The sequence below is a fragment of the uncultured Bacteroides sp. genome, from assembly GCF_910586915.1.
Taxonomy (GTDB): Bacteria; Bacteroidota; Bacteroidia; order Bacteroidales; family Bacteroidaceae; genus Bacteroides.
Genome location: NZ_CAJULN010000007.1, coordinates 57,672 through 115,342, shown reverse-complemented (window position 1 = coordinate 115,342; position 57,671 = coordinate 57,672). Strand labels below are relative to the sequence as shown.

Below are 57,671 nucleotides of genomic sequence, written 5' to 3'. Positions count from 1 at the left end.
CTTCAGGGAATGAATTTCGGGCAGCTCCCGTTTTCCCATTCGGAATGTCATAATCCCAATCCTTTCTTCTTCGGTTTTACGATGGTTCGTGATGGTGGACTAATGACTAATTCCTGTCGCTTGCCGCAGAGGTAATCGTTCAGGTCTTTGTGCCCTTTGTAGTTGTCGGAGAAATCCCTGATGCGTCCGGCAAACTCCCTCTCCAGTTCCCAATACGCTCTTCTTCCCGCCTCGTCATTATCGAGCAGACAGTGGATGCGCTCGTACCCGTGTAGCACGTCTATGGCTTTGGAAACATTGGCAACCGAATTGAGAATGACGTAATCCTGCCCATCAAGGTTAGCTATGGCCGGGCAGTTCTTCATCCGCAACGTAAGAAATGAAAGGTAGTCCGTCATTCCCTCGAACACGAGGCATTTCTCCCTCGGCTCTCCATGCTGCCGGATATGGCTGATGTCCTTCGGTGCAATACAGCCCTTGAAGAAACGGTTGCGCACCTCATATCCTCCCGCCACATTCGGAAAACCGATGGCAAAATAAGGCTTGCCATTATGAACGAAGTGCAGTTCCCTACATTCCAGTTTTGCCAAAGCGATGTCTATACCCCGTTCCTGTAAATAGCGAAGTAATGCCGGATGGGTGAGTTCTTCCACTTCCAGATGTTGGAAACTCGGTTCGGATGCCTGCTGGCGAAAATAGAAAGACACGGGACGGATGTGTGGAGCCTGTTCCGCTATCTTGTTGAGCAGATAAGGCACATGGTCGGATGCGTATAGCTCCTGCGCCAGTGCGATGATGTTGCCGCCCCTGCACAGTCCATAATCGAACCACAGGTTACGGTCAGAGTTCACCTTGAACGAGGCTTCCGTTTCCTGCCGGAACGGGGATTTGTACCACAGGCTGTTTCCCTGTTGCTTTACGGGCGTGTAGCCCAGACTTTGCAGATAGTCTGCGATTCTGATTTGTTTGGCTTCTTGGATGTTCATGATTTTACAGAGGATTTGATAGTGGATGTAAAAACGTTGATTTGATGAATGATAGGTACAACATATTTATATACAGCATTATAAGTACTCAACATCTTCTCAACAAACCACTTGACAAAAGAGAAAACAATAAACGGATGCTGTTCCTCTCTCAACAGTTTTTTCGATTGTTGAGAAATTGTTGAGAATATATATTGTTAATTATCAGCATAATTATATCCTTATTCATCAATTCAACAAAAGAAGAATGGTATTACAGGGATTCAAGCTGTTCCCTTGTGACGGTGTAGAAACGACCGACTCTTTTTATCGGCTCATATCGACACTCCCGATTATAGTTGAACTGGTAGGTGGTATAGGTCAGCCCGTTGGATGCAGGTGTGAGCTTCCAGCACTCCTGCAAGACTTTCCGGACTTGGTGCTTTTCTACCTTTACCTGCGAGTGTATTAACAAAAGAAGAATATCGTTATAGCAGAATGAGAACGTGTCCGTGCCTGTACTGTCCATGATGTCGAGTATAAGCTCGCACATCTCGATTTCCAGACGGTTACGGTTGCTGCGGATAATCTTTTGCAAGGCTTCGGTATGCAGTAATGACGGGGCAAACCACATCCGGCTTTCTTTTTTCGTTGCCATCGTCCTGTGCTGCAAATGATACAGGAAAGCCGGGATTTCCGCTTTCAGCTTTTGCAGGAAATTGGTATCGTCAGATTGCAAGCGGCTTATCTTTCGCACCCAATAGCGTGTCTCGCCAGCGTCAATGATGACAGGCAGATACTCGTTGTTGGAACACAGCACGAACTTGGCGAAGAAGGCTATCTCGTCACGGTCTTTGCCTTTGGCTTCCACCTTGTAGGAGAGTGTGGTGCTGAGGTTCTTCAACCTCTCGCTGTCCTCCCTGCGGTTGAGCAACACCTCGTCCACCACGATAAGGAGTTTCCCTGCCCAGTCGGAATTGAACTGGCTGCGGAAGTCCTCGTTGGTGTTGAACGTGACATTGTTCTGAAACAAGGCTTTCAGGAAATTAAGGAACGTACTCTTGCCTGTATTGCGTTCTTCCGATACCAGTAAAAGGATGGGGAGTTTCTGTACAGGTTGCAGGTAGAGCAATTGCAAGTAATCCATGCCCAACTCGTATTGCTCGCCAAAGATGTGGCGCACCAATGACCGGATACTGGGAAACTCGCCTTGTTGTGGGAGGTGCTCTATCGGCTCATAGAGGTTCAGGAACTTGTCCACCACGGGACGGTAGCCCACATGGTCGGGAACTGTGCAAAAGCCGTCATACTTCGGCACAGTGGCGAGATAGTCCTTGCCGTAGTCCTGCCGCAGCGTCTCGTTGTTCCACACGATACGTTTCCTCACATAGCCACCGTTCAGACGGGGCTGGTTCACTAACTTGTAGAGGGTCGTACCTACACGGATAAACTCCTCTTTTCCGTTTCCGGTATTTTCTTTCTTCATCGGCATCTTGATTTTATGATTGTCGGATGTTTGTTTGGCGCAAAATTCGGCAATACAAACAAGACGGATTGACAACCCACACGTGACTCACGTATAAATTTCTTGGATTTGGCTTAAAAGCATACGACAAAAGCCCGAAAAAGGTACTTCTTCGGACTTTTGTTGGTAATACGTATTGCTGGTAAAACGGCAATACGTCTGTTCAACTGACCACCAATACGTTTTATCAGCAGTACGTTTTATTGATAATGCGTTTTATCGGCAATAAATTGACACATAAAGATTTGTCGGTTTCACTATTTCATGTCGCCATATCATTGGACTTTATGCCTGATAATTAGACATATTCAGATTGTGAATACCCAGCGAAAAGAAGAACGTTGTTTTCTCTTTTCGCAAGTACAGCCTTTCAATAATAGCATTGCGCACCTGCTCCGCACCGAAGCTGTTGATGCGGAAAGCAAGCGCGACTACCATCGGGAAACTGAACACATCGGCATGATAGCCGTTCTCCAGCCGGACATACTTCTGTGCCTCTTGCCCTTTCAATACGCTGCTTTTATATACGGCTTTGATGGCGGCACGGAGTGTCGGGACGATTACCCCGAACAGTTCCACCAATTCCGGCTCACTCATCCAAATGCTGGCGACATTATTCGGCATGATGATATTGCCGGATTCACTCATTGTTATGATGTTTCTTCCCATACTCATCCCATTGAAATTTTGTTAAACGACTGATTGAGTTTGTTGCCGAACATGGTCAGGTCGTTGTCTAGTTTCTGAGTAGTTATTTTTGCGTATATCTGAGTCGTGACAATGTTCGTATGTCCCAATACACGGCTTACACTCTCGATGGGCATCCCCTTACTCAAAGCCAACGTTGCGAAGCCGTGACGACTGCAATGGAATGATATTGACTTGTTTATGCCGCATTCCTTTATCATCCGTTTCAGCGGCTTACAGATGGACCAGTAGTTCAGTCCGGGAAACACAAAGTTGTCCCTCTGCATCGGTCGGTAGCGTTCGATTATCTGCAAGGGTATATCCAGCAGCTTCACTTGGAATGGGACTTTTGTCTTGTGGCGTTTGGACAATATCCACTTCTCGCCGTTCACCTCCACGATGTTGTCATTCGTCAGTTCCTGAATGTCCACGAATGACAAGGCGGTGAAACTGGCAAAGATGAAAATGTCACGGATGTATGCGAGCTTGCTGTCTGCAAACTCATGTGTCATGACCGCTTTCAGTTCATCTTCTGTCAGATACTCGCGTTCCTTTACATTGGGGCTGATATGGAACTGGATGAAAGGATTGCGCGGTATCAGTCCGTTATAATGCGCTTTCATGACCACGCCTTTCAGCCACATACAGTTTGCCCATATCGAACCGTTCCGCAATCCTGCTTCCGTTGAGAGGTATGCGGCGAACTCCTTGATGAAGTCGGGTGTAAGTTCCAACATGGACATATCGCTGCGCCTGTAAAACGACTTGATAAAGGCGGCTACATGGTTTCTTGCCCGTACACGTGCCCGATAGGTAGCCATCACCCTGTCCTTACCGACACGCTTCTTGAACACCTCGTTCTCACGGTCGAATGCTTTTAGTAGCGTCTCATACTCGCTACCGATGCCCTGATAGGCATTGCGTACCATTTCAGCCGTAACGAATGCTTCACGGTCGGATATGCGCTGGTAATGTTTGATGATTTGCGCTTTGATGTTGTCCAATGCAAGATTGATGTCCCGTGCCTCGCGGCTCTTGCCTTTAGCCCGGTTGCCCTTGATGTCCCAAAGCGTTTTCGGGACACTCTGTTTGCAACTGAACTGCGCCACAGTCCCGTTGATTGTAACCCGTCCCATGATGGGGACAATACCGTTTTTCTCCTTGCTGCCGTTCACGTAGAACAGCACTTTGAATGTGCTTCTTGCCATACTCGTTTTTTTGATTGCAAAATTAAGTATCAACGAGTTAGACCTTGTAAGCCAAACACAGCCATACGGAGAAAATGTCAGTGCCACGTGTTAAAAATAGCATTTCGCCGGGTAATGATTTGAAAACCTAACGGCTTCATAAATCCGCTTTCCTTTGCGTTACCCCGTTTTTTGTCTGTCCTCTTTTGTCCTCGCAAACGCCTTATAAACAGACGTTACGAAGACTTTTCGCCCTTTTTATTAGCCTTTTCCAGAGATTTGTAGTAACTTTGTATCGATATTCTTAAACTACTATGATACAGGTAATACAATTAAAAGGAAAAGACAAACATCTGTACCGGCTTCTGGCTCCGTTGGTGATGGACCCTGAAGTGCTGCGCGCCAATAACAATTACCCTTTCAAGACTGCCGAAAACTACGTGTGGTTTGTCGCGATGAAGGAGAGGAAGGTAGTGGGCTTCGTGCCCGTAGAGCAGAAGAGCGGCAAGAAAGCCGTCATCAACAATTACTACGTCAACGCCGAGAAAACCGAACGCGAAGATATATTGTCGGCACTGTTGGTAGCCGCCATCACCGAATTCAGCCAGGACAAATGGATGCTCCATTCGGTGACACTGGTGCAGGACAAGGAGATATTCGAGCAGTTCGAATTCGCATCCCTCGACAAGAACTGGACACGGTACGTTAAAATGCTTAGATGAACTTATGGCTAAAAAGAAAACAAAAGGTACGAAGAATGTCTACGAGCTGGCACAGGAGCGTCTGAAAGTCATCTTCGACGAGTTCGACAACGTCTATGTCTCCTTCTCGGGAGGGAAAGACAGCGGGGTGCTGCTCAACCTGTGCATCGACTACATCCGCAAGAACAACCTCAAACGGCGCATAGGCGTCTTCCACATGGACTACGAGATACAATATCAGATGACCATCGACTACGTAGACCGGATATTGGCGGCCAACAAGGACATACTCGACGTCTATCGCGTGTGCGTGCCTTTCCGCGTGGCTACGTGCACGTCGATGTACCAGTCGTTCTGGCGCCCGTGGGAGGACAGCAAGCAGAATATATGGGTGCGGCCCATGCCCAAGAAGGCAATGACGAAGGAGGACTTCCCCTTCTACAACACCAAGATGTGGGACTACGAATTCCAGATGCGCTTCGCCCAATGGCTGCACACGAAGAAAGACGCCGTGCGCACCTGCTGTCTCATCGGTATCCGCACGCAGGAGAGTTTCAACAGGTGGCGGTGCATCAACATGAGCCGCAAGTATCAGATGTATCACAACTACAGGTGGACATCGAAAGTGGGAAACGACATCTACAACGCATATCCCATCTTCGACTGGAAAACAACGGACATATGGACGGCAAACGGCAAATTCCAGTGGGACTACAATACGCTGTACGACCTCTATTACCGGGCGGGGGTCAACCTCGAACGGCAGCGCGTGGCAAGTCCCTTCATCAACGAAGCGCAGGAGAGCCTCCAGCTCTACCGCGTGCTCGACCCCAACACGTGGGGAAAGATGATAGGACGGGTGAATGGAGTGAACTTCACCGGTATGTACGGCGGGACCCACGCAATGGGGTGGCAGACGGTGAAACTGCCCGAAGGATACACATGGCGCGAGTTCATGTATTTCCTGCTCAATACCTTGCCCGAACGGGCACGCAAGAATTACCTGCGCAAGCTGTCGGTAAGCGTCAATTTCTGGCGCACCAAAGGCGGGTGTCTCAGCGACTCGACGATACAGAAACTTATCGACGCCAAAATACCGATTGTCGTCATGGATACCAGCAATTACAAAACGCTCAAGAAGCCTGTGCGCATGGAGTATCAGGACGATATCGACATTCCCGAATTCAGGGAGATACCTACCTACAAGCGGATGTGTGTCTGTATCATCAAGAACGATCATGCTTGCAAGTACATGGGTTTCTCGCCCACAAAGGAGGAGATGAGCAGGAGAAGTCAAGTTATGGAACAATATAAAATCATAGTGTCATGAGTGTATTTAAAAGTCCTGTTTACGCGGTGAAGGCGGTGCCCGTAGAGAAGGTGTTTGCCAACGATTACAATCCGAATGTCGTTGCACCGCCCGAAATGAAGCTGCTCGAACTCTCCATCTGGGAGGACGGCTTCACCATGCCGTGCGTATGTTACTACGACAAGGACGCCGACCATTATATTTTGGTAGACGGCTACCACCGCTACACAGTGCTCAAAACTTCACAGCGCATCTATAAGCGCGAAAACGGACTGCTGCCGGTAGTGGTCATCGACAAGGATTTGTCGAACCGGATGAGCTCCACCATACGCCACAACCGCGCACGCGGGATGCACAACATCGAACTGATGTGCAACATCGTCGCCGAACTCGACAAAGCGGGAATGTCCGACCAGTGGATTATGAAGAATATCGGGATGGACCGCGACGAACTGCTGCGCCTGAAACAGATTTCAGGACTGGCAGACCTCTTCGCCAACCGGGAGTTCAGCATCCCCGAAGAGGTGCTCCCTACGGCGGAGACGGAACGGAAAATGCTGTAAAGGGGAAAGAGTCGCCACGGAATTCCTGGAATTACAGGAATCACAGGAATTCCGTGGTGAATCACCGCTTGCACATCGCCCTGAAATCGCAATACAGGCATCGCTTCACATCCTCCGTCTGCGTGAACGCCTCCTTCTCGTCAAAAATCTCCTCCAACAGCTCTTGCAGCCGTTCGCGGAATTCATCCTCGAAGAAAGCAAAGTTATTCACCGGCATCTTAGGTTTGCGCGGTTCGCCCATCTCTATCACAGGCGAGTAACTCTCCGATGCAGCCCGGTGGATATAGAGCAGGGCAGGAGCTACCATCAACGGTTGCTTCCGACAAAGGATGGAAGCATAGAGAAACGTCTGGAAGATATAATTCGGGCGTGTCTCCGAAGGTGTAAACAGTTGCCCGATGTTGGCAGGTGTCTTCGGGCTTCCCCCGGTTTTATAATCCACAATCCGCAGCGTTCCCCCTTTGGCGTCCATGCGGTCTACCGTTCCCCCTAAGCGGAGCGTGAACGGCCCCTGCGACGTACGGATATCCACCTCCTCCGAAACAGGTTCTTCCATAGCAACCATCTCGAAAGGAGCATACTGCAAGTCGTTGCGCAACAACTGTTTCAGATAAGAGACTATCACTTTGGAGTTGATAAGCTGCACGCCATTGTATTCCGGCTTCTCGTCGGCACCCACCTTGAACAGCTCTTTCTTGAAGGCACGGTCGACATATCCTTGTAGCCGCACTTCGTCGCGCAGCAAACGTTCTAAATCCTCTTTCTGAATCAGCTTCCCGTTTGCCGTCAGGTCCGTATAGGTCAACTGGGCGGAGAGGTGGAATATCGTACCGAATAGTGCTGAGTCTATCTCTGCGCTCACTTCGTCCGGCGTTTTCAGCCCTGCCACGTAGCGGTAGTAGAACCTCAGCCGGCAGTCGAGATAGGCATTGAGGGCGGAAGGCGAAAGAATGACCGCCCTCGGATTCGTATTGTCGTAAGCCCGCCGGAGACGCCTTAACACCTCCGGCGTCTTTTCAATCCGTATCTCGCCGATGCTTTGCGGCGACTGCCCCGCCTCCAGGTATTCGCGGGTGATTTCGTGCGGCCCCTCTACCAACAGTTGTAGCATGAAGCGCGACTCCTCGCCACGGTTCAGTCCGTCCGACGAAGTGTTGTAGAGCAACGTGATGTTCTCCGCGCGCTGTATCAGCCGGTAGAAGTAATAAGCGTACACCGCATTCTTGTGTTCGATGGTCGTCAGGCCGAAGGCTTTGCGCAGGTTGTAGGGGATAAACGAAGACTCTCCGCCCGATTTGGGTAGTTGCCCCTCGTTGAGCGACAGCATCACGAGGTTGCGGAAGTCGAGGTTACGCGTCTCCAATACCCCCATCACCTGCATACCGATGGCAGGCTCGCCGTGGAACGGGATGTTGGAAGTGGTGAGCACCTTGCTTATCAGCCGCTTCAGCGTATCGGTGCGCACGTTTAGCTCGCCATCTTCAATCAGGCCGTAGAGACGGTTGATTTTCAGGTGGCTCTGGAAGAGCGATTCCCTGTACAGTTGGTTGAAGATGTCGCTGTATTCTCCCTCCTGGCGGTACAGGACGGAGACCTCCTTTATAAGCCCTACAAGGTACTCGCACAGCTCCCTGATACCTCTGCGCGGCGTGAAGAGGTAGGAGAGGAAAGCATCTTGTTGCAGCTCGGACGGGAGCGGGTAGAAGCGGTTGGTCTTTGTCAGTTCATCCTCCAGGCGGTCGGCCTGCGCCGATAGTTGGCGGGTGTAGGGATGCTTTAGGATGGCTGCCACCGCTTCGTAGGCAAACCGTCCGGTATCCGTGCGGTAACCGTTGGTCTGCAACTCCATCGCCGCATGGATAAAGCTGTAGACTGGAGTCTGCGCCAGGGGAAATCCCATCGTGATATTGACATTCTTCACCTCCTGCGGAATGGAATGGAGCACGGGCAGCAGCAATGCCTCGTTGCAGAGTACGACGGCGTTCTCCTTCTCCTCGCTTTCGCTGCCGGAGAGCGTGGCGCGTACCCATTCGGGAAGGAAGCGTGCCTGCGCATTCTCGGTTGAAGCGGAGATGTAGCGTATCTTCTTGGGCGACTTGAAGAGGTCGAAACAGCTCTCGGGAAGCTCGTTGGGGAAATCCTGCAAGTTGCGTTTCAGAAACTCTCCCGCTTCGTGCTTCTTGATTTGCCGGGTGTAGAACAGGTCGTAATCCCAATAGAACATCGCCTTGCCTGCCTCTTGCAGCAGTTTGAAGAACCGATGTTCCACCCTGTTGAGCACGTTGAATCCGACAAATATGTACTTGTCGTACTCCATCTGTTCCGTATCGAGCCGCTCGATGACGTTGCGGTAGAGCATACCTTCGTAGGCGATGCCCAATTCGGCCAGCCTCGCCCGGTAGCGGTGGTAGATGGTGCCTAACTTGTCCCAAAGGGAGATGAACTTCTCTTTGAGCACCGTCCGGCGTTCGATGGAGAAATTTTGGAAGAATTGCTGGATGGCTTCCTCCTGCTCCTTATCCAAAAAGTCGTAGTCGTCCATGAGATTCTTCAAGTCCTGCAGGTTGCCGAACAGCTTGTCGGCTTCCACCAGGTTCTTGTCTACATCGTCGAAGTCGCTGATGAGCAGCTCTCCCCAGAAGTAGAAATCGTCCAACGTCTCCTGGCTTTGTGTCTCTTCTTTGAACACTTTGTACAGCTCGCACACCAGCCGTATGGGGTCGCCCGCCTTCTGCACGGACAATTTCTGAAACAGGTCGCTGATGCTCATGGCGGCAGGCGCCCAAATCGGCCGGTCGGATTCGCCTGCCAAGTATTCGTTGAAAAACAGATGGGCACGCTTGTTCGGGAAAACAAGCACCGTGCGCGACAGGTCGTTTCCTATCTTGGCATACAAATCGTGAGCGACCAGTTGGAGAAATGTTTGCATAGGGATTGTTTATTATAGGATTGGTTTATACTTTTTCGATTCTTTCTTCGTCTACATACCACAGGTATCCGGTGATGTTCCCGTAACCCATCCGGGTGAGCAGTTGCATATATCCTTTCACCTGCTTGTTGTATTTGGGATTCTCCTTGCCGAATTTGAAGTCGACCACTACCACCTGCCCGTCTTTCATCATCACACGGTCGGGGCGGCGAGTCTGCAACGCGCCTTTTTCCTGGTAAATGATGGCACATTCGTTGAACAGCGTCCACTCGCCCGAATACCAGTCTTGTATCTCGGGCAGCGAGAAAGCCTTTTGCGCCACTTCGCGCGCCATCTCCTCTTTCTCTTCGTTTCGGATGACTCCTTCAAAGATAAGACGGTCGATGGCCGGCTCGATGTCTTCTGCCGTTTCGATAACGGAGAACAGAGTGTGCAGCAGACGTCCGCGGTTGATGAAACGGTCATCGGACTCGTCTTCCTCGATTCCCCGTATGAAATCCGCCGAGCGGTTCGACTGGCGGAACTCGATATCGTGGCGCATGGACTCCATCCGAACGGGCAGTTTCCCAGGTTTTTGGGTAAGTTTGTTGGTCGAGGTGTGGGCTTTCTCCTCTTCCGAAGGACATAGCCTGCCTTGCTCGTAGCAATCTTCTTCCCATTCGACGCCCTCTTTGAGCGCTACGACAGGGAGAGCGTTTGCCAATAGCTCGGACATGGTTCCCCGCTGTGTCTTTTTACTCCAGACGATAAGGTTCTTTCCCGCACGGGTGAAGGCAACGTACAGCAGGTTTAAATTGTCGACCCACAGTTGCAGCCGTTCGTGCAGGTAGTCGTTGCCGTAAATGGATTCGGCCATTTGCGTGGAGTAGTTGATGGGAAGAATGTCCAGTGCATTGAACGGTTCCGTCTGAGGGGCGCACCATACTAACTGGTTGTTGGTTTCGTTCTCCAACTTCCAGTCGCAGAAGGGGAGGAGCACCGTGTGGAATTCCAGGCCTTTGGACTTGTGGATGGAGAAGATGCGGATACCCTCCACCTCTCCACTTGGAATCGTCTTGCCGCACAGGGTCTCGTCCCAATAGCGGATGAAGGCGTCAAGCTCGGAAGAGTTGCTTTGCAGATAGTCGGTCACCGCATCGAAAAAGGCAAACAGATAAGCGTCCTGCGCCCGGATGTTTTTCAACTCGAAGATGCTGAAAAGTTCTTCCAACAATTCGTAGAGAGGCATCAGCCGCAGCTCCTTTATCCTTTCGAGAAAGGTGGGCGGGAGATAGTTCTCGACAGGCAGGAGCAGGAGCGTATTCCAGTCGAGCCCCTTCTGCAAGACCTCGTTCTGATAGGCGGCCGCCAACTGGGCATGGGCTATCTTGTTGTTCTCGTCCGAGAGGTAGCGCAATGCATCCATCATCATGCAGATGGCTAAAGAAGCATTCAGGCGGAAGGCTTCGTCAGACACGATTTTGTAATGCAGCTCCTTGTCGAAGTAATCGGCAATGCGGGGAATGCTTTTGTTCTTGCGCACAAGAATGGCTATGTCGTTTAGCCGTACACCGCCTGCAAGCAGGCGTTCTACCTCGGCTCCCAAGCTGGCTAGGGTCTGTTCGGTATAGTCGTGCGCTTCGTCGGGTTCGAGAAAAGAGACTTTCACATATCCCTTCTCCGTGTCGCGGGGAGATTCCTGTACGACATCGGCGTAGGCTTTCTGCAAGTCTTCGCAATCTTTGCCGAGTTGCTGTCTGTAAAGACCGTTCAGGTAGTCGGCGGCAGCCGTAAAGATCTGGTTGTTGAACCGGATGACGGTGGTTTCGCTGCGGCGGTTGGTAGCCAGTGTCTTCACGCGGATGGGGAAATGGTCGATACAGTCGTTCAGCCCGTTGAGAATTCCCCAGTCACCGTTTCGCCAACGGTAGATGGATTGCTTCACGTCGCCTACAATCAGGCTGTTTGCACCTTGTGAAAGCCCTTCGAGCAAAAGCAGTTTGAAGTTGCCCCATTGCATCCGGCTGGTATCCTGAAACTCGTCTATCATGACGTTGCGGATATTTGTCCCGATTTTCTCGAATACGAAAGAAGAGTCGCCGTCTTTCACCAATTGGTGGAGCAATGCATTGGTGTCGGACAGTAAGAATCGGTTGTTGTCATGGTTCAAACGCCGCACTTCTTCGTCGATATTGGCAAGAAGCTGTACCTTATTGAGATGTTGCAGGGAGAGCCGGCAACTGTTCAGCAGCAGATTGTTTCGCGAACGGAACCTTTCGGCATCTTCCAGCACTGGCATCAGGCTCGACTGAGCCAGACGAAGGATATCCGCATAGCGGGGAGAGGTCTTGGCGGCCCAGTTCTTGGCGTCTTCGAGGCATTTCTCTACGGTGGCATTCCGTATGTCGTTGCCTAAAATCCCGTTGTTGAGCTTGCGGAAGTAGCTGCCTATTCCGCGTGAGCCGCCCTTCAAATCGTCGGCAGTCAGTGCGTGTCCGTCCAATTCGCCTTCAAATTGGTCGTAGAAGCCTTTCATCTGCTCCAGGATTTCGGTTTCTAAGGCTTTCAGTTGTTTGCGGTATTCCTTCACGGTGTCGGGACGACGCAGCTTCTCGCGGAGTTTTTCTCCTTTCTCAATGTAGCCTTCATCGAAGATGTTGCGCCCGAAACTCTTTACTTCGTCCGATACGTTCCAGCGTTTGTCGTCGGCAATCCGCTCGTTGATGTAGTCTAACAGCCAGGCAAGGACGGGGGAAGTGGGACCTAACTTCTCAATCATGCTGTCGACGGCTTCGCTGAGTACTTCGGTATTGTTCAGTTCGATATTCAGATTCGGGCTTAGCTCCAGTTCCCTCGCTAAATTGCGCATGACGGACTGGAAGAAAGAGTCGATGGTCTCTACGCGGAAACGGCTGTAGTCGTGCAGCATATAGCTGAGGGCAAGGCCGGCTGCCTCTCGTATCTCCTGTTCCGTCTTGCCTGTCTCTTCTTGGATACGGTTGAGGTAGGCGGCGGAATCTTTATCGCCCGTCCGGATGCCGTAAAGTTGGCTGAGGATACGTTCTTTCATCTCCGCCGTGGCCTTGTTGGTGAAGGTGACAGCTAAGATTTGCCGGTAGGCACGCGGGTTAAGAATGAGTAGCTTAATATATTCTACGGCAAGGGTAAAAGTCTTACCCGAACCGGCAGAGGCTTTATAAACAAGGAGTTCGCTCATTATTCGATTATTGGATGAATTAATATAACTTTTACAGAACACCGGCTCCGAAACGGAATGTAACGTTTTCCCCACAACCGGAAATCGTGACATTCATTTTTGATTCTGTAAGACAAAAATAGTGAAAGAAGTAGAGAAAAGAAATAAAAACAGGAGAAAAATGTTTTTTCTTTCCGGGTTTCACAGGTCGCGGTTGCAACGGTATTTGTTTAAAAGCCGCGCGGATATGCCTAATTTTTTAATATGATTCTTCCAGTCTCATTAATTATATTTATATTTGCATCATTCAATTCATTAAAGAAATACAGATTAAGAATGAGATATTTAGACCCTAAGGCCGATTTGACGTTCAAACGCGTTTTCGGCGAACATCCGGATTTGGTGATAAGTTTGCTGAATGCTTTGCTGCCCCTTGAGCCTGGTCAGGAAGTCACTGAGGTAGAGTACCTTCCCGTTGAGCTGGTTCCTGACAATCCGTTGCGGAAGAACAGCATCGTCGATGTTCGTTGCCGCGATAATTGTGGTCGTGTATTCTTGGTGGAGATGCAGATGATATGGACACCCGAATTCAAACAGCGTGTGTTGTTCAATGCTTCGAAGGCTTATGTGCGCCAGTTGGACGCCGGAGAGCAGTATGAACTGTTGCAACCCGTATATTCGCTGAATCTGGTGAACGATATCTTTGAGTTGGACTTGGATGATGAATACTATCACTATTACCGCCTCGTCCATATGGAACATACAGACAAGGTGATAGAGGGATTGCACCTGATTTTTGTGGAACTTCCCAAGTTCACTCCTCATACTTATAGTGAGAAGAAAATGCAGTTGCTATGGTTGAGATACCTGACTGAGATAAACGATCAGACCCGCGAAATCCCTGAAGAGTTGCTTGCCAGTCCGGAATTGAAGAAGGCGGTGGATGTCCTTGAGGAATCTGCGTTCACAGAGGCGCAGTTGGCCGGATATGAGAAGTTCTGGGATATAATCAGCGTAGAAAAGACCCTTTTAAACAGTGCGGAACGAAAAGGGATGGTAAGAGGTATGGAGAAAGGACTTGCAAAAGGACTTGCAGAAGGCATGGAGAAAGGTCTCGCCGAAGGCATGGAAAAAGGCCTCGCCGAAGGTATTGCCGAAGGCCATAAGGAAGTAGCCCGTAATCTGAAAAAAGCCGGAATACCGACTACAATCATTATACAAAGTACCGGTCTGTCGGAAAAAGAGATTGAAGAATTGTAAAGTAAGAATTGGAATACCTCTGACTTTTTGTAAAGCATCTATTATAGACTTGGGAGAAGAAAAAGTGATAATAAAATAAAAAAAGTGGGGATGTCCATTAGTAGTTTCCCCCTTTTGATTGTATTATATATAGATGAGTCAGAAATATAATTTTATCTATATACTATGATTATGCAACAGAATAAAACTGCTTTTCAACAAAAAACAATCAACCCGGCTCGCTGGGTTCCGACTGCTTATTTCGCAATGGGGCTTCCCTTTATTGCCGTCAATTTGGTTTCCGCATTCATGTTTAAGGATTTGGGGATTTCAGATACGCAAATTGCATTCTGGACTTCCCTTATCATGGCACCGTGGACATTCAAATTCCTATGGAGTCCTTTCCTTGAAATGTATCGTACGAAGAAATTCTTCGTATTGGTTACCGAATTGCTGAGTGGAGTATTATTCGGAGTAGTAGCCTTCTCTCTGTTCTTTGATTACTTTTTTGCTATCAGTATTTCCACGATGGCGGTGATAGCCTTTAGCGGAGCGACACACGACATCGCTTGCGACGGTGTATATATGTCCGAACTGAATAAAGAAGACCAAGCCAAATACATCGGCGTACAAGGCGCCTTCTATAACGTGGCGAAATTGGTTGCCAACGGTGGATTGGTTGCAATGGCGGGAGCATTGGCCGAGCACTTTGGAGCCATCGAAGGCGCTTCTGTAGAAGCTAACAAAAGTGCCTACTCCTCTGCATGGATGATTATTTTTGCCGTGATTGCGGCGATTATGATACTGATAGGCATTTACCATATAAAAATGTTGCCCTCTTCGCAAACCCCGCCGGCGACAAAGAAAACAACCTCCGAAGTAGGACGGGAGCTGATGGCAGTGATTGCCGATTTCTTTACCAAGAAACACATCTTCTATTACATCAGTTTCATCATTCTCTATCGTCTGGCAGAAGGATTTATCATCAAGATTGCCCCGTTGTTCTTGCGTGCTTCGAGAGAGGCAGGCGGTTTGGGATTATCCTTGACGGAGATTGGCACGCTTAACGGAGTTTTCGGTTCGGCAGCTTTCGTGCTCGGTTCCCTGTTAGCAGGAGTGTATGTCTCCAAGTTCGGGTTGAAAAAGACACTCTTTGCACTTTGTTGCATCTTCAATCTGCCGTTTGTAGCTTACACGTTCTTAGCGGTTGTGCAGCCTTCCGACCTCTATCTGATAGGCACCTGCATAACGATGGAATATTTCGGCTACGGTTTCGGCTTTGTCGGGCTGACATTGTTCATGATGCAACAGATAGCTCCGGGACGGCATCAGATGTCGCATTATGCATTTGCATCGGGAATCATGAACTTGGGAGTGATGCTTCCGGGAATGGCGAGCGGCTATTTCAGCGACCTGTTGGGCTACCGCGATTTCTTTATTTATGTATTGATTGCGGCCGTTCCTGCCCTGCTGATTACCTATTTCATCCCCTTTACATACGACGATTCAAAAAATAAATAATATAAAAACATTGATTTATGAACAAGATTCAAATTCCCTGGGAAGAACGTCCTGCCGGATGTACGGACATTATGTGGCGTTACTCACAAAATCCGGTTATCGGCCGTTATCATATTCCTTCCTCCAACAGTATATTCAACAGTGCTGTCGTGCCTTTCGAAGACGGTTTTGCGGGTGTATTCCGTTGCGACAACAAGGCCGTGCAGATGAATATCTTTGCCGGGTTCAGCAAAGACGGTATCCATTGGGACATCAATCACGAACCCATCCGCTTCAAGGCAGGCAATACCGAAATGATTGAATCGGAATATAAATACGATCCCCGTGTGACGTGGATTGAAGACCGCTACTGGGTAACCTGGTGCAACGGCTATCACGGCCCTACCATCGGCATCGCTTACACTTTTGATTTCAAAGAATTCTTCCAGTGCGAGAACGCATTCCTGCCTTTCAACCGTAACGGCGTCCTTTTCCCGCAGAAAATAGACGGAAAGTACGCCATGCTGAGCCGTCCCAGCGACAACGGACATACACCGTTCGGGGATATATACATCAGCTATAGCCCCGACATGAAATATTGGGGCGAACACCGTTGCGTGATGAAAGTGACCCCGTTTCCCGAAAGCGCCTGGCAATGTACAAAAATCGGTGCAGGCTCGGTTCCCTTCCTGACGGACGAAGGCTGGTTGCTTTTCTACCACGGCGTAATCACCACCTGCAACGGTTTCCGCTATGCAATGGGTGCCGCCATACTCGACAAAGACCATCCGGAAAAGGTACTCTACCGCACACGTGAATACCTGCTCGGCCCGGCGGCTCCCTACGAACTCCAGGGCGATGTCCCCAACGTGGTGTTCCCTTGCGCAGCTTTGCAGGACGGTGAGCGCGTAGCCGTTTATTATGGTGCGGCAGATACCGTCGTAGGCATGGCTTTCGGCTACATCAAGGAAATTATCGAATTTACAAAACGGACAAGCATCATTTAATAAAGCTATGAAACGAATAATCTTATTGACTTGCACACTTGCTCTTGCCCTTCTTCCCGGCCACGCGGAAGAAGGCGGAAACCCTCCCGACAAGAAGAACCTCCTGATAGATTACGTCGATCCTTTTATCGGGACTACCAACTACGGAACCACCAATCCCGGCGCCATCTGCCCCAACGGTATGATGTCCGTGGTTCCCTTCAACGTGATGGGTTCGTCGGAGAACACATATGACAAAGACGCCCGTTGGTGGTCGACCCCTTACGAGCATACCAACTGTTTCTTTACCGGATACGCCCATGTGAACCTGAGTGGAGTAGGCTGTCCCGAATTGGGTTCGCTGCTGCTCATGCCCACTACCGGAGAACTGAATGTTGATTACAAAGAATACGGCAGTAAGTATAAAGACGAGCAGGCCTCGCCCGGATATTACTCCAACTACCTGACCAAGTACAACGTAAAGACCGAAGTCTCCGCTACCCCACGCACGGGTATCGCCCGTTTCACCTTCCCCAAAGGTAAAAGCCACATCCTGCTGAACTTAGGAGAAGGGCTGACCAACGAAAGCGGCGCCATGCTCCGTCGCGTCAGTGACAGCGAAGTGGAAGGAATGAAGCTGCTCGGCACATTCTGCTACAATCCTCAAGCCGTATTCCCCATCTATTTTGTGATGCGGGTTAAGAAAGTCCCCTCCACCACCGGATACTGGAAGAAGCAGCGTCCGATGACAGGCGTAGAAGCTCAGTGGGACCCCGACCAGGGAAAATATAAACTCTATACCCGCTACGGAAAAGAGATAGCAGGCGACGATGTAGGCGCCTATTTCTCTTTCGACACGGAAGAGGGCGAACAGGTGGAAGTACAGATGGGAGTCTCCTTTGTAAGCATAGAGAACGCCCGTCTGAATCTGGAGCGCGAGCAGGCAGGCAAGAATTTCGACCGGATTCATGCCGATGCACGTGCCCGATGGAACGACGATTTGTCACGCATCACCGTCGAAGGCGGCACGGACGCTCAGAAAACAGTATTCTATACGGCACTGTACCATCTGCTGATTCATCCCAACATCCTTCAGGACGTCAACGGAGAATACCCGGCGATGGAAGGCGACAAAATCCTGACAACGAAGGGCGACCGTTACACGGTATTCTCCCTGTGGGACACCTATCGCAACGTACACCAGCTATTGACTCTCGTCTATCCGGAACGTCAGATGGAGATGGTACGAACCATGCTTGATATGTACCGCGAACACGGCTGGCTGCCCAAGTGGGAGCTCTACGGACGGGAGACACTGACAATGGAAGGCGACCCCAGCATCCCCGTCATTGTAGACACCTGGATGAAAGGCCTGCGTGACTTCGACGTCGATTTGGCCTACGAAGCCATGTACAAGTCGGCCACCCTGCCGGGCGCCGAAAACCTGATGCGTCCCGACAACGACGACTACGTATCCAAAGGCTATGTCCCTCTGCGCGAACAATACGACAATTCCGTCTCCCATGCACTGGAATACTACATTGCCGACTTTGCCTTGTCGCGCTTTGCCGAAGCCTTAGGCAAGAAGAAAGACGCCGAACTGTTCTACAAACGCTCTTTGGGCTACAAACATTATTACAGCAAGGAGTTCGGCACCTTCCGTCCGATTCTTCCCGACGGCACCTTCTACAGTCCGTTCAATCCGCGACAGGGAGAGAACTTCGAGCCCAATCCCGGTTTCCACGAAGGAAGCGCCTGGAACTATACCTTCTATGTGCCGCACGACGTCTACGGGCTTGCCAAGCTGATGGGCGGCAAGAAACCCTTTGTCGACAAGTTGCAGATGGTCTTTGACGAAGGACTTTACGACCCCGCCAACGAGCCGGACATCGCCTATCCCCATCTCTTCTCCTACTTCAAGGGCGAAGAATGGCGCACGCAGAAAGAGACACAACGCCTGTTGGACAAGTACTTCACGACGAAGCCCGACGGCATTCCGGGAAATGACGACACGGGAACGATGTCCTCGTGGGCTATCTTCAACATGATAGGTTTCTATCCCGACTGTCCGGGACTGCCCGAATACACGTTGACGACTCCGGTATTTGACAAAGTAACGATTCGTCTCGACCCGAAGTGGTATAAGGAAAAAGAAGTGGTGATTGAGAGCAACCGCACCCAGCCGGGCACTCTCTACATCAACAAGGTATTATTGGACGGAAAGAAACTCAATAAACACCGCATCACACACGACGAGCTTGTACACGGCCGCCGCATATTCTTTGACTTGAAATAACACACAGTGTTTCATAGGTATCGTTTTTGGGTTGACAGGGCTGCCGGACTATTCAGGGTTTGGCAGCCCGCTTTTTTACTCCGGTTCTCTTCTCTGTTGCATAGACCGGTTACAAAACGCCCCCTCCTTCGTCTATTATACAAATAGAGCGTATAATGAAAATGAAAAAGAGATTATCTGTACAAATCCTGTGGGTGCTGGTTCTGATGGCAGAATGCATCCCCTTGCCCGCCCTTGCCGCCACACGGCCGAAAGAGCAGCGTTACAAGATTGCCGTCTGCGACTGGATGATACTGAAGCGTCAGAAGATAGGCTCCTTCCAGTTGGTGAGTGAGTTGGGCGGCGACGGAGTAGAGCTGGACATGGGCAGCCTGGGCAGAAGAGAAATGTTCGACAACAAACTGCGCGACCCCCATTTCCAACAACTCTTCCGTGAGACAGCCCGGAAATACCGATTGGAAGTCCCCTCCGTCGCCATGTCCGGGTTCTACGGCCAGTCCTTTCTGGAGCGTGCCAATTACAAGGAACTGGTGCGCGACTGCCTGGAAGTCGCGAAAGTGATGAACGCCAAAGTCGCCTTTCTGCCGTTGGGCGGCCTCAAGGCAGGCTGGGCCGACAACCCGGCACTGCGCGCAGAAGTGGTACGGCGGCTGAAAACAGTGGGCGACATGGCCGCCGCCGAAGGCGTGGTAATCGGCCTCGAAACCCCGTTGGATGCCAAAGGTGAGGTGAAACTGCTGAAAGAAATCGGTTCGCCGGGTATCAAAATTTACTTCAAATTCCAGAACGCACTCGAGAATGGCAGAGACCTGTGCCGCGAACTCAAGATACTCGGCCGGAAGAGAATATGCCAGATTCACTGCACCGACACGGATGGCGTGACACTGCCTTTCAACGGGCGGCTCGATATGAAGAGCGTGAAAAAGACCCTCGACAGGATGGGGTGGAGCGGCTGGCTGGTCGTCGAGCGTTCGCGCGATAAAAACGATGTGCGCAACGTGAAAAAGAACTATGGAACCAACATACGGTACTTGAAGCAAGTGTTTCAGCAATAAGGTCGTTTGTCGTAAATCGGGCGGTTGTTTCCACTCAAACAACCGCCCGATGTGCTATAAGAGTACGGTCGTCCGCCACCGGAAGTACGGTCGGTTGCGGCAGAATATACGCTCCTCCTGGACGGAATATCCTTACGAAATAAACAAAACCGGAGAATTGAAAATGTTTTTCTTCTTTCTGTGATTACATAATTTTCGGTCATACGTCTTTCTTTATGAAATTCATTTTAGGATTTAGAGATAGAATATATTATTTTTGTTTATTAAAAATTTAATCTATGAAGAGTAAATTTGAAATCAAAAGGAGAGTCATCGGGAGTGCGTTTTGCCTGTCGGTGATATTTTCAGCCGGCTCTTGCGCGGGAGACGGATTCGATGAGGAAACCTTTTCGGGCGGTGTGACGAATACCCAGCTGGAATCTCCTGAGGCTTCCAAAGTATCTTTTGAGAAAATAGCGGGAAAGCCTAATGTAAAAGTAGAATGGCCGGTGGTGATGGGAGCCGGCGGTTATTTGTTTTCCATGTATATCGTGGACGACCCTTCCAATCCTGTAGCGGTAGTGAAAGACTCCATTATAGATGGTTGCTCCGTGGCCTGTGCCTATTTGGACGACACCAACTACAAGGTGGAAATCAAAACATTGGGAAACGAAAAATATAACAACCAGGACGCCGCTTCGGCCTCCGAAGTAAGCTGGTCGACATTGGTTCCGGCTACCCCCATTCCGGCAGGAACGGATTTGACAACCTATTTTACAAACAATCCCATCACCACGGGCAAAGACGTCGAAGTAGCCTATGAGTTGGAAGCCGGTGGCTCCTATACGATTTCGGGCGATTTGGACCTGGGAGTTAACAACGTACAATTGCGTGGAAACAAGATAAACCACGCCAGGGTGACCTTTACAGGTTCCGGCTCCATTGTGTCGTGCGGTGGCGGTATGGCCCTGAAATTCATTGATTTCGACTGCGACGCGGTTTCCAAAGGAAGTTTTGTGAAGTTTGGCGATGTACCTGAAGAGATAAAAGGTATGAACAGTTATGGCCTCGTCACGAATCCGATGATTATCCAGTCGTGCGAGATTCGCAACGTGCGTCATTACTTCGTCAATATCAACGGAAAGAAATATGCGATTCAGAATTTTATCGTTCGCGATTGCATTATCCGGTTTTACCAGGATTCGGAGATATTCAACTTCAACAGCAATAACTCTTTTGTGAAAGACTTCGAACTCAGCAATTCCACGCTTTACAATCTTTCGGACGGCAATAACGGACGCTTCATGCGCGTTGCCGGAGGAAAAGGGGCGGATGCGGGCTGGTCGGACTGCTCCATGAATTTTACAAGCAATACCTTTTACAACATATCCCGCAACCAGGATTCGTTCAACTCCAATGTATGGAACCGGCAGAAGAACACCGTGACGCTGAGCAAGAACATCTTCTACGACTCCTGCAAGGGAGAGTTCAACCGCCGAATCGTGGGAGGACGCACGGACAACGCCAAGACTTGCGACAATAACTGTTACTGGTACAACGGCGGAAGTGCCCTCGACAAAGAATCCAACGGCAATTACGGTGATAAGAGTACCACGGCCTATGGCGTAGACCCCGGTTTTAAAGACCCTGCCAACGGAGATTTCACGGTAGGCCATCCTGATGTAATCGGTCACGGTAGCGGCGACCCCCGTTGGTTAAAGTAAAACAAATAAAAAAACATTAATACTATAGAGATGAAACATAAGAATGTATTTAAGCTATGTTTAAGTCTGCTTCTCTCGTTGATGATGTCGTTGCCGCTTGTGGCACAAGACGGCAAACTCTTTAAAGGAGTGGTGGTAGACGAAACCGGAGAACCTGTAATCGGTGCTGCTGTAAAAGTGGTGGATACTACGATTGGAACAATTACCGATTTGGACGGAAAATTTGCGATAAACGTTCCTGCGGGCAAATGGGTGGAAGTATCCTACATCGGATACACTCCGCAGAAAATCTCGGATTTCAAGTTGACGAAAATCATATTGAAAGAAGATACGCAACAGTTGGAAGAAGTGGTGGTGGTAGGTTACGGCACCCAGAAGAAGGCACATCTGACCGGAGCCATCGCTACGGTCCCGATGGACGAAATACAGGATATCTCGAGCGGTAGCCTGGCCAATACATTAAGCGGCCTTGTCAACGGAGTATCCGTCAGTGGCGGCGACGCCCGCCCGGGAGAGAATGCCCGCATCACCATCCGTCAGAACGATGTACTGTCGAATATGGGCAACAATAACCTGGAACCTTTGTATGTAATTGACGGATACATTTACCCCACCGAGGTCAAAGTAGGTTCGACAGTAGAAAACCTGGGAGCCACAGCTTTCAACAACTTAGACCCCTCCATGATTGAAAGCATCTCGGTGCTGAAAGACGCGGCGGCTGCCGTGTATGGAGCACGTGCGGCGAACGGCGTCATTCTCGTCACCACGAAGAAAGGTAAACTTGGCGCACCGCAGATTTCGTATAGCGGCACTTTCGGTATCGCCGACGAAGTGTCCCGCCCCAAGATGTTGAGCGCCTACGAATATGGCCGGTTGTGGAATGCAGTACGTGCGGCCGACCCCACGGATACTTCAATCAACCTGTTGGAAGATTTGTTTCAGGCCGACGAGCTGAATGCGATGAAAGGTCTTCACTACGATTTGCTCGACAAGTACTGGAAAGCCGCATTGACACAACAGCATAGTGTCAATTTGAGCGGTGCTACCGAAAAAGCAGGCTATTTTGCCGGTATCTCTTATTTCAATCAGGATGGAAACTTGGGCAATCTCGACTATGACCGGTGGACTTACCGTGCAGGAGTGAATGTGAAAGTGAGCAAATGGCTCAGCGCAGGCTTGCAGGTATCCGGCGACTATGGAAAGAAGAATACCCCTTTGAATAAAGTGGGAGGTTCTAAAACCGAAGACTACAACACGTTGCTCACCCATCCGTACTACATTCCGGAAGAAATCAACGGTTTGCCGATTGCCGCTTTCGGTGTGGGCAATTCGCAGGTGAGCAATGTGCAGAAGTATAACTTTGCGGCCCTGCAAAACAATGGCGACTATAGCAGGAACATGACTTCCAACATGAATATCAACGCCAACGTGGAATATGATTTCGGATGGAACAAATGGCTCAAAGGACTGAAAATGAAGTTTACGTATTCAAAAAGTATCAATTCGGCCAAAACAAACCAATACGGCTCTTCTTACGACCTTTATTACATGGCCGACCGTGCCGGAAGCGGAAAACATCTCTATACACCCATACCGGGGCAGGAGGATGCTTACGACCTTTTGCTCGGCTCCAACAACTTCTTGTATGCCAACAACGGCAAACCGGTTGTGAACGGTGATACTTCTTTCCTGAGCAGAAACATGAACCGCACGGACAACTATCAGATGAACTTTACCGTCACCTACAACAGAACCTTCGGAGCGCATACCCTCGGCGGATTGTTCTCCATCGAACGTTCGGAAGCCGAAAGCGAATTTGTGGTGGGTAGCATCACTTATCCGTATGAATTTACCAACGGTCAGTCCAACTCGATGAGTGCGGAGGGCAAAGGCGAGACTTCGTTCTCGCGTGCCGAATCGGGTACATTGTCTTACATCGGCCGCATCAACTATGCCTATGCAGACAAGTATATGTTGGAGTTCCTGCTCCGTTCGGATGCATCGACCAAATTCGCACCGGAAAACTATTGGGGTTTCTTCCCCTCCCTGTCTGCCGGTTGGGTCATCTCGCAGGAAGAGTGGTTTAAGGAGCGTGCCAAAGGGATAGATTACCTGAAGTTGAGAGCTTCGTTCGGTTTGACCGGCCGCGACAATACGCTTCCGTGGCAGTGGGCACAGAACTATGCGATGGATAAAGACAAAGGCTTCATCTTCGGCACAGGCACGGAACTGAACGCAGGCAGCCATATTACGATTAACAAAAACATATCTGCCATCAACCGCAATGCACATTGGGATAAATCCTACAAAGCCAACTTGGGATTGGATTTCAACGTCCTGAACAATCGCCTTGCCTTTGCCATTGACGGATACTACGATTGGAACCGCGAAATGCTGCTTCCCTACAAATCGTCGATACCCGGCACGGTGGGAACACAGTCGGCCTATGTGAATTATGGCGAAATGGACGCTTACGGAGTAGAACTCTCAGTGACGTGGAGAGACAAGATTGGAAAAGATTTCAAATACAAAGTACAGGTGAACACCGGATATACGGACAATAAAGTGTTGGTAGCCGACTGGGATGACCCGCTCACGTATAAGAGCTTGCGTAAGGGAGACCGGACGGACATCGGCACATGGGGGATGCAGTGCATCGGAATGTTCCGCAGTTATCAGGACATTGATGAATATTTCGAGAAATACAACATCACCAAATACATGAATATGACCAAAGACGAGGTCAGACCCGGTATGCTGATTTATAAAGACGTGAGGGGAGAATTGCAACCCGACGGAACGTATGCAGGTCCCGACGGTGTGGTAGACAAGGAAAACGACCAGGTGAGAATGTCCAACCGCAACAATCCCTACGGATTCACCACTAATTTGAGTGCCGAATACAAAGGATTCTCCATCAGCGCACAGTTGAACGCCAGTTGGGGCGGATACAGCTTTGTACCGACAGATGCGATTAAGTTGGGCAACAAAGGCGATTCGGCAGGCAGCTACCAGGATTTGGAATATGCCAATATGCCTTCGTTCTGGAATACAGACAATATGTATGTTTACCAAGATGTGCTGGATGCTGCGGGCAATGTGGTAGTGAAGGCCAATCGCGAAGCGATGTATCCTAATCTGAAACATGTTTCCGTCAATAGCGTCGCTTCTACCTTCTGGCGTGTGAGCGGTACGCGTATCCGGCTCAACCGTCTGACGCTGGCCTACAAGATACCTTCGCGATATACCAAAAAGATAGGTATCGAGAACTGCCGTTTCAACGTGACGGGACAAAACCTGCTGAGCTTCTACAATCCCTATCCGGACAATTTCATGGATCCGATGACAGCGTACGGTACGTATCCTACATTGCGTAAGTTTACGATTGGTGTGAATGTAACATTCTAAAAGAAAAAACAATGAAAAGAAAAAATATACTTATGCTGAGCGTTGCTCTTATGGCAACATCCTTTCTCGAATCGTGTAGCGATGAGTTTCTGCAAGATAAGAAGAATTACGATTACGCCAGTCCGCAGGACGCCTACAACAATTACAGCGGAGCTTTGTCGCGCGTAAATGACGTGTATAAATTTATCATGCCCGATGTGAAGGCAGCCCCCGACTACCAGTACAACAGTACGGGCGATTCGGACACACAGTCGCAGTCGACCGAAGAATACAGTGGTTTCGGAGCTTTCGTTGACCCGCGTGCGCCACTGACTTATCAGTCGGGCAACAACCCCGTGCCCGATTACTTTCATGGCACGAGCGGTAATATTCAGAAAATGACGTACGGTTTCATCCGGAACTGTAACGACGCAATCGAAGGAATCGAAGGCAGTACGTTATCGCAGGAGCAGAAAAACGAACTGTTGGGACAGTTGTATTTTCTGCGTGCATGGCGTTACTACAACCTGCTCAAGTGGTATGGCGGTGTCCCCATTGTAGATAAAGTGCAGGAAGTGGTGGCAGGGTCGGTGACTCCCCGTTCTACCACCAAAGCGTGTGTCGACTTTATTTGCGAAGATTTGAAAAAGTCGTCGGCACTGCTGGCTCCTTTTACACAAAACGGAGGATGGACAGGTAAGGATTTGGGACGTGTCACTTCCGGTACGGCGGAAGCCTTGCTCGGACGTGTACGCTTGCTTTATGCCAGCCCGCTTTTCAATCGCGCCAACGACGTGAATCGCTGGCAGCAGGCTTACGACGACATCAAAGCGTCCATAGCCGTGCTGGAAGCCTGCGGAAACGGATTGCAGAATTTCGAAACCCCGGGAAAGAATGCAGCCGGATGGGCCAAACTTTTTACGGAAGCTGACAACAACCGGGAAGCTGTAATGATGGTGCTTTACAATACAAACTCTTCGACGAGTGCCGTGGACTACAGCAAGAACAACCCGTGGGAGCGGGGTATCCGTCCGAAAAATACGTTAGGAAACGGCGGAAAAACCCCGTCGGGAATGATGGTCGATTTGTTTCCGATGGCCGATGGCAAACGTCCGGCAACCTACGGAAGCTATACCAAACTGGAAACTTCCGAATATGCATACGACACCAATCCCGAATCTCCGACGTGTACGCCTGTCTTTATGAACCGCGACCCTCGTTTTTATCGCACTTTCGCATTCCCCGGCGTGCATTGGCATTTCAAGGGAGACCCGCGCAACGATAAGAACAACAATCCCTACGAAGGTGCGTCTTACGAATTGTGGAACTACGTATGGTACACCTCCGAGAAAGACAGAGACGACATCGAAAGCGGAAACACCTATGGAGCGGACAATCTGCTCGACAATGTAAAAGGACTTTATATACGCAAACGCTCGGACGACCTCCAGGTAAACTCAAACCCGAGATACCAATATACGCAGGAGAACGGATTTACATACAATGCAAACCCGTATATCGAAATCCGCTATGCGGAAGTTTTGCTCAACTATGCGGAAGCTGCCTGCGGACTTGCCTATGCCAAAGGGGGCGACAACGCCCTGCTGAAAGAAGCGGTAGAGCAGTTGAAGCTGATTCGCCAGCGTGTAGGATATACGGGCGACTGCGGTTTGCAGGCCAGTCTTGAAACCGATGCTGCCGCCTGTATGTCGGCCATCTTGTACGAACGGCAGATTGAGTTGGCTTACGAAGGCAAGCGTTTTGACGATTGCCGCCGCTGGCTGTTGTACGATGGCGACGGAGTGGGAGGCGGAGTCTACACAGACAACTTGCCCGCTTCATGGAAACTGACCGGATGGAATGGAAATACCTGCAACTGGTTGGGATTCGCTCCCCTCAACGGACAGCGCCGCGACAACATCGAATATCGCGTAAGAAACGATTATAATAACGGCCTGGGAGGCAACTCGTGGCCGGTGGGAGACGCAAGCAAAAACCCCGACCCGCTGAAAGACGTGAAACGCCCGAAGGCTTTGGATTTGAACGGGGATATTTCCGCATCACAGGAAACATTGAAAGAGTTTTATGATACATACCTGATTCGCAAGAAAAAGAAAGGTGACTCTTACGACTCCAATAAGGGGGAATATCAAATTGCTTTCTATCCCAGATACTATTTCCTCGGTCTGTCTCAGGGTGCTCAAAGTGCAAATACGGCAGTACAGCAGACCGTTGGATGGGGAGACTACAACAATGGTGGAGCCAACGGTACATTCGACCCGTTGGCAGAATAAAGCCCTTTTCATAAAGCATGACGCAAAGCCGCCTTTTCTCCGTTTGGTGAGAAAGGGCGGCTTTCTTTTTTATCCCTCCCCAACGATGATGCGGCAAACTTTTTTTATAATGGCTGATTACAAATCTTTTTTTCTTTCGTCTTATTATTGTATTTTTGAATTAACAACTTCACAAAATCAAATAGAAATGAAGAATAAGTATGTACTTTTAGCAGCATTCGCTGCAACAATGTGGACTCCGGCAGTCGTATGGGCGCAATACCCGCAGATAACCGAAGAAGCCAAAGACAACTATACGAAAATGATGGCCGAAGAGCGGAAACGGTCGGACGAAGCCTGGGCGAAAGCATTGCCCGTTGTGATGAAAGAAGCGAAGGAGGGACGTCCCTATATCCCCTGGGCAGCCCGTCCGTATGATTTGCCGCAGGCGGATATCCCATCGTTTCCGGGAGCCGAAGGCGGCGGAATGTACAGTTTCGGCGGCCGTGGCGGTAAAGTGATTACCGTGACCAACCTGAACGACCGCGGACCCGGTTCCTTCCGCGAAGCGTGCGAGACAGGCGGTGCGCGTATCATCGTATTCAACGTGGCAGGTATCATCCGCCTCGAATCGCCGATTATCGTCCGTGCTCCCTATGTCACCATCGCCGGACAGACGGCTCCGGGCGATGGCGTTTGCATTGCCGGCGAATCATTCTGGGTAGATACGCACGATGTCGTTGTACGCCATATGCGTTTCCGCCGTGGAGAGACGAAAGTGTGGCACCGCGACGACTCGTTCGGAGGAAACCCTGTGGGCAATATCATGATTGACCACTGCTCCTGCACGTGGGGACTGGACGAAAACATCTCTTTCTACCGCCATATGTACGACCCGAGCGAAGGCCAGTACGAAAGCAAAGACCTGAAGCTGCCTACCGTGAACGTAACCATTCAGAACACCATCTCGGCAAAAGCACTCGATACATACAACCATGCATTCGGCAGTACATTGGGCGGCGAGAACTGTGCGTTTGCACGCAACCTTTGGGCAAGCAACTCGGGACGCAACCCCTCTATCGGATGGAACGGTATATTCAATTTTGTTAATAATGTAGTGTTCAATTGGGTGCACCGTTCTTCCGACGGCGGCGACTATACCGCTATGTTCAACATGATTAACAACTACTACAAACCCGGTCCTGCCACTCCGAAGGATTCCAACGTAGGACACCGCATCCTCAAACCGGAAGCTGGACGCAGTAAGTTGGACCATAAAGTCTACGGACGTGTCTACGCCGACGGAAATATCATGGAAGGCTATCCGGAGATAACCCGCGACAACTGGAACGGCGGTATTCAAATCGAAACCCAGCCCAACACGGACGGATTTACCGAATATATGCGCAGCTATCAGCCGTTCGAAATGCCGTATATCCGTATCATGGGAGCGAATGATGCATACGACTATGTCCTGCGCCACGCCGGAGCCAACATCCCTTGCCGCGATATCGTTGACGAACGCATCGTGGAGGAAGTGAGAACGGGTATCCCTTATTACGAAAAGAAACTTCCGAAGGATGCTTACGGCGACCTGACAGGACTCTCGCCCAAGTCGATGGGCAAGGACGGACAGTTCAGATACCGCCGTCTGCCGAAGGACTCCTACAAACAGGGAATCATCACCGACATCCGTCAGATGGGTGGCTATCCTGAATACAAAGGCACGCCGTATGTCGATACGGACGGCGACGGAATGCCGGACGAATGGGAAATTGCCAACGGACTGAACCCGAACGACCCGACCGATGCCAACAAAGATTGCACGGGCGACGGATATACGAATATCGAAAAATACATCAACGGTATCAGTACGAAGCACAAAGTGGACTGGCGCGACCTGAAGAACAACTACGATACATTGGCTGAAAAAGGAAAATTGATGTAAACATGAAAAAGATATTCATCATTGCTTTGCTGTTGCTTTCCGGTTGGATGTCTGCCGGAGCGGTCGATTTGAACAAGGAGAATCGCGACCCTCAATACGTGGAGTCTATCGTCGGCCGTTCGCAGAAGATAGTCGACAAACTTGGGATTACGGATGCGAAAGTGGCCGAAAGTGTACGCAATATCATTGCCAACCGCTACTTCGAGTTGAACGATATCTATGAGGTGCGTGATGCAAAAGTCAAAAAGGCGAAAGAATCCGGTCTGACCGGCGACGCCAAAAACGATGCCATAAAGGCTGCCGAGCACGAGAAAGACGCGGCGTTGTACCGTTCGCATTTCGCTTTTCCGGCAAACCTGTCGCTTTTCCTCGACGAGAAGCAGATAGAAGCCGTGAAAGACGGTATGACCTATGGCGTAGTGAAGGTGACCTACGATTCTCACCTCGACATGATTCCAACCTTGACGGAGGAAGAGAAGGCGCAGATTTACGCCTGGCTGATAGAAGCCCGCGAGTTTGCTTTGGATGCGGAGAACTCGAACAAAAAACACGCGGCCTTCGGAAAGTATAAAGGACGTATCAACAATTACCTCACCAAGCGCGGATACGACTTGAAGAAAGAACGCGAGGAGTGGTATAAACGCATAAAAGCCCGTGGAGGGTCTATCTGAAAAAAGACTGTTTCATAAAAAATGAAAGGTTAGTTTGTTTGATGAGTAAGCAGGACGGTTCGGTTTCGGGCCGTCCTGCTGTTATTATTATATCCTCCTTGCAAGAACTTATCGCCCGGTTTGAGTACAAAACCGGCTCGTTATCGTCTCCTTTGTATATAAGGATATAATATAGACTGAAACAGCAATGAAAAAGTTAAGGAATGCATTAGCAGCAATAGGTATTTTGTTTTTGGCTTCGTGTGGAGGAAGCAAAGACTATTATATGTTCACCTCCTTCCACGAACCTGCCGACGAAGGGTTGAGATTCCTCTACAGTGAGGACGGAATGCATTGGGACAGCATCCCCGGAGTGTGGTTGAAGCCGGGGTTAGGGCAGCACCGACTGATGCGCGACCCCTCGATGGTGCGTACTCCCGACGGGACTTTCCATTTGGTATGGACTACGAGCTGGAAGGGCGATTTTGGCTTTGGCTATGCCCATTCCGACGATTTGATTCACTGGTCGGAACAACGGATGATTCCTGTCATGGCAGACGAGCCGACCACCGTAAACGTATGGGCTCCGGAGATTTTCTATGACGAAGAGGACGGACAGTTTGTCGTCGTATGGGCTTCCTGCATCCCCGGCCGTTTTGAGCGGGGGATAGAAGACGAGAACAACAACCACCGGTTGTATTATATCACCACAAAGGATTTCAAAACCGTCTCCAAAGCGAAAGTATTGTACGACCCGGGATTCAGTTCGATTGATGCAGTGCTTGTGAAACGTGCGCCGAGCGATTACGTCATGGTGCTCAAAGACAATACCCGTCCGGAACGCAATCTGAAAATTGCTTTTGCAAACGCCTTGACGGGACCTTACTCGCCTGCGTCGCAGCCGTTCACCGAATCTTTTGTCGAAGGCCCTACCGTGGAGAAGGTGGGAGAGGAGTACCTCATCTATTTCGATGTTTACAAGAAGAAGATATACGGCGCCATGCGCACGAAGGACTTTAAGAACTTCACCGATATCACCCGTGAGGTGAGTGTGCCTGCCGGACACAAGCACGGAACCATTTTCAAAGCTCCGCAATCGGTAGTCGAAACCTTGTTGGAGCATTCACACTAATCATCAATCACTTATTACCCATAATCATGAACAACCCCAAAAAGATTCTTTTTGCATTGGCTGCCGGATGGCTGACAGCTACCTTGCCGGCACAAGACAGAATCCATTATACAGGAACCGAATTGTCAAACCCTTCCTGCCACGACGGACAACTGTCGCCGGTGGTAGGAGTACACAACATCCAATTGATGCGGGCAAACCGCGAGCACCCCGATGCTTCCAACGGCAACGGCTGGACTTACAACCATCAGCCGATGTTGGCCTATTGGAACGGACGGTTCTATTACCAGTATCTTGCCGACCCGTCGGACGAACACGTCCCACCTTCGCAGACGTTCCTGATGAGCTCCGCAGATGGTTACCGGTGGACGAATCCCGAAGTGGTGTTTCCGCCATACAAAGTACCCGATGGATATACCAAAGAGTCGCGTCCGGGAGTGCAGGCGAAAGACCTCATTGCCATCATGCACCAGCGTGTGGGCTTTTACGTCTCCCGGTCGGGCCGGTTGATAACGATGGGAAACTACGGAGTTGCTTTGGATAAGAAAGACGACCCGAATGATGGTAACGGCATCGGCCGTGTGGTGCGCGAAGTCAGGAAAGACGGTTCCTACGGTCCCATCTATTTTATCTATTACAATCACGGATTCAACGAGAAGAATACCGACTATCCGTACTTCACGCGAAGCAAAGACCGCGAGTTCGTGAAGGCTTGCCGTGAGATTCTCGACAATCCGCTCTATATGATGCAATGGGTGGAGGAAGCCGACCGCGAAGCCCCCATCATTCCCTTGAAGAAAGGATATAAAGCATTCAACTGCTACACCCTTCCCGACGGAAGAATTGCCGCCCTTTGGAAGCACGCATTGACTTCCATCAGCGAAGACGGCGGGCATACCTGGGCGGAACCTGTGCTCCGTGCAAAAGGTTTTGTCAACAGCAACGCGAAGATTTGGGGACAACGGCTGAGCGACGGAACTTATGCGACGGTATATAACCCTTCGGAATTCCGTTGGCCGCTTGCCATCTCATTGAGCAAGGACGGGCTGGAATATACCACACTGAACTTGGTGCATGGCGAAATCACTCCGATGCGCTATGGCGGGAACTATAAATCCTACGGCCCCCAATATCCTCGCGGCATCCAAGAGGGGAACGGAGTGCCTGCGGACGGCGACCTGTGGGTCTCCTACAGTGTGAACAAGGAGGATATGTGGATTTCGCATATCCCTGTACCCGTGAAACTTCGTGCTTCCGCTCACGCCGACGATGACTTCGCGCAATGCAAAACGATAGCGGCACTTACCGACTGGAACATTTACGCGCCCGTTTGGGCACCCGTCTCCTTAGACGGACAATGGCTGAGATTGCAAGATAAAGACCCGTTTGATTATGCGAAAGTGGAACGGAAGATTCCCGCATCGAAAGAACTGAAAGTCTCGTTCGATTTGCAAGCCGGACAGAACGATAAGGGTACACTCCAAATCGAATTCTTGGATGCGAACGGAATCGCCTGCTCCCGCATGGAACTGACTGCCGACGGACTTTTCCGTATGAAAGGCGGTTCGCGTTTTGCCAATATGATGAAGTATGAAGCAGGAAAAACCTATCACATAGAAGCCGTCCTCTCCACTGCCGACCGGAATATTCAGGTCTATGTCAACGGCAAGCGGGTGGGGCTGCGTATGTTTTATGCACCGGTGACAAGTATCGAAAGAATTGTTTTCCGTACAGGCACGCCCCGCACATTCCCGACCGTGGATACACCTGCCGACCAAACCTATGACTTGCCGGATGCAGGCGGGCAGGAGCCTTTGGCAGAGTATCGCATCGCTCATGTGAAAACCTTTTCTGCCGACAAGGATGCATCTTCCGCTTTCCTGAAGTATGAGGATTTCAGCCATTACGCCGATTATTTCAACGGTATGGAAGATGAGAACATCGTTCAGGCCATTCCCAATGCCGAGGCTTCCGGATGGATGGAAGAGAACATACCTTTGTTTGAATGTCCGCAACGCAACTTTGAAGAGATGTATTACTTCCGTTGGTGGTCGCTGCGCAAGCATATCAAGAAGACGCCCGTAGGATATGGCATGACGGAGTTTCTGGTGCAGCGTTCGTATGCTGACAAATACAACTTGATAGCCTGCGCCATCGGACATCACATTTACGAAAGCCGTTGGCTGCGCCGTCCGGAGTACTTGGATCAGATTATTCACACCTGGTATCGCGGCAATGAGGGTGCGCCGATGAAGAAGATGGACAAATTCAGTTCGTGGAATGCGGATGCAGTATTGGCGCGTTATATGGTAGACGGCGACAAGGCGTTTATGCTGGACATGAAGAAGGACTTGGAGACCGAATACCGCCGTTGGGAGAATACTCACCGCTTGGAGAACGGTCTTTACTGGCAGGGCGATGTGCAGGACGGTATGGAGGAATCCATCAGTGGCGGCCGGAAGAAGAAGTACGCCCGCCCCACCATCAACAGTTATATGTATGGCAATGCAAAAGCCCTTTCGTTGATGGGTACTCTTTCAGGCGATGCAGATATGGCGATGCGTTATGCAATGAAGGCGGATACATTGAAAACACTTGTCGAGAATAAATTATGGAACGCTCGTCACGGCTTCTTCGAAACGATGCGTGCGGATTCTTCTGCCAATGTCCGCGAGGCCATCGGTTATATTCCGTGGTATTTCAATTTGCCGGATACAGCAGCCACATATGAGGTTGCCTGGAAAGAGATTATGGACGAGAAAGGTTTCTCGGCTCCTTACGGGCTGACTACCGCCGAACGCCGTCACCCCGAATTCCGCACGCGCGGAGTGGGTAAGTGTGAATGGGACGGCGCTATCTGGCCGTTTGCCTCTGCGCAGACATTGACGGCAATGGCTAACTTTATGAATAACTATCCGCAAACGGTTTTGTCCGACAGTGTCTACTTCCGTCAGATGGAATTGTATGTAGAGTCGCAATACCATCGCGGACGTCCGTACATCGGCGAGTATTTGGACGAAGTGACGGGCTACTGGCTGAAAGGCGACCAGGAACGCAGCCGTTACTACAACCATTCTACCTTCAACGATTTGGTAATTACGGGACTGATAGGGCTGCGTCCGCGCTTGGACAATACTGTGGAGGTGAATCCGTTGATTCCCGCAGACAAATGGGATTGGTTCTGTCTGGACAATGTGTTGTATCACGGACACAACCTGACTATTCTCTGGGATAAGAACGGCGACCGCTATCACTGTGGAAAGGGATTGCGCGTATTTGTCGATGGCAAAGAGGTGGGGCACGCGGATACATTGACGAAAATTGTTTGCAAGGATGTCCTCTGTGGTGAAAAAAAGAAAACAAAGAAATGAACCTGAGGAAGTATTATATTTTGATGCTCCTTTGTCTGTCCGGTATGGTGCAGGCAAAGAATATCACCGTCACCTGTCTCACCTGCGAGATGCGGGAGGGGATGGTGGTCGTTGAAGGCTCGCCCCGTTTGGGATGGGCAATGGAGTCGCCTGAGAACGGCACGCGGCAATCCGCCTACGAGATTGATATCCGCGAAACCTTCACAGGGCGTTGTATTTGGAACAGTGGCAAGGTCCGCTCCTCACAGAGTCAGTTGGTTCCGACCGAAAGTGCGAACCTGCCTCTTGACAATCCGTTCAGTTATACCTGGCGTGTCCGCGTGTGGGACGAAACGGATACCCCTTCCGCATGGAGCCGTGAGGCGAAGTTCCGCTCTGCTCCCTCACAGCTTTCCGAAGGGAGATGGATTGGAGCCATTACCCGTCGGGAAGCCCGTTTGCCGGAAGGACGTAAATTTCACGGCGGCGAACTGAGAAAACCTGAAGTGAAAGCGGCGTGGGAAGCAGTAGATACCTTAGCGAAGAAAAGCATTTATCTGCGGAGAACGTTTTTGCCGTCCGATAAGAAAATAGCCGAAGCAACTGCCTATGTATGCGGCTTGGGGTTCTATGAGTTCTCATTGAACGGAAAGAAAGTCGGCGATAGTGAGTTTGCCCCGTTGTGGAGCGACTATGACAAAAGCGTTTATTACAACACATACGATGTAACCGAACAGTTGCAGCAAGGCGAGAACGCCGTCGGAATCTTATTGGGCAACGGATTCTACAATGTACAGGGAGGACGTTACCGCAAGTTGCAGATAAGTTTCGGTCCTCCCACGCTCTTGTTCGAGTTAGTCATCAACTATGCGGACGGCACACGCACAATCGTCCGTTCGGACAACGAATGGAAATATGCGTTGAGCCCCCTAACGTTCAACTGCATTTACGGTGGCGAGGATTACGATGCCCGCCGCGAACAGGAGGGATGGAACCGGCCGGGATTTGACGATAGCCGTTGGCGTGAAGTAGTTATGCAGGAAGCCCCCAAAGGCGTACTCCGTCCGCAGATGGCGTCGCCCGTGAAGATTATGGAACGGTATGACATCCGAAAAGTAACCCGGCTGAATACCGACCAAGTGGCAGCAGCTTCCAAATCTACCAAACGGACGGTCGACCCTTCTGCTTTCGTCCTGGATATGGGGCAGAACTTGGCAGGCTTTCCGGAAATAACCGTACGTGGAAAACGCGGGCAGAAGGTTACTTTGCTGGTAGCCGAAGCCTTGACGGACGAAGGTGCCTGCAACCAGCGTCAGACGGGTCGCCAGCATTATTACGAATATACGCTGAAGGGAGAGGGAGACGAGACCTGGCATCCCCGCTTCTCCTATTACGGTTTCAGATATATCCAGGTGGAAGGCGCCGTGCTGAAGGGGCAGAAGAACCCGCAGCAGTTGCCCGTACTCAAAAACATCCAATCCTGCTTTGTGTATAACTCGGCAAGGAAGGTATCTGCGTTCCAATCGTCCAACCGCATCTTCAATGCTGCCCACTGTTTGATAGAGAAGGCAGTGCGCAGCAATATGCAATCCGTCTTTACCGACTGCCCGCACCGCGAGAAACTTGGGTGGCTGGAACAGGTACATCTGAACGGGCCGGGACTGTTGTACAATTACGACCTCACCGCCTACGCTCCGCAGATTATGCAGCACATGGCAGACGCTCAGCACGCCGATGGAGCAATGCCGACAACAGCCCCGGAATACGTGATTTTTGAAGGTCCGGGAATGGATGCTTTCGCCCAATCGCCCGAATGGGGCGGTTCGCTGGTCATTTTCCCCTTCATGTATTACGAGACGTATGGAGACGATTCGCTGATAAGGAAGTATTATCCCCATATGCGCCGCTACGTCGATTACTTAAAGACACGTGCCGACAACGGTATCCTCTCCTTCGGGCTGGGCGACTGGTATGATTACGGAGACTTCCGCGCCGGGTTCTCCCGGAATACACCTGTCCCGTTGGTAGCGACTGCACATTATTACATGACCGTGATGTATCTCGCCGAGGCCGCCGCGATGGTGGGTAATGAGTGGGATGTCCGCTATTACAGCTCGTTGGCGAACGACATAAAAATAGCCTTCGACAAGCGTTTTCTGAACAAAGCCACGGCACAGTATGGTACGGGAAGCCAGTGTAGCAACGCGCTTCCGCTCTTCCTTCGTATCACGCAGGATAAGAGCGTGCTTGCTAATCTGATTAAAGACATCGAAGCCCACGGCAACCGGCTCACTACCGGCGATGTAGGCAACCGTTATCTGATTCAGACACTGGCACGCTACGGCAGGCACGAGCTGATATATAAAATGTTCAATCACGAAGATGCGCCCGGCTACGGTTTCCAACTGAAATTCGGCGCCACCACGCTGACCGAGCAATGGGACCCGCGTCAAGGCTCGTCGTGGAATCACTTTATGATGGGACAGATTGACGAATGGTTCTTCCGTTCACTGGTCGGTATCCGTCCTTGCGGCGTCCCTGCATCCGGCACTTCGCAGTGCGGTGCGCGTCAAGGCTACCGGCAATTTGTCATTGCTCCCCAGCCTGTGGGCGACCTGACGTTTGTCAGCGCTTCGTATGATACGTTATACGGTACTGTCAAGGTAGACTGGACCCGCAAGGACGGTACTTTCACGCTGAACATTACTGTCCCGGTGAATACGACCGCGTTTGTTTACCTTCCGGGAGCGAAAGAACCGGAAGAGGTGCAAAGCGGTACATACAAGTTTGTATGCACGGAATAAAAGAATCTTTTGCATATATTTGCCTGGCTTTATCGGTCAGCCTTCTCCGAAAGGCAACAGAAAAATCATATTTAATCATACAACTATGAATTTACGAACAACTCTTCTCTCTTTTCTTTGCCTCTGTGCGGCAACCGTCTTGCGTGCCGAGCGCATAGATATGCTGAAAGCCGGCGCAAAGGCAAACGGCAAGACGCTTAATACCCGAGTAATCAATGCCACAATCGACCGTCTCCACCGCGGTGGCGGCGGCACACTGTTCTTTCCTGCGGGAACATACCTCACGGGCAGCATCCGCATGAAGAGCAACATAACGCTCGAACTGGAAGCCGGAGCCACGCTGCTCTTTTCCGACAACTTCGACGATTATCTTCCTTTTGTGGAAGTCCGCCACGAGGGAGTGATGATGAAAAGTTTCCAGCCATTGATATACGCGGCCGATGCGGAGAATATCACCATCAAAGGCGAAGGCACGCTCGACGGACAGGGCAGGAAGTGGTGGCTGGAGTTCTTCCGCGTCATGGTCGACCTGAAAGACAACGGGATGCGCGATATCAACAAATACCAGCCGATGTGGGATGTGCAGAACGACACGGCCGCCATCTACGCCGAGACGAACAAAGACTACGTGAATACACTGCAACGCCGCTTCTTCCGTCCGCCGTTCATACAGCCGGTGCGCTGCAAACGCGTGAAGATTGAAGGAGTGAAAATCATCAATTCCCCTTTCTGGACGGTCAATCCGGAGTTTTGCGAAGACGTGACCGTCAGAGGAATTACCATCGACAACGCCCCTTCGCCCAACACGGACGGCATCAACCCCGAATCGTGCCGCAATGTGCACATCAGCGATTGCCACATCTCGGTAGGTGATGACTGCATCACCATCAAGTCGGGGAGAGACGCGCAAGCCCGCCGGCTCGGCGTTGCCTGCGAGAACATTACCATCACCAACTGTACGATGCTTTCCGGCCACGGCGGTGTGGTGATAGGCAGCGAAATGAGCGGTGGTGTGCGCAAGGTGACCATTTCCAACTGCGTGTTCGACGGCACAGACCGGGGAATCCGAATCAAGTCGACCCGTGGAAGGGGCGGAGTAGTGGAAGACATCCGCGTCAGCAACATTGTGATGAGCAACATCAAGCGGGAAGCCGTCGTGCTGAATCTGAAATACAGCAAGATGCCGGCAGAGCCGAAGAGCGAGCGCACACCCGTTTTCCGCCACATCTCCATCAGCGAGATGACCGTGACCGATGTGCAGACGCCGCTCAAAATCGTCGGGCTGGAGGAAGCTCCTATATCCGACATCACCTTGCGCGACATCCGCATCCGCAACGGAAAGCAGAAGTGCATCTTTGAAGATTGCGAACGCATCACCGCCGACCAAGTGTTTGTCGATGGAGAAGAACTCAAACTATCTTACCAATAAAATCAAGTCAACAGAAAAATGAAACGAATACTTTTCACGGCGCTCCTTGCCGCATCCCTTTCGGCAGAAGCGCAGACACAGACATACGAGACGGAGTTTGCCCGTCCCTTGCGCGAAGTACTGACAGAAATCGAGACACGCTTCAAAATACGCTTGAAGTACGACATCGACACGGTGGGCAAGATGCTGCCTTATGCAGATTTCCGCATCCGCCCTTACTCGGTGGAGGAGTCGCTGGCGAATGTGCTGGCTCCTTTCGATTACAAGTTTGTCAGGCAGAAGGGAAATATGTACAAGCTCAAAGCCTACGAATATCCGCGCCGTACGGAGGCCGACGGGGAGAAGATGCTGGCCTATCTCCATACGTTGTATGCAGACAAGGAGGCGTTTGCCCTTCGTGCCGACTCGTTGAAGAAGGAGGTCCGCGCACGATTGGGGATAGATGCGCTGTTGGCGCAGTGTGTGAAGTCGGAACCAGTGCTCTCGAAAATACGCAAGTACGACGGCTACACCGTGCAGAACTTCGCCCTGGAGACATTGCCCGGATTGTATGTCTGCGGTTCCATTTACGCTCCCCGCTCGAAGGGAAAGCATCCGTTGATAGTCTGCCCGAACGGACATTTCGGCGGTGGGCGCTATCGCAAAGACCAGCAGCAACGCATGGGCACGCTGGCACGCATGGGGGCTGTCTGTGTCGATTACGACCTGTTCGGTTGGGGCGAATCGGCCCTGCAAGTGGGCAGTGCGGCACACCGCAGCAGTGCGGCGCATACCATTCAGGCGATGAACGGCCTGCTGATTCTCGACTATATGCTCGCTTCGCGCAAGGATATCGACCGTAGCCGCATCGGCGCCAACGGCGGTTCGGGGGGCGGTACGCACACGCTTCTGCTCACCGTGCTCGACGACCGTTTCACGGCGTCGGCGCCCGTTGTCAGCCTGGCGTCTCATTTCGACGGGGGCTGTCCTTGCGAAAGCGGAATGCCCATTCAGCTTGCCGGGGGCGGCACTTGCAATGCGGAGCTGGCGGCTGCCTTTGCTCCCCGTCCGCAGTTGATTGTCTCCGACGGCGGAGACTGGACGGCCAGTGTCCCCACTTTGGAGTTCCCTTACCTGCAACGGATATACGGATTCCACCAGGCCGCAGACAATGTGACCAATGTGCACCTCCCCAAAGAGAAGCACGACTTCGGAATCAACAAGCGCAACGCCGTATATGACTTCTTTGCGAAGGTCTTCCGCCTGAATAAAGAGATGCAGGACGAAAGCAAAGTGACAATCGAACCGGAAGCTGCCCTCTACAGCTTTGGAGAAAAAGGCGGACTGCTGCCCGAAAGCGCCATCCGTTCGTTCGACAAAGTGGCTGCTTACTTTGATAAAGGCGTCTTTGCCAAACTGAAATCGGATGCTTCTCTGGAGAAGAAAGCGACGGACTGGGTGGCTTCGTTGAACCTGGCCGACGACAAGAAAGCCGGCTTTGCCGTAACGACCATTTATAACCATCTCCGTCAGGTACGCGACTGGCACAACGAGCATCCTTACACGACCATTCCCGCAGGTATCAATCCCTCGACGGGCAAACCGCTGAGCAAACTCGAACGCGAAATGATTGCCGACTCCGCCATGCCGAGGGAGGTGCACGAAAGACTGATGAAGGGACTGCGCAGGGTACTGACGGAGGAGCAAATCGAACAGATTCTCGACAAGTACACAGTAGGCAAAGTCGCCTTTACACTGAAAGGATATCAGGCGATTGTGCCCCAGATGACGGAAGAGGAGACCGCCTTTGTCCTGCAACAACTGAAACAGGCACGCGAACAGGCAGTTGATTATAAAAACATGAAGCAGATTTCCGCCATCTTCGAAATCTATAAGACGAAGTGCGAACAGTACTTCAATGAACACGGCCGCAACTGGCGCCGGATGTTTAAGGAGTATGTCGACAAGCGCAACGCGGAAAAGAAGAAATAGAGTACGTTTCGACCGCATGATACGCTCGTGTCTTCTATAGGAAACGGGCGTATCTACCGTAGGAAACAGCCGTGTCTTGCCGTCGATTGGGGAAACTCGACTGCAAGACACGGCTGCTTTAACCGTATGAGTTCAGTAAATGGAGCGTATGAAACGGGCAGGTCTACCCGATATAAATCATCTTCTTGGTCATTCCACCGTCAATCGTAATATTCTCCCCATTGATAAAATCATTCTCTGCCTGACAGAGAAAAAGGCACATACGGGCGATGTCTTCCGGCTTTCCCACCCGGCGGGAGGGATGTTGCGTATGGTCTTCCGCACGAAGCTCGTCGTACGCCTGGTTCTCTACCCATCCCGGAGCAATGGAGTTGACGGTGATGTTCCATTCGGAAAGTGATAAAGCCAAAGCGTGCGTCAGCGAATAGATACCTCCTTTGGAAGCTGCATAGCCTTCACTGCCCGGTTCGCTCATCAGGTAGCGGGTGGAGCAGATATTGATAATTCTCCCGTAAGGCTTGGGGGAGGGGTGTGCCTTGCGGTGAATGGCAAGCAGGCGTGCAGTGATAAACACCGGACGCAGGTTTACCGAAAGAATCCCGTCGAAATCTTCCACACTGGTTTCCGTGATGGGAGAGAACTTGCTTATTCCCACATTGTTGATAAGGATATCCACATCTCCCCATTCCCTCAGCAGTTGCAGCATACAATTCTCCAGCATCTCTTTGTCGCTCACATCCACTTTGTAGAACTGGCTTCCTGTCTCCCTGGCAGTCTGCTGCCCCGATGCTTCGTTGATGTCACAGAAAGCGACCTGGTTGCCTGCCCGGCAGAAGGCTTCCACGATAGCCTTTCCTATCCCTTCGGCGCCACCAGTGACGAATACTTTCTTTTTCATTCCCTCTGCCTTCGGCTCCGCCTGTACGGGCTTGGCGGGCTGTGTAGTCGCTGTTCTCTTCTTGCCATATTTCTGCGCCTGTTTCCAGGCTGCCTTTCTGGCTTCGTATTGTTCCTGTTGTCTTTCTATGTAGTTGTCTGCCATGATGTTCTTTTATTTGCGGGCAAATATAAGATATAAAACGGACAAAAAGACATTTTAATGTCCCCGTTTTTGGTTTTCATTCTTTTTTCCGTATATTTGTATCTGATTTGAGATTGAAGTAATCTCTGAATGTGACATATTATAAAGAAGCGTTATGTTTATCTTGTAGTTTGGAAACGTAGGAAATTTTCAGATTAGATACAAGGGATAACATAGTGGTTCTCACGCTATAGCGTGGGCTGCTATATCCCATATCCGTATCTAAGGTTTCCTACGACCTCCAAACTGAGACGTGGCATTGGCAGTTCACGCTTCATTGTTTACTAAGAGGGTCTGAGAACTGGAGGCCCCGGAAATCATTATGAAAAACAACATTTTTTTTGGCGTGCTCTGTATGCTGCTTCCTTTATTGAGCAGTTGTCAGATTTACAGTGTAGTGAAAAACGCTACCGACCGTGAGGAGGGGCGTATTGTAATGAACGACGGTACGGAATATGTAGGACGTGTGAAAATGCCGAAGTGCAACACGAAAATAATTCGTATCAAGACTGAAAGCGGTGAAAAGCTGAAAGTGAAGAACACTGATATTGCCGTGCTTGGCGTCTGGAAAAAGACGCATACCGACAAATGTCATTACCTCGTGTGCCATCCATATGTGACAAATAAAATGTTTTCCACTAAAAAAGAAAAGAAGATTGCTCCGCAATGGATGGCTGTGCAGGCGCAAGGCGACCATGTGGAGTTTTATTGTTGCAGCTATAGATACAGCATTCCTAAAGACGGTTCGCTTACCATCACAAGCGTGCAGAATGGGAACATTGCTTTCATAGCGCGCAAAGCCGGCGAAGAACACGGTTACATCATCGGTTATCAGGGAAGCGGGAAAAGGCACTGGCGTACTCAACTGATGAAATACCTGGAGGACGACCCGAACCTGTGTGCCAAACTTGAGAGCAAGGAGATTGACCCTGATAATTTGCAAAAGGTAGCCGACCTCTATAATCCTTCTGAGAAATGAAACCGAAAGCATTGCTGACACTGCTGTTGTTATATGTCAGTGTCGGGTGTCTGGCACAGGCCGGATATACACATATCGAAGTGCAAAGCGGCTACGAACTGTTTCCGGACATGAGCAATAAGTCGGGGTTCGGACTGAACATAGGCGGTCGTTACGCCTTTAATGACAACTGTTTTGTTGCCGGAATGTTGCATTGCGGTGTTAACAACGGTAGTTATAACGGTATGTATGCCGGAGAGATGACGAAACTCGACCATACCTTGCGCGAATATATGTTAGGGGTCGGTCCCGGAATGTATCTCTACAACGGAGGCGACCGTTGGATTTATGTGGATGTCCTCTTCGGCTACGGTTTTGGAGAAGAACTGAAAGATGCTTCAACCTGCATTTCCCGTCCGTTGAACGGTTTTGCCACAGCCGCCCGATGCGGGGTGGAATATCAATTGAAGAACGGTTGGATAGTTGGTGCCAATATAGGCGGGTATCTTGTCGGGAAGCATATCCGTCCGGCTATCTGTCTGAAATGGGGAGTGTTTCTTAATCTTTGAATGAGGGATGGCAGTATCGAGTGGGCAACTGGGGCTGATTGGGCTCCTGAGTTTCTTTATGAAATCGGAATAACTGCATAATGAAAGATTATGTTATCTGCATGGCTTCTCCGTTGGTGGGAAGCCATGCAGAATGAATAGCTAAAACTTCGTAATATCAATCTCCGCATATTTGATACGCTGGCGTCGCCAAGTATATACCGTATGCAACTTTCCATCCTTTCCCTCAATGATGGAGGGATAAGAATACTGGCTGATTGGGCTCTCCTCCAGGGTAAGCACAGGCTTCCAGTCGAGTCCGTCGTCCGATATAGCTATGCAGAGGGGCGTGCGGGGACCTTTCGGTGTACCGGACAGTGTAGCGAAATTGTTGTAGATAAGCACGTGCCGGCCGTCTTTCAGAGTCACGGCATCCGTACCGGAATTGTTGTTCGGCACATTCAGCAGAGTCACTTTGCTCCATGTGCTTCCGTTGTCATTGCTCCAGGCAGTCGCTACCTGCGCGTTGCGTGTCCGGCAGAGAATCTGTAACCTTCCGTCTTTATGCTTCAGGATGCTGGGCTGTATGGCATATATCGGTCGGGCGCCTTTTTCCCGGATGGTTTCCCCGCCTTCCTGGTCGTCCGCGTTGATTCCTCCCGATTTGCGGTGCTGCGTCGGCACGGACAGTTCGGCCTCCAATGGGCCTGCCATCTTCCAAGTCTTTCCTTTGTCGTCGGAAATCTCGAAATGAACGCGCCAGCCTTCACTCCCTTCCGTACTGGAAGGACAGATGATACGTCCGCCGACGTACTCCGGCTTGTTCTTAATCGGGCCTAAGAAACCTTTCGGAAGAGGTTCGCGTTTGCTCCAAGTCTTTCCTCCGTCGCGCGAGCGGACCAGCCAACCCGTCCAGTCGCTCACTTTCAGACCGATTTTGTAGAAGAGAATCAGCTCGCCGCCGGGGACTTGGAAGAGTACCGGATTCCAGCAGGCTTTCCGGCGGGCAATGATTCTTCCGCCGGCATCCTTCACAGGCGTACAGGTAGAATCAATTCCCGCCAAGACGGCTTGCGGGTCTTTGAGTGCAAACACGCCGTCGGCGGCAAGCTGGGGAGCCGTCCACGTTTCGGCTCCTTTCGGTTTGCGGCACACCCAAATGCAACAGTCGGGGTTGCGCTCTTTGGTGCCGCCGAAGAAGGATGCAACGAGGTCGCCGTTCTTCGTCTCTGCGATGGTGGCTCCGTGGCATTCGGGAAAAGAGGCCTTTTCGTACAGGAACTCATCGCTCAAGATGGCACTATCTTTAGTCGGTATGTCTACACTGAAATGATAGCTTCCCGAGCCTATTTTCTCTTTCCTTCCGTCTGGCAGATACACTTTGCCTGTAGTGTTGGCAGGCAGTTCGATGTCCCATTCCAGACGGGTGGGCGTTTTGTTCCATCGGCTGGTTATTTTTCCGTAGATGCTCGTGTAAGAGGCATCCACCTTGCTTAGCTCCTGGATGTCGAAAGCCGGCTGGAAGACAATATGCTTGTAACCGGATTTCCAACGGTCGGCACGGATACTTGCTAAGTTATTGAAACACCACGGCAACAAGTCGCCCAGGAGCATCACATGATTGCCACTGTTCATCTCGGGATTTGCCGTATCGCCGTTCCACAACTCCCAGATGGTGGTAGCACCTTTCTCAATCATGTATCCCCACGAAGGATAGGTCTTGTTGGTGGCAAGCAGGTAAGCGACATCGGCATGACCGCGACGGCTCAGTTCGCGCAGCAGCCATTGCACGCCTATCACTCCGGTGCTGATGTGCCCTTTGTTGGTGCTGATGATGGAGGCTACGGCATTCTTGGCTACCTCTTCGATGTAGTTCTTCGGAACCAGCCCGAAAGCAAGCGGCAGGATATTGGCGGTGACCGTATTGTTGCCGTAATAGATGCTGTCCGGATACAACGTGTGTCCCGGCACGGGAGACGTTCCCTCTTTGATATGTAGGAAACGGGCGTTGAAGGCATCCTTCATGCGGTGTTCCAACTCTTCCCATTCTTCCGCTTCAGCCTTTAACCCTTGCAGGGTGGCGAAGCGATGCATCAGTTGCAGTATTTTCAGGTAGTAGGCGGTGGCAATGAGCGAACCGTCCGTTTTGCGGGCGGGGTCTTTGCTGTGGATAAGTTCCAGTGATTCGGGCGGTACGCACCAGTCGCCGTATTTGTCTTTGGTGATGATGTAATCCGTTGTCATGTAATATTCGCGGATGTGGGACAACCACTTCCTGATGGCGGGATAACTCTTCTCCATCGGACGTCTGTCGCCGTAATTGGTGAAGAGCATATCGCAGGTCATGGGCAACGCTGCGGGCCAGGTCACATTGTCCGAGTAGTAGTTCCAGTAGGCGGGAGCTACGTCGGGGATGCAGCCATCCTCACGCTGTGCTTCGCAGATGTCGCGCGTCCATTTGGCATACAGGGCATGATTGCCGAACAGCATACTCTCGCCCCAGCAACCCATCGTGCGGTCGCCTAACCACGGCTGGCGTTCGTTGCGCTGGGGACAATCCACCGGCATACCTTTGTAATTGCTGCGGATTCCCCAAAAGGCATTGCGGACAATGCTGTTCAATGTTTCGTCGGAACAATGGAAAGAACCCGTATGTTCCATTTCATCCTCTACCACTTCCGCCGTGAAGTCCGTAGCCTTCGCATCGGGATAGCCGCTCACTTCCGCATAACGGAAACCGTGATAGACGAATCGGGGCGCCCAGGTGGCGTCTTTCGGTTCGTGTCCGTTTGCAATATAAATGTCGGTGGAGCGGGCATCGCGCAAGTTGCGGGTGTAGAGCTCGCCGTCCGCCTGCAAGGTCTCTGCAAAACGGAGGCGGATGCTGTCGCCTGCCGCGCCTTTGATGCGGATACGTACCCATCCGGCGATGTTCTGGCCGAAGTCTACAATGTATTTATCGCCGCGCTTGCTAATGGAAACGGGACGTAGCGTGTCTGTAACCTTCATTCCCGGCATCATCTGTGCACGCAAGGTTCCCGAAGGGATGCTTACACGCTGGGCGGGCATCCACAGCTTGTCGTCGTATCCGACGTGTGTCCAGTTGCCCGTCTCTTTGCGTGCATCGTATATTTCGCCGTCGTATTCGTTGTTGCTGCGGATAGGACCTTCGGTAGTCAGCCGCCACGAAGTGTCGGTGGCAATCGTTTCTCTGCTTCCGTCCGTATATTCCACAATCAGGTTAAGACGGAGTTTGGGATAGCCGAAGGTAGGTATCTTATACGGTTTGTAGTTTTGTCGCATCGTGTAGAAACGTCCGTTGCCTAAGGTAACACCTATTGCGTTCTCCTTCCGGAGCTGCGGGGTGACGTCGTAGGTGTTGTAGAGAATGGTTTTCCGATAGTCGGTAGGAGCGGGGGCCAATACTTGGTTGCCGATGCGCTGCCCGTTGATAAACAGTTCGTAGAGTCCCATACCGGCAATGTGCAGGGTGGCGCGTTTCACCTCTTTGTTTAGAGCAAACTCTTTGCGGAGGTAACGGGCGGCAAGGCGGCTCCATTGGGTTTCGCTGTCGCCGGGGGCGGCACGGTCTAAACCAATCCATTGCCCTTGCCAGTCCGTTTCGTTGAGCAGTCCCATACTCCAGCAGGCAGAAGTACTCCAGGCTGTTTCGCCTTTGTCGGTATATACTTTGACTTTCCAGTAGTAGGGAGCATTGCGTTTCAACGATTCTCCCTGGTAAGGAATCCATTGCGAAGCATCCGATTCCACCTTTCCCGAATCCCAGACGTCTCCTTTGTCCTGTGCCAACAGTCCGGGAGAAGATGCGACAAGAATGTGATAGGCTGTCTGCATCACATTCCGTTGGTCCGATTCGATGCGCCAACCCAGTCGGGGCTGGCGCACATCGAGGCCTGAGGGGTTCTTGAGTTGCTCCGTTCTCAGGTCGGTCACGCTGACGGCAGCATACGGCCGGCCGATGGATAACAACAGAACAAAGAACGATAGTATCAATTTATTCATGGGTCATCACAGGATTATTTATCATTGGTATATTTCTGCTGGGCGTCGGGAAGTTCCGTCTGGTGCTTGTCCAGATACTCTTTGCTGCTGTCAGTCACAATCAGGACATGGTCGTTGCCACTGCAATAGCCGCTGTCGTGCTGGAACTTATGCACACCGTTGTCGAACTCGCCGATGTATTCCAGTTTGCCGTCTTTTGCCGTAAACCACCAGGCGTTCTTTTTCGCACCGCTTATTTTACTGAAATCAACCTCCATCGGCCGGCCGGTATAGTTGTACACCATCAGATAGTCGGTGCCTCGTGTAGCGATGGCACGGTCGTAACGTTCGCCGTTGCGTCCGGCGATAACCGATTGGTCGGGCACGCGTTCGAAGAACGGGAAGGTAAGCATCAGGTTCTTCAGGTGCTTCATTTGGTTGTATCCGGGGTCGTTCAGTGCGTCGTACCACGGCTTTTTGGCTCCGTAAGCACCGCCTACACCCGGTTTGATAAACTGCATGATGGAATTGTGTCCGTAGGTATGTCCGAAAGCACCTGCAAATACAGACCAGTAAGCATAGCGGCGCACGTCGTAGTCTTTCCACAACAGTTCGTTTTCATCGTGCAATCCGTGAGGAATATCTTCGTAGATGGGCTCTCCGTCGATGACAGGTTTCATCGGTTTCATGGCCATGCTGCGTTCTACGAAACGCCAGTTGTCCTCTTCCGTGTTCTCCTCGATGGGGTAGTCGCCGTCGCCAAAGCGTTGTCCGTAACGGCGGTGGCCGCTTTGGAACATATTGAAGTCGAGCCAGGAAGCGTTGTTGAACCAAGTTGCCGAAGTGGTTCTGCCGCGCGGATGGAAAGTCATCAGATGGTTCTTGTCGATGGCTTTGATAGAGGTGGCAAGTGCTTCCCATTCGGCGGTTTTCACGTCACCGCGAATGTCGCCGCCGATAAACCAGATGATGTTCGGCTCGTCCTTGTAACGTTCTGCCAGGAACTTGCCGTAGGCCTTCGCCTGTTCTACGGTCATCTCGCCACGGTTGACGGGACTTCCCCAAATACACACCATACCGATGTACAATCCTTTTCGGGCTGCCGTGCGGATGATGTAATCCATGTGGTCCCAATAACCGTAGACACCTTTCTGATTGATGTTCTTGAAGTTATATCCGTCCGGAAGGGAGTATTGTCCGTAGATGTTCATCGACGGCACGTTGTTCATGGTCTGCACTTGAATCACGTTGTATCCGCGTCGTTTGCATTGTTCCAGGTAATATTCGGCTTCGTCGCGGTTCAGCCTTTCGGGAAGTAGCCATCCCGTTTCGCCGAGCCAGAAGAAGGGAGTGCCGTTTTCATGTTTCAGGTAGCGTCCCTCTTCGGAAACAAGGAGCTTGCCATTGCTCCAGGGGATATACGTCTTTTGCGTTTTCTTCTGTGCTGCTGCGGAGGTAGCCAGCGTCAGTAACAGCAACAGGAAAGGAAGAGTCTTAAGTTTTCTCATTGTATTTTTATTGTTTTAGTTAATCTGTGGTGAATACTACTTTCTCATATTCGATAGCGGCCAAGATAAAAGCTCCTACCGACTTCGGATCGTTTTCGATAATCGGCTCGCTGATGTAATATTCGAATGAACCGTCGCGGTATCTTTTGGAGTCTCCGCCCAGTCCGGCGACTGCGCAGCAGTTGGTGATGGTGTAGCTGCCGTTTTCTTCGAGGCGGATGAAGGTGTTGACCATGCCGTTGAAGGCTTTCCGTACAGGTTCGATATATTCATTGCCGATATAACCTTTGTTGATGGCTTTGGCAAGAGTGTAGACAAAGAGTGCGGTTGCCGAAGACTCGAGGTAATTTCCTTCGCGTGCTCCCTGGTCGGTCACCTGATACCACGTGCCGGATTGTGCATCCTGGTATTTCACCAATGTGCCTGCCAACTTTTGAAGCACTTGTATGACGCTGTCGCGTCCGGCAGTCTCCTGCGGCAGATAGTCGAGCACGTCGACAATGGCTGCGCCGTACCATCCGATGCTGCGGCTCCAGAAGTTGGGCGAACAGCCTGTTTCGGGATTCGCCCATTGCTGAGTGCGGCTTTCGTCCCAGCCGTGGTAGTAAAGTCCCGTTGCCGGATTGTAAGTCTTGCGGCTGATGAGAAGAATCTGCCCGACCGCTTCGTCGAACAGTTCCGGTTCGTTGAAGGTAGCGCCGTATTGAGCCAGATAGGGAGAAGCCATGAAGATTCCGTCCAGCCACATCTGATGCGTGTATTTCAGCTTGTGCCAGAATCCGCCTTCGCTTGTGCGGGGGTGTTCCGTCATTTGTTTGCGTAGGGTATCCATCGCTACTTTATAACGTGGGTCTCCTGTCTGTGCGTAGAGGTCGAAAAGGATTTTCCCGCCGTTCACATTGTCAATGTTGAAGGAGAGATATTTCATCGTTTTGATGCGTCCGCTTTCGTCAATCAGGCTGTCGGCATAGATTTTCGCATACTTGTAATATGTGCTGTCGCCCGTGTGTTTCCATATCTCCAGCATCGACTTTACAACAAGTCCGTGGGTATATCCCCAGCGTGGTTTCTTGGCTTTCTCAATCATCCAGGGTTCGGCGAAACGTTTCATTTCGGAGCGTGCCATACGCTCGCTCCACTTTTCCGTTTCTACTTTTTGAGGCGCCGTGCAGGCAATGAGGCAGGCTGCTCCGCAGGCGACAATCAGTTTTGATAAATGTCTGTTCATATAGGTTGAGTTATTATTTTCCGGTCAATACATATTCCTGTCCTGCTTGGGTAGGCAGGTCATACAAAAAGGTTTCTGCAACGGTCACTTTGTTCAAGTCGGCTTTTTTGCTGATAAGCGGCTCACGGATGGAAGGAACGGCATAGAGAGGATTCGGATTTTCTCCTTTGGCACGTTTCAGTCCTTTGCCCGTCAACGGGGTGAGCGAGCGCAGACGACAGTTGCCACCTTTATGGGATTTGATAACCAAACGGTTTACTTTTCCCTCTTTCCAACTTAAATCGAGTTCGAAACCGCCACGGGCAATCATTCCCTTGACCGAACCTTCCTTCCAAAGCACAGGCAGTGCGGGAAGCAGGTAAATAAAACCATCGTAGCTCTGCATCAGCATTTCGGCTATTCCGGCGATACAGCCGAAGTTGCCGTCAATCTGGAAAGGCGGATGCGCATCGAACAGGTTAGGATAGGTTCCTCCTTTTTTCTTTTCGTTGCGTACGAGGGTCAGTTGGTCGGTTATCAGTTTGTAGGCATGGTTGCCGTCGAGCAGGCGTGCCCAAAGACAAACCTTCCATCCCATACTCCAGCCGGTCGACGGGTCGCCACGGTGAATGAGCGAAGTGCGTGCGGCGTCGAATAATTCGGGAGTGCGGTATGGAGAAATCTGATTGCTCGGGAATAGTCCGTACAAATGAGACAGGTGGCGATGCACGTCGTCCGGCTGGTCCCAGTCGGTCATCCATTCTTGCAGTTGCCCCCAGCGTCCTACTTGCATGGGGGGCATTTCCTGAATGCGCTGTTTCAGGCGGGCGGCAAATTCTTTGTCGGTATCCAATACTTCGGAGGCGGAGATAATCGCTGTCCAAAGGTCGAAGATTAATTGATTGTCCATTGTGCATCCGGCGGCCGTAGTCGCTTTGCCGTTACTGCCTGCGTGCACATTCTCGGGAGAGTTGCTCGGACATACCACCAACCAGCCGTGCACAGGCTCTTTCACCATGATTTCATCAAAGAAACCTCCCGCTTCTTTAAGGATAGGATAAACGGAACGCAGGAATTCCACGTCGCCCGTATAAAGGTAGTGCTCCCAAAGGTGGCGGCAAAGCCACGCTCCGCCACTCGGCCACATACCCGACGGTGCTTTGTCGATGGCTCCTGTGACACGCCATATGTCCGTATTGTGGTGCAGCACCCATCCGTTGGCTCCATACATGATTCTGGCAGTTTCCTTTCCTGTTTTGCTCACTTCTCTTATCAGCCGGAAGAGTGGCTCGTTCAGTTCGCTCAGGTTGGCGACTTCGGAAGGCCAGTAGTTCATCTCCAGATTGATGTTGCAGGTATATTTGCTGTCCCACGAGGGAAACAACTTGTCGTTCCAGATACCTTGCAGGTTTGCCGGCTGTCCGCCCGGCTGGGAGGAACAGATAAGCAGGTAGCGTCCGAATTGAAAATAGGTGGCAACCAGGTGGGCATCGTTTGTCTCTTTGAAATTCTCCACCCGTTTGTCGGTGGGTATGTTTGGGTATTGGTCTTTTCCTAAGTCCAAAGATACCCGGTTCAGGTAGTTGCGGTAGAAATCGGTGTGGCTCTTCTTGGCTTCCTTGAAAGAATGCATCGTTGATTTCGCGAGGTAATCTTTGGCACGTTCCACCTGGTTGGCGGTAATGTCGAGATAATTGTTGAAATTGGTGGCAATGGATACATAGATAATGGCTTCATCGGCTCCTTCGACAGACAGTACGCCGTCGGTACAGGCAATCTTGCCGCCGTTGTTTATAGCCGTCAGCCTGCCTTGAAACTCTACTTTTCCTTTGAGTCCCTCATGCCATGAAGAGACTCCGGAGAGTGTGGCGCAATTTCCCTCTTCGGAAGCGATTGTCACATCCTGGTGGGGGGAAGTGAGTTGTGCATTGAAGGTGATTTGTCCGGGCCGGTTGGCAGTAAGCCTGACCATGACCACCTGGTCGGTAAAGGAAGTGATGACCTCGCGCTTATATTGCACGCCGTCTACTTTGTAACGGACGATGGCGCGTGCCGAATCCAGACTTAGCTCGCGGTAATAATCCGTATAACGCGTATGTCCAGGGAAAGCGATTCGCAGGTCGCCGAAACTTTGGTAGGGCATACCCGAGTTGGTCTTTGCCATTACTTTCTCCGTGGCAAGCGTCTGTGCTTCGAGATATTTGCCGGCAAATACCAGTTCGCGTACTTTGGGGATATACTCCAACGCGTTGGGATTGGCGTTGCTGTTGGGGCGTCCTGCCCAAATGGTTTCTTCGTTCAGTTGTATCTGTTCGGTAGCAGGTGTTCCGTACACCATTGCTCCCAAACGCCCGTTGCCTAAGGGAATAGCTTCTGTCCATACCTGTGCGGGGTGGTCGTACCACAGTTTGTATTCCTGCACGGAGGCTTTCTCTTGTGCAGACACACAGCCCGCAGCCGCCATTGCAAGCAAATATCCGATGAATCTTCTTTTAGTCATTGTCCGATTACTTTTATACTTTTATAAAAGGACGGTCGGAAAAGACTTTTGTACCCATACGGTCGGAAACATCTTTCGGAGAAATGCTCCGATGTTGCTCTCTGCATCCGGATATCCGTCTGCGGGGCGGGAGATGGCTACTTATTGCACAAGTATCTTTTCCACGGGCTGTTGCTTGGTGGAGTCTAAAGGTTCCGCATGATATTGGACGGTTGCAAAGTCGATTGAATGTAAATCGATGCTGCGTATGCGGCTATTGTACATGGTGCGGTAATAAATGACACGGTTGCCCATATCAGTAGCCGAAGTCCACTGGGTGGCACTCGGGATATCGGCGGGTATTTTCCCCGGTTCAAACTCTATTCCGATAGGAATATCGAAGTTGTTTAGTATCTGAAAGCATTGGAGCACGGTTTCAAGAGCAGTGGTTTGCCGGGGAGCCGTCGTTTGATAAAAGGCGGCACGCACAAAACGCGAAGGCGGCGTCACATCTCCGGGAATACCTAAGAAACCGCTGCCCGAACCGAAAGCACTTAGTTCAATATCGCCTTGAAGATGCGTCGGTGCAGTGCCGGGGAAGAGGTTGACATAGTTGTTCAGATTCGTCAACTGCCACTCAAAACCGGGGGAGTTGGTAAGCACTCCCAATTTGTTTTCGTAAAAGTGAGGGGTCGCCTTTGTGATTTCCAGTACCAATTGACATCCGGATGCGTCGGCAAAACGCCAGTGGACGGTAGATGCATAGGCAACGATATTGATAACGCGTACCTTCTGTACCGCTTCTTTCACCTCTTCCACCGTTTTGCATTCGCCCAACAGCCACGATACGAGTTGCAGGTCGGAAATGGATTTTTCTTTCTCTGCCGGATTGTATTTCTCATATTCGCCGTAGTTCGGGAAATAGAACAAACCTGCCGACAGTCCGGCTTCGTTCAGTCCTTCGGCTATAAATTCTTCTTGTTCGACGGCAAACCCCACGTAACCGTAACGGGCGACGTAGGACATTCCATTCCTGCCTTCGGGGGTAAACGAACGTCCAGCGTGTCCTCGCGGCACAACGACGTATTGACTGTTGAGGTTGCTTCCGCCCCATTCGATGGTGCGTGCAACGATGGTAGAGTCATTTTTGCTTTTCAATGTAATGCCGGTACAGGCTTCTGTGGGAGAAGGAGCCAAAGAGACAAGCACTCCGGCAATGGCTGCCAACTTAACTGATAAATTCTTCTTCATAAATAATTGTTTTTTCTTTAAAACAAACAAGACGAATGATAAGTTTAAGCGGCGGATGTCTCACTTTTGTCGAATTGAGTACAAAATACGGATAATTACGTCTTTCCCCAAGATGCAATGTGAATTATAAAATTATCCATATTCAATGAAACAGATAAAGTTGCTACTTCTTTTAGCTTCCGTTCCCGTCGCGGGAGCATTCGCGCAGAGTAACGGACTGACGGATATGAGTCAGAGCCGTTTTGCTAAAATGTCCAATACCGGAATGAATGCCGTACATTGGACAGACGGATTTTGGGGAGACCGTTTTAATGTATTTAGCAAGACTTCCTTGCAAAGTATGTGGAATACGTGGAATACACCGGAAATCTCGCACGGCTTCCGTAATTTTGAGATTGCGTCCGGTGCGTGTAAAGGAGAACATTGGGGGCCGCCGTTCCACGACGGAGATATGTACAAATGGATGGAAGGGGTCGCTTCGGTTTATGCCGTCAATAAAGACCCGGAGTTGGATAAGTTAATGGATTGCTTTATCGCCTGCGTTGTAAAGTCTCAGCGTGCAGACGGTTATATTCATACGCCCGTTATCATTGAGGAACTGAATAAGGGGATTGATTCCCATGCGTCGGACAACGGACATAAGCAGACTGTAATTGGTACGAAAGTAGGTGAGAAAGATGAAAAAGGGGCTTTTGCCAACCGTTTGAATTTTGAAACTTATAATTTGGGACACTTGATGATGGCCGGGATTGTTCATCGCCGTGCCACCGGAAAGAACACTCTTTTCGATGCTGCCGTAAAGGCGACGGACTTCCTTTGCCACTTTTACGAAACGGCTTCTGCCGAATTGGCACGCAATGCTATTTGTCCTTCTCATTATATGGGAGTGGTCGAGATGTATCGTGCCACTGGGAATCCCCGTTATTTGGAGCTTTCCAAGAATCTGATTGACATTCGCGGTATGGTAGAAAATGGAACGGATGATAACCAAGACCGCATTCCTTTCCGTGAGCAGTATCGTGCGGTGGGTCACGCTGTACGTGCCAATTATCTGTATGCTGGAGTGGCAGACGTATATGCGGAGACAGGAGAATCGCAGTTGATGAAGAACCTGACAAGCATATGGAACGACATTGTTACCCGCAAAATGTACGTGACTGGAGCTTGTGGAGCACTTTACGATGGAACATCGCCCGATGGTACGTGTTACGAGCCGGATAGCATTCAGAAAGTACATCAGAGTTACGGCCGTCCTTACCAGTTGCCCAACAGTACCGCACATAATGAAACCTGTGCCAATATCGGTAATATGTTGTTCAACTGGCGGATGTTGGAGGTGACCGGTGATGCAAAATATGCCGACCTTGTAGAGACCTGTTTGTACAATAGCGTACTGAGCGGAATCAGTTTGGATGGCAAGAAGTATTTTTATACCAATCCGTTGCGTATCAGTGCCGACTTGCCTTATACGCTTCGCTGGCCGAAAGAACGGACAGAATATATCAGTTGTTTCTGTTGTCCGCCGAATACATTACGTACGCTTTGTCAGGCGCAGAACTATGCATACACTTTAAGTCCGGAAGGAATTTACTGTAATTTATATGGTGCAAATACATTGGTAACTGATTGGAAGGATAAGGGTGAGATAGCTTTGGTACAGGAGACGGATTATCCCTGGGAGGGCAACGTGCGCGTGACGTTGAATAATGTTCCCCGCAAGGCAGGTGCTTTTTCTCTTTTCCTTCGCATCCCGGAATGGTGCGGAAGAGCTACATTAAAAGTAAACGGCCGGCCGATGCAAATGGATGTAAAAGCGAATACATATGTAGAGGTCAACCGCGTGTGGAAGAAAGGCGATGTGGTAGAGTTGGCGTTGGATATGCCTGTCCGCTTGCTTGAAGCGCATCCGTTGGCAGAAGAAATCCGCAACCAGGTAGTTGTGAAACGAGGTCCGTTGGTCTATTGCCTGGAAAGTATGGATATTGCAGACGGAGCAAAGATTGACAATGTACTGATTCCTGCCGATATTGAATTGACTCCCAAAAGAGTAACAATCGAAGGCAGTTCGATAGTGGCTCTTGAAGGAACGGCACGTTTAGCGTCTCCCGCTTCTTGGGAAGGAGTGCTTTATCGCCCGGTAGCTCAGGCTGAAAGAACTGTGAAGATTCGTCTGATACCTTATTATGCCTGGGGCAACAGGGGAAAGGGAGAAATGACGGTATGGATGCCTTTAACAAGATAGACCATGTTTGAAAAGAGTTTGAAGATAGCTTGTTCATTGCTTGTCGTAAGTTCTACACTGATGGCAGGCGATATATGGGTTTCTCCGAAGGGGAATGATTTCAGTGATGGTACGCAACAAGCACCGAAGGCCACGCTGACCTCAGCTTTGCGGCAGGCACGTGAGTGGCGCCGTATGGGCGACAAGCGTGCCCGGGACGGAATAACCATCTATATGGAAGGCGGAACATACGCATTGCATGAACCTGTTTTTATTCGGCCGGAAGATAGCGGGACAAAAGAATCTCCTACGGTGATTCGTGCCGTATCCAGCAAAGAAGCCATATTAAGCGGAGGAGTGCGTATCCGTCGCTGGAGAAAGCAAGGAAAACTTTGGGTGGCAGATGTGCCGACATTCAACGGACGTCCTCTGGACTTCAGACAGTTGTGGATAAACGGGGCGAAAGCCACCCGTGCCCGCGATGTGGAGGACTTTGAAAAGATGAACCGCATTTGCAGTGTGGACGAGAAGAATGAGATTCTTTACGTTCCGGCAACGGCAGTTCGTAAGCTGATAGATAATAAAGGAACATTGAAAGCCGAATATGCGGAAATGGTACTTCATCAGATGTGGTGTGTGGCAAACCTGCGTATCCGTTCCATTAAGGTTCAAGGAGATAGTGCGGCGGTACGTTTTCATCAGCCAGAAAGCCGGATTCAGTTTGAGCATCCCTGGCCGCGTCCGATGGTCACTGCGAACGGACACAACTCCGCTTTCTATCTGACCAATGCCTGGGAGTTGCTGGATGTTCCGGGAGAATGGTATCATGACATTCATACCCGTAAAATCTACTATTACCCTAAAGACGGAGAGAAGATGCAGGCTGCCGATATGGAAGCTATTATTCCTGCGGTCGAAACATTGGTGCGGGTGGAAGGCACGGCAGACCGTCCTGTCTCTAATATCCGTTTTGAGAGAATTACCTTTTCGCATACCACCTGGATGCGTCCTTCGGAAAAGGGGCACGTCCCCCTTCAGGCAGGTATGTATCTGACGGACGGTTATCGGATAGAACCGAAGATGCAACGCGGCTATCAAAACCATCCGTTGGACAACCAGGGATGGCTGGGACGTCCTGCGGCGGCTGTCCGCATAACGGCGGGACATGGGATTGATTTCGAGCGTTGCCGTTTTGAACATTTAGGTTCTACCGGGCTTGATTACGAAAAAGCCGCACAGGGGGGGACCGTTCGTGGTTGTATTTTCCTTGATATTGCCGGCAACGGTTTGCTTGTAGGCAGCTTTTCGCCGGCTGCACACGAAACACATTTGCCTTACGAGCCTGCCGACCGCCGTGAAATATGCACGCATCAACAAATCGACAACTGTTATTTTATGGAAGTGGGCAATGAGGATTGGGGATGCCTTGCCATTGCTGCCGGATATGTGAGCGGTATCAACATCGAGCATAATGAAATCTGTGAAGTACCGTACAGTGGAATCAGCCTGGGGTGGGGATGGACACAAACGGTAAATTGTATGCGTAACAACAGCGTGCGCGCGAATTTGATTCATCATTATGCAAAGCATATGTACGATGTGGCAGGTATTTACACCCTCGGTTCGCAACCGAAAAGTTATGTGATGGAGAA

General features: G+C 50.7%; 35 protein-coding genes (1 of these 35 only partly in view). 23 read left to right on the top strand and 12 right to left on the bottom strand.

The window, feature by feature from the left end:
* Positions 1-47: 47 nt before the first annotated feature.
* The 4 genes from QZ331_RS04820 to QZ331_RS04805 form a co-directional block, all read right to left on the bottom strand.
* Entirely contained in the window at positions 48-986 is a 939-nt protein-coding gene (locus QZ331_RS04820; RefSeq protein WP_287565772.1) for a toprim domain-containing protein, read from the bottom strand.
* Positions 987-1,239: 253 nt separating this feature from the next.
* Positions 1,240-2,451, bottom strand: a complete 1,212-nt coding sequence (locus QZ331_RS04815; RefSeq protein WP_294628519.1) for a primase-helicase family protein — start codon at positions 2,449-2,451, stop codon at positions 1,240-1,242.
* A gap of 324 nt (positions 2,452-2,775) precedes the next feature.
* The gene (locus QZ331_RS04810) at positions 2,776-3,165 is read right to left on the bottom strand and encodes a hypothetical protein (protein WP_287565767.1); all 390 of its coding nucleotides are present in this window, start codon (positions 3,163-3,165) and stop codon (positions 2,776-2,778) included.
* Entirely contained in the window at positions 3,162-4,385 is a 1,224-nt protein-coding gene (locus QZ331_RS04805; protein WP_294628515.1) for a site-specific integrase, read from the bottom strand. The genes QZ331_RS04810 and QZ331_RS04805 overlap by 4 nt, the downstream gene beginning before the upstream one ends.
* A 293-nt stretch (positions 4,386-4,678) precedes the next feature.
* Here QZ331_RS04805 and QZ331_RS04800 point away from each other — a divergent pair, with 293 nt between their 5' ends.
* The 3 genes from QZ331_RS04800 to QZ331_RS04790 are packed head-to-tail and all read left to right on the top strand — an operon-like array spanning position 4,679 to position 6,937.
* Positions 4,679-5,086, top strand: a complete 408-nt coding sequence (locus tag QZ331_RS04800; RefSeq protein WP_294628514.1) for a hypothetical protein — start codon at positions 4,679-4,681, stop codon at positions 5,084-5,086.
* A 4-nt stretch (positions 5,087-5,090) separates the two neighbouring features.
* Positions 5,091-6,395: a DUF3440 domain-containing protein gene (locus QZ331_RS04795; protein ID WP_294628512.1), complete on the top strand. Its 1,305-nt coding sequence runs from the start codon at positions 5,091-5,093 to the stop codon at positions 6,393-6,395.
* Complete coding sequence (locus QZ331_RS04790) at positions 6,392-6,937, top strand: ParB/RepB/Spo0J family partition protein (RefSeq protein WP_294628510.1); 546 nt, start codon at positions 6,392-6,394, stop codon at positions 6,935-6,937. Before QZ331_RS04795 ends, QZ331_RS04790 begins: the two co-directional genes overlap by 4 nt.
* 61 nt (positions 6,938-6,998) lie before the next feature.
* Here QZ331_RS04790 and QZ331_RS04785 read toward each other — a convergent pair whose 3' ends face one another.
* Both QZ331_RS04785 and QZ331_RS04780 read right to left on the bottom strand, forming a co-directional pair.
* Entirely contained in the window at positions 6,999-9,866 is a 2,868-nt protein-coding gene (locus tag QZ331_RS04785) for a PD-(D/E)XK nuclease family protein (RefSeq protein WP_294628509.1), read from the bottom strand.
* 25 nt (positions 9,867-9,891) lie between these two features.
* Positions 9,892-13,062 carry a UvrD-helicase domain-containing protein gene (locus QZ331_RS04780; protein ID WP_294628507.1) on the bottom strand — a complete coding sequence of 1,057 codons (3,171 nt, stop codon included), beginning with the start codon at positions 13,060-13,062 and terminating at the stop codon, positions 9,892-9,894.
* A 315-nt stretch (positions 13,063-13,377) separates the two neighbouring features.
* Here QZ331_RS04780 and QZ331_RS04775 point away from each other — a divergent pair, with 315 nt between their 5' ends.
* The 16 genes from QZ331_RS04775 (at position 13,378) to QZ331_RS04700 (ending at position 40,764) form a co-directional block, all read left to right on the top strand.
* A complete protein-coding gene (locus QZ331_RS04775; RefSeq protein ID WP_294628505.1) occupies positions 13,378-14,301 on the top strand; it encodes an Rpn family recombination-promoting nuclease/putative transposase in 924 nt (307 codons plus the stop codon).
* A 171-nt stretch (positions 14,302-14,472) separates the two neighbouring features.
* Complete coding sequence (locus QZ331_RS04770; protein ID WP_294628503.1) at positions 14,473-15,801, top strand: MFS transporter; 1,329 nt, start codon at positions 14,473-14,475, stop codon at positions 15,799-15,801.
* A gap of 17 nt (positions 15,802-15,818) precedes the next feature.
* Complete coding sequence (locus tag QZ331_RS04765) at positions 15,819-16,787, top strand: 1,4-beta-mannosyl-N-acetylglucosamine phosphorylase (RefSeq protein ID WP_294628502.1); 969 nt, start codon at positions 15,819-15,821, stop codon at positions 16,785-16,787.
* Between the two features lie 7 nt (positions 16,788-16,794).
* Complete coding sequence (locus QZ331_RS04760) at positions 16,795-19,062, top strand: GH92 family glycosyl hydrolase (protein WP_294628500.1); 2,268 nt, start codon at positions 16,795-16,797, stop codon at positions 19,060-19,062.
* A 161-nt stretch (positions 19,063-19,223) separates the two neighbouring features.
* Positions 19,224-20,117, top strand: a complete 894-nt coding sequence (locus QZ331_RS04755; protein WP_294628498.1) for a sugar phosphate isomerase/epimerase family protein — start codon at positions 19,224-19,226, stop codon at positions 20,115-20,117.
* A 49-nt stretch (positions 20,118-20,166) separates the two neighbouring features.
* A complete protein-coding gene (locus QZ331_RS04750) occupies positions 20,167-20,301 on the top strand; it encodes a hypothetical protein (protein ID WP_294628496.1) in 135 nt (44 codons plus the stop codon).
* A gap of 94 nt (positions 20,302-20,395) precedes the next feature.
* A complete protein-coding gene (locus tag QZ331_RS04745; RefSeq protein WP_294628495.1) occupies positions 20,396-21,820 on the top strand; it encodes a DUF4992 family lipoprotein in 1,425 nt (474 codons plus the stop codon).
* A gap of 30 nt (positions 21,821-21,850) precedes the next feature.
* Complete coding sequence (locus QZ331_RS04740) at positions 21,851-25,228, top strand: TonB-dependent receptor (protein WP_294628493.1); 3,378 nt, start codon at positions 21,851-21,853, stop codon at positions 25,226-25,228.
* Positions 25,229-25,239: 11 nt separating this feature from the next.
* Positions 25,240-27,501, top strand: a complete 2,262-nt coding sequence (locus QZ331_RS04735) for a RagB/SusD family nutrient uptake outer membrane protein (RefSeq protein WP_294628491.1) — start codon at positions 25,240-25,242, stop codon at positions 27,499-27,501.
* A 187-nt stretch (positions 27,502-27,688) separates the two neighbouring features.
* On the top strand, positions 27,689-29,428 hold the full coding sequence (locus QZ331_RS04730; RefSeq protein ID WP_294628489.1) for a thrombospondin type 3 repeat-containing protein: 1,740 nt from the start codon (positions 27,689-27,691) through the stop codon (positions 29,426-29,428).
* A 2-nt stretch (positions 29,429-29,430) separates the two neighbouring features.
* Positions 29,431-30,099 carry a DUF3826 domain-containing protein gene (locus QZ331_RS04725; RefSeq protein ID WP_294628487.1) on the top strand — a complete coding sequence of 223 codons (669 nt, stop codon included), beginning with the start codon at positions 29,431-29,433 and terminating at the stop codon, positions 30,097-30,099.
* 187 nt (positions 30,100-30,286) lie between these two features.
* Positions 30,287-31,210 (top strand): glycoside hydrolase family 43 protein, encoded by a 924-nt coding sequence (locus tag QZ331_RS04720; RefSeq protein ID WP_294628485.1) that lies wholly within the window; start codon positions 30,287-30,289, stop codon positions 31,208-31,210.
* A gap of 26 nt (positions 31,211-31,236) precedes the next feature.
* Entirely contained in the window at positions 31,237-34,581 is a 3,345-nt protein-coding gene (locus QZ331_RS04715; RefSeq protein ID WP_294628483.1) for a glycosyl hydrolase family 65 protein, read from the top strand.
* Entirely contained in the window at positions 34,578-37,364 is a 2,787-nt protein-coding gene (locus QZ331_RS04710) for a glycoside hydrolase family 78 protein (RefSeq protein ID WP_294628481.1), read from the top strand. The genes QZ331_RS04715 and QZ331_RS04710 overlap by 4 nt, the downstream gene beginning before the upstream one ends.
* 85 nt (positions 37,365-37,449) lie before the next feature.
* Positions 37,450-38,793, top strand: a complete 1,344-nt coding sequence (locus QZ331_RS04705) for a glycoside hydrolase family 28 protein (protein ID WP_294628480.1) — start codon at positions 37,450-37,452, stop codon at positions 38,791-38,793.
* Positions 38,794-38,811: 18 nt separating this feature from the next.
* A complete protein-coding gene (locus QZ331_RS04700) occupies positions 38,812-40,764 on the top strand; it encodes a DUF3826 domain-containing protein (protein ID WP_294628478.1) in 1,953 nt (650 codons plus the stop codon).
* A gap of 163 nt (positions 40,765-40,927) precedes the next feature.
* On the opposite strand, the gene QZ331_RS04695 is transcribed toward QZ331_RS04700, so the two are convergent.
* Positions 40,928-41,806 (bottom strand): SDR family oxidoreductase, encoded by an 879-nt coding sequence (locus tag QZ331_RS04695; RefSeq protein WP_294628476.1) that lies wholly within the window; start codon positions 41,804-41,806, stop codon positions 40,928-40,930.
* 361 nt (positions 41,807-42,167) lie between these two features.
* On the opposite strand from QZ331_RS04695, the gene QZ331_RS04690 reads away from it, so the two are divergent.
* Positions 42,168-42,824: a hypothetical protein gene (locus QZ331_RS04690; RefSeq protein WP_294628474.1), complete on the top strand. Its 657-nt coding sequence runs from the start codon at positions 42,168-42,170 to the stop codon at positions 42,822-42,824.
* Complete coding sequence (locus QZ331_RS04685; protein ID WP_294628472.1) at positions 42,821-43,372, top strand: outer membrane beta-barrel protein; 552 nt, start codon at positions 42,821-42,823, stop codon at positions 43,370-43,372. Before QZ331_RS04690 ends, QZ331_RS04685 begins: the two co-directional genes overlap by 4 nt.
* 141 nt (positions 43,373-43,513) lie before the next feature.
* On the opposite strand, the gene QZ331_RS04680 is transcribed toward QZ331_RS04685, so the two are convergent.
* The 5 genes from QZ331_RS04680 to QZ331_RS04660 all read right to left on the bottom strand — a co-directional run bounded on the left by QZ331_RS04680 (position 43,514) and on the right by QZ331_RS04660 (position 53,798).
* Positions 43,514-47,374, bottom strand: coding sequence for a family 78 glycoside hydrolase catalytic domain (locus QZ331_RS04680; protein ID WP_294628470.1), 3,861 nt, complete (start codon positions 47,372-47,374; stop codon positions 43,514-43,516).
* Positions 47,375-47,388: 14 nt separating this feature from the next.
* Positions 47,389-48,861, bottom strand: coding sequence for a glycoside hydrolase family 140 protein (locus tag QZ331_RS04675; RefSeq protein WP_294628468.1), 1,473 nt, complete (start codon positions 48,859-48,861; stop codon positions 47,389-47,391).
* Positions 48,862-48,880: 19 nt separating this feature from the next.
* Positions 48,881-50,089, bottom strand: coding sequence for a glycoside hydrolase family 88 protein (locus tag QZ331_RS04670; protein WP_294628466.1), 1,209 nt, complete (start codon positions 50,087-50,089; stop codon positions 48,881-48,883).
* Between the two features lie 13 nt (positions 50,090-50,102).
* Positions 50,103-52,568: a glycoside hydrolase family 95 protein gene (locus QZ331_RS04665; RefSeq protein ID WP_294628465.1), complete on the bottom strand. Its 2,466-nt coding sequence runs from the start codon at positions 52,566-52,568 to the stop codon at positions 50,103-50,105.
* A gap of 141 nt (positions 52,569-52,709) precedes the next feature.
* A complete protein-coding gene (locus QZ331_RS04660; protein WP_294628463.1) occupies positions 52,710-53,798 on the bottom strand; it encodes a choloylglycine hydrolase family protein in 1,089 nt (362 codons plus the stop codon).
* 145 nt (positions 53,799-53,943) lie between these two features.
* On the opposite strand from QZ331_RS04660, the gene QZ331_RS04655 reads away from it, so the two are divergent.
* The gene (locus tag QZ331_RS04655) at positions 53,944-56,040 is read left to right on the top strand and encodes a glycoside hydrolase family 127 protein (protein ID WP_294628461.1); all 2,097 of its coding nucleotides are present in this window, start codon (positions 53,944-53,946) and stop codon (positions 56,038-56,040) included.
* Positions 56,041-56,043: 3 nt separating this feature from the next.
* Positions 56,044-57,671: the 5' portion of a right-handed parallel beta-helix repeat-containing protein gene (locus tag QZ331_RS04650; RefSeq protein WP_294628459.1), read on the top strand. 241 nt of this gene lie beyond the right edge of the window; only the first 1,628 of its 1,869 coding nucleotides appear in the window; it begins with the start codon at positions 56,044-56,046; the stop codon falls past the right edge of the window.

Excerpts from the sequence above, each read along its gene's own strand:
- QZ331_RS04700 (WP_294628478.1), top strand. The coding sequence starts at position 38,812 with ATGAAACGAATACTTTTCACGGCGCTCCTTGCCGCATCCCTTTCGGCA.
- QZ331_RS04670 (WP_294628466.1), bottom strand. The coding sequence starts at position 50,089 with ATGAACAGACATTTATCAAAACTGATTGTCGCCTGCGGAGCAGCCTGC.
- QZ331_RS04730 (WP_294628489.1), top strand. The coding sequence starts at position 27,689 with ATGAAGAATAAGTATGTACTTTTAGCAGCATTCGCTGCAACAATGTGG.
- QZ331_RS04720 (WP_294628485.1), top strand. The coding sequence starts at position 30,287 with ATGAAAAAGTTAAGGAATGCATTAGCAGCAATAGGTATTTTGTTTTTG.
- QZ331_RS04775 (WP_294628505.1), top strand. The coding sequence starts at position 13,378 with ATGAGATATTTAGACCCTAAGGCCGATTTGACGTTCAAACGCGTTTTC.
- QZ331_RS04685 (WP_294628472.1), top strand. The coding sequence starts at position 42,821 with ATGAAACCGAAAGCATTGCTGACACTGCTGTTGTTATATGTCAGTGTC.
- QZ331_RS04680 (WP_294628470.1), bottom strand. The coding sequence starts at position 47,374 with ATGAATAAATTGATACTATCGTTCTTTGTTCTGTTGTTATCCATCGGC.
- QZ331_RS04790 (WP_294628510.1), top strand. The coding sequence starts at position 6,392 with ATGAGTGTATTTAAAAGTCCTGTTTACGCGGTGAAGGCGGTGCCCGTA.
- QZ331_RS04800 (WP_294628514.1), top strand. The coding sequence starts at position 4,679 with ATGATACAGGTAATACAATTAAAAGGAAAAGACAAACATCTGTACCGG.
- QZ331_RS04695 (WP_294628476.1), bottom strand. The coding sequence starts at position 41,806 with ATGGCAGACAACTACATAGAAAGACAACAGGAACAATACGAAGCCAGA.
- QZ331_RS04710 (WP_294628481.1), top strand. The coding sequence starts at position 34,578 with ATGAACCTGAGGAAGTATTATATTTTGATGCTCCTTTGTCTGTCCGGT.
- QZ331_RS04760 (WP_294628500.1), top strand. The coding sequence starts at position 16,795 with ATGAAACGAATAATCTTATTGACTTGCACACTTGCTCTTGCCCTTCTT.
- QZ331_RS04665 (WP_294628465.1), bottom strand. The coding sequence starts at position 52,568 with ATGACTAAAAGAAGATTCATCGGATATTTGCTTGCAATGGCGGCTGCG.
- QZ331_RS04740 (WP_294628493.1), top strand. The coding sequence starts at position 21,851 with ATGAAACATAAGAATGTATTTAAGCTATGTTTAAGTCTGCTTCTCTCG.
- QZ331_RS04770 (WP_294628503.1), top strand. The coding sequence starts at position 14,473 with ATGCAACAGAATAAAACTGCTTTTCAACAAAAAACAATCAACCCGGCT.
- QZ331_RS04750 (WP_294628496.1), top strand. The coding sequence starts at position 20,167 with ATGTGCTATAAGAGTACGGTCGTCCGCCACCGGAAGTACGGTCGGTTG.
- QZ331_RS04715 (WP_294628483.1), top strand. The coding sequence starts at position 31,237 with ATGAACAACCCCAAAAAGATTCTTTTTGCATTGGCTGCCGGATGGCTG.
- QZ331_RS04780 (WP_294628507.1), bottom strand. The coding sequence starts at position 13,062 with ATGAGCGAACTCCTTGTTTATAAAGCCTCTGCCGGTTCGGGTAAGACT.
- QZ331_RS04725 (WP_294628487.1), top strand. The coding sequence starts at position 29,431 with ATGAAAAAGATATTCATCATTGCTTTGCTGTTGCTTTCCGGTTGGATG.
- QZ331_RS04820 (WP_287565772.1), bottom strand. The coding sequence starts at position 986 with ATGAACATCCAAGAAGCCAAACAAATCAGAATCGCAGACTATCTGCAA.
- QZ331_RS04690 (WP_294628474.1), top strand. The coding sequence starts at position 42,168 with ATGAAAAACAACATTTTTTTTGGCGTGCTCTGTATGCTGCTTCCTTTA.
- QZ331_RS04815 (WP_294628519.1), bottom strand. The coding sequence starts at position 2,451 with ATGAAGAAAGAAAATACCGGAAACGGAAAAGAGGAGTTTATCCGTGTA.
- QZ331_RS04745 (WP_294628495.1), top strand. The coding sequence starts at position 20,396 with ATGAAGAGTAAATTTGAAATCAAAAGGAGAGTCATCGGGAGTGCGTTT.
- QZ331_RS04655 (WP_294628461.1), top strand. The coding sequence starts at position 53,944 with ATGAAACAGATAAAGTTGCTACTTCTTTTAGCTTCCGTTCCCGTCGCG.
- QZ331_RS04795 (WP_294628512.1), top strand. The coding sequence starts at position 5,091 with ATGGCTAAAAAGAAAACAAAAGGTACGAAGAATGTCTACGAGCTGGCA.
- QZ331_RS04675 (WP_294628468.1), bottom strand. The coding sequence starts at position 48,861 with ATGAGAAAACTTAAGACTCTTCCTTTCCTGTTGCTGTTACTGACGCTG.
- QZ331_RS04765 (WP_294628502.1), top strand. The coding sequence starts at position 15,819 with ATGAACAAGATTCAAATTCCCTGGGAAGAACGTCCTGCCGGATGTACG.
- QZ331_RS04755 (WP_294628498.1), top strand. The coding sequence starts at position 19,224 with ATGAAAAAGAGATTATCTGTACAAATCCTGTGGGTGCTGGTTCTGATG.
- QZ331_RS04705 (WP_294628480.1), top strand. The coding sequence starts at position 37,450 with ATGAATTTACGAACAACTCTTCTCTCTTTTCTTTGCCTCTGTGCGGCA.
- QZ331_RS04660 (WP_294628463.1), bottom strand. The coding sequence starts at position 53,798 with ATGAAGAAGAATTTATCAGTTAAGTTGGCAGCCATTGCCGGAGTGCTT.
- QZ331_RS04785 (WP_294628509.1), bottom strand. The coding sequence starts at position 9,866 with ATGCAAACATTTCTCCAACTGGTCGCTCACGATTTGTATGCCAAGATA.
- QZ331_RS04805 (WP_294628515.1), bottom strand. The coding sequence starts at position 4,385 with ATGGCAAGAAGCACATTCAAAGTGCTGTTCTACGTGAACGGCAGCAAG.
- QZ331_RS04810 (WP_287565767.1), bottom strand. The coding sequence starts at position 3,165 with ATGAGTATGGGAAGAAACATCATAACAATGAGTGAATCCGGCAATATC.
- QZ331_RS04735 (WP_294628491.1), top strand. The coding sequence starts at position 25,240 with ATGAAAAGAAAAAATATACTTATGCTGAGCGTTGCTCTTATGGCAACA.